Below are 57671 nucleotides of genomic sequence, written 5' to 3' on the forward strand. Positions count from 1 at the left end.
CCCCTCGCCCCCGCCGCTCGCCCCCATCGCGCAGAGCTGACTTGTGGTCGTCAACCTCGCGCGAGAACGACCACAAGTCAGCTCTGGGCGAAGGCCTCAGCGTGGACGCATCGCCGCGCGGAGTCGGGCGAAGAGGCGCGTCGGGTCCTGGATGTCGCGTCGGGTGATCTGGATGACGGTCCAGCCGAGGCTCTCGAGCTCACGTCGTCGCTCGATGTCCTCCACCGCCTTCGCCACGGTGAAATGGTGTTCTCCGTCGTATTCGAGCGCGATCTTCAGCGAGGGATAGGCGAGGTCGATCCGTGCCACGAAACGCCGCCCGTCGAAGACGCGGTGCTGCAGCACGGGTTCCGGGAAGCGGGCCGAGATGAGGGCGTGGCGAAGCCGGGATTCTCCGGGCGACTCGACCTGCGGTCTGGCGAGTTCGACGGCAGCACGGAGCTGGGCGACTCCAGCACGTTTCGCCCAGGCGTCTGCGACTGCACGGAGCTCGTCCAGCGTGGCCAGCGAGCCGCCGTGGCGCCGTCCGGGGTAGTTGTCTGCGCGTGTGAGAAGTGCATCCGCCTGCACGAGGGTTTCGCGCGGGCTGACCTGAGCGGCGAGCTGCGCCCAGGCGACGCAGGGCGACAGCAGTCGGACACCCTCGAACTCGCGGTCGCTGAACAGGTGCGGAGCCAGCCGGATGCCCGTGACCGCGACTCCCGTTGGGACGTGCCGTGGACTCCGCACGGCGACGAACGTGTGTCTGCGCGATTCGATGGCAAGCGGGAGCGGGATTCCCCAGACCCGGCAGGCGGAGACGCTGGCCAGCGCGACGTCCCGCGGTGAGGCTCTCGCGTAGGCGAGGTCGGCGTCTCGCGGTGACGTGATCTCGCGGGTGGTTCTGATGCCGCGGTGCGGGCCGGTCGTCGTCGACGCTCTGACCTGACCCCGCGTGATTCCGCTCTCGAGAGCAGCGGAATAGCGGAACGTCGTGTTGGCGAACTCGGGTGGGAGCGGCGTCTTGGGTCGCATGCAGGAACGGTAGATGGATGCGCGCGGCTGCGCCCCGCCCATCTCCCCGCCTGTGGAGAGGGCACTCTCGACACCCGACGTGCCTGCAAACCGCCCCGCCCACGCGCCATCCCGCGCGCCATCCCGCCCGCCCTCGCGCCGCCCCGCGCGATCCCACGCTCCAAAGATGACTTGTGGTCGTCAAACTCGAGGTTTGACGACCACAAGTCATCTTTGGGAAGACTGGGGGCGGGGAGCTACCTCACGCGGGCCCTACTTGACGAGGGGGAACAGCACCGTCTCGCGGATGCCGAGGCCGGTGATGGCCATGAGCAGGCGGTCGATGCCCATGCCCATGCCGCCGGAAGGAGGCATGGCGTGCTCCAGCGCAGCGAGGAAGTCCTCGTCGACGCGCATCGCCTCGGCGTCTCCCCGCGCCCCGAGCGCCGCCTGCTCGACGAAGCGGGCGCGCTGCTCGACGGGGTCGATGAGCTCCGAGTACCCGGTCGCGAGCTCGAAGCCGCGAACGTACAGGTCCCACTTCTCGACGACCCCGGGGATCGAGCGGTGGGATGCGGTGAGCGGCGACGTCTCGACGGGGAAGTCCATGACGAACGTCGGGCGCGTGAGGCCCTCCTTCACGAAGTGCTCCCAGAGCTCTTCGACGAGCTTGCCGTGCGTGGGGTGGTCGACCTCGACCTCGACCTTCGCCGCGAGCGCCTCGAGCTCGGCGAGCGACGTCGACGGCGTGATCTCGACGCCTGCCGCCTCCGACAGCGACGGGTACATGGAGACTCGGTCCCAGTCACCGCCGAGATCGAACTCGGTGCCATCCACCCAGGTCACGACGTGCGAGCCGGCGACGGCCTGGGCCGCGTTCTGCACGAGCTCCTGGGTGAGGTCGGCGATCGAGGTGTAGTCGCCGTAGGCCTGGTAGGCCTCGAGCATCGCGAACTCGGGGCTGTGGGTCGAGTCGGCGCCTTCGTTGCGGAAGTTGCGGTTGATCTCGAAGACCCGGTCGAGGCCGCCGACGACGGCTCGCTTCAGGTACAGCTCGGGCGCGATGCGCAGGAACAGCTCGGTGTCGAACGCGTTGGAGTGCGTCACGAACGGGCGGGCCGCGGCGCCGCCGTGCATGGTCTGCAGCATGGGCGTCTCGACTTCGAGGAACTCGTGGTTCGCGAAGGTCTGGCGCAGCGAGGCGTTGGTCTTGGCACGAGCGACCACCACCTCCCGGGCGACGGGTCGCTGGATGAGATCGAGGTAGCGCTGGCGGACGCGCGTCTCGTCGCTCAGTTCGGCGTGGAGGTTCGGGAGCGGCCGGACGGCCTTGGACGCCATCCGCCATTCGTCGGCCATGATGCTGAGCTCGCCGCGGCGAGACGAGATGATCTCACCGGCAGCGAAGACGTGGTCGCCGAGGTCGACGTATTCCTTCCACAGGTCGAGCTGCTCCTGGCCGACGACGGCGAGCGACAGCATGATCTGGATGCGCGACCCATCGCCCGCCTGGAGGCTCGCGAAGCAGAGCTTGCCGGTGTTGCGGAGGTGCACGATGCGCCCCGCGACGCCCGCGCGCTCGCCGGTCGACGCGCCGTCTTCCAGTTCGGTGTGGGCTGCCCGCACTTCCGCGATGGTGTGCGTGATGGGGAGCGTCAGGGGGTAGGGCGCGATGCCCGACTCCAGCATCCGCGCGCGCTTTTCGAGACGCACCTGCTTCTGCTCGGAGGCTTCGGCCTCGGAGAGTGCGTCTTGGATGGGCGCGTCGGCCATTCGGGCTCCTTGCGTTTCGTGCGGCTGGGTGTGGATGCGTGTCCCGGGCGCGACGAATGGCGCTCGGAAACGCACTCCCCCAGTTTGGTGCACTTCGCGCCGTCGCGCGAACCGGCGAGCCTCGAGGAGGCTACGCGGTGCGGGCCTTCGCCCAGTCGACGACGCCCTCGAGGTAGGCGATGATCGTCTCGGCCGCTGGCACGAGCTCGCGGCCCGAGCGCTGGTAGGTCTCGTCCGAGCGGCGGAACGGGTCGACCACGTCGTAGTCGGCGGCGTTCTCGAGCGGAGCGACGAGGCCGCGCAGCGGGGCGGCGGCGGCAACGGCCGCGGCGAGCGCGGCGGTGACGATGTCCTGCTCTGAGGCGCCAGCGCCGGCGCCGTCTGTGGCGCCTTCGAGCGCTTCGCGGCGCGAGCGACGCGAGCCGTGGCTCGCGCCCGGCGCCTCATAGGACTCCTCGAGGTCTTCCGCGGTGACCTGGCTCGCGATGTGCGCGAACTCGCGCAGCGTGAACGTGCGCCGGACGACGGAGGGGGCGAGCTCGACGATGCGCTGGCGGTGGTCGCGGGAGAGCGCCAGCACGAGGCCTGCTCCGCGGGCGATGTCTTCCGTGAGCTGCCTCGAGATGTGCGCTTCCGCATCCGTCACCCCGTACTGGGCTGCGAGCGCGAGTGCCTGCTGCGGCATACCGCTGCCGACGAGGGCACCTGTTCCCGCACTCTCGACGGTGACGCCGGGCAGATCCCGGAGTCCGTCTCGAAGCAGCTGCTCAGCGAGTGGCGAACGGCAGATGTTGCCCGTGCAGACCGTCAGGATGCGAAAGCTCATGCGTGTGTTCCCCCAGGGGTCGTGGAACGTTCAGCGTAGCAACGAGACGAGCGGGACGCGGCACTCGTGCTGTTCGCGCGCGTCCGGCTGAAGCCGGAGCCGCCCGCGAGCGCCTTAGCGGTACTCGCCGACGTAGGCCGGCATGTTGTCGATGAGGCGTGTGGTGCCGACGCGGGCGGCGACGAGCACGAGCGCCGTCCCGCGGTACGCCTCATTGACGAGCACGAACGTCTCGGGATCGACGATGGAGACGTAGTCCATCTTCACGAGCTTCTCATCCATGAGGGCGCCCTGGGCCTGCGAGATCATCTCGCGGATGCCTCGGTCGCCGTTGGCGGCGGCGGCCGAGAGCGCGCGCACGAGGCTGAGGGCCGCGCTGCGCTCGTCGTCGGAGAGGTAGACGTTGCGGCTGGAGCGCGCGAGGCCGTCTTCTTCCCGGATGATCGGCGCCCCGACCACGTCGATATCGAGGTCGAGGTCGCGGACGAGGCTCCGCACGAGGAAGAGCTGCTGTGCATCCTTCTCGCCGAAGACCGCCACGTTCGGGCGGATGATGTTGAAGAGCTTCGCGACGACCGTGAGGACACCGTCGAAGTGCGCGAGCCGGTGTGCCGCCTCGAGGATGCCCGCGGCGGGTCCGCCGACGAGGCGCGTCTGCTTGATGCCGTTGGGGTACATGTCGCTGACCGCGGGCGCGAACACGTAGTCGACGCCGGCCGCGTCGAGCTTCGCGAGGTCGTCCTCGAAGGTGCGAGGGTAGCGCTCGAAGTCCTCGCCGGGCGCGAACTGCATCGGGTTCACGAAGACGGACACCACGGTCTTCGAGGCGCTTCGCTTGGCGATGTCGACAAGCGAAAGATGGCCTTCGTGGAGAGCGCCCATCGTGGGCACCAGGGCGATCGTGTCGGTTTTCCCGACTTCCCGGAGCACTGCTTTGGCTTCGGCGATCGTGGTCAGAACGTGTGGCAAGAGCCCTCCTCGGAACCTGCGGCTGCCGCTACGAGCGCGGGTCCGCCTCAGGAAGCGTACCGTCGAGCGGGTCGAGGCGTTGCGGGGTGGCGTCGGCGAGGGCGTTGTCTGCGGCCGAGCGCACGAGGCTGGAGAGCATGAAGCCGGGGTTCTCGACACCGATTCCGGTGAGCAGCTCCGTGGCCTGCTTGACGATGGAGCGAGTGAACTCCGTCGCAGTGTGGAGTGCTTCCGCGTAGGTCGGGCGGTCCTGCTCGGCGATGACGACCGGCTCCGCGCCGATCTCGACGACGAGGGCCTGCGCGATGGGCAGCACCGGCCGCGGCGCGGTCACTGCGCACCAGGCTTCCTTGAGGCGGTGCAGGTCGAGGCTCGTTCCGGTGATCTCGATCGCGGGATGCACGGCGAGCGGGATCACGCCTCGGTCGAGCGCCGTGCCGAGCACGGCAGTCCCGCGCCCGGCGACGGTGTGCAGGACCAGCTGACCCGCGACCCACGCTTTGGTCTCGGAGAGCTCGAGGACACGTGCTTCGAGCTCGTCCTCGTCGAAGGCGAGGATCACGAGCTCACTGCGCTCGATGGCCTGCCGCTGGGTGAGGTTGGGGGCCCCGGGCAGCATGGCGGATGCGCGCTCGGTCGCTTCGACGGACTCGGTGGCGACGCCGACCAGCGCGTGCCCGGCTCCGGCGAGTGCCGTTGCGACGATGAGGCCTGTGGGCGAGTCCCCCACGAGTCCTATGCCGAGCCGTCCCTCCCGTGTGCTCATGCGTTGCCCTCCGGAGCCTGTCTGCTGTCGTGGCCCGGCTGCTGGTCTGGCGCGGTGCCGTTCTCCCGCTGCTCCCGCAGCTGACGTCGGGTCAGTGGCTGCGCCTGGTCGGCGGCACCCGCAGACTCTTGGGCCTGGTCGCTCGCGATCTGCGGCGCCGCCGTGGGGGCAGCCTCGCGCTCGACTGGCGGGCGGTGCGTCGGCGCGGGGGCGATCGTGGCCGGCGACTGGATGGGAGTCGGGGTCGTGTCGATCGCGGACTCCACCGACGCAGGCGGCGCGGCGACGGGTTCCCAGGAGACGGGGGCCCAGGCGCCGTTCGCCGGCGGCCCTGGGACGGGACCGATGGACGTGGGCGAGGGCGCCGGAGCCAGAGCCGGAGACGGAGACGCTGAAGGACCGGGGGTGGTCGCAGGCGGGCCTGCGCTCTCGGGAGGAGCAGAAGGGCCGACGCCAGCTGAGGGCATGGATCCTGCTGAGCTGGCTGAGCCGAACTGCGCCGGGATCCTCGAGAGATCCGGCGCGGGCGTGGCCCGCTGGGCGGCGACCGGTTCCGCGACGGGCGGTGTGGAGGTGCCGTCCACACCGCTCTGAGCGAGAGCCTGCTGATATTCGCGTTCGGCCTGCAGCACGGCGATCGTCTGACTGTCGACGGCGATCCCGCGGCTTTCCGCGTCGGCAACGCGCATGCGCGCGGTTGCGATGGCGCTGAGCGTGGCGGCCTCGCGCCAGCGGTGGGACGTGTCGAGGCTCGCGGCGCGAATGGCGACGGCGGAGACGTCGTCGAAGAGTCGGACGCCGATGTCGCCGTCGACCATGCCGATGCGGGTCGTGACGCCCATGCCGAGCACGGTGTGGGCGTGGAGGTTGACGACGTTCGCGAAGTAGCCCACTGGGCCGCGGTCGAGTCCGATGGACTGCATCCGCTCAGCGGGCACGATGGTGAGCTTGCGTGACCAGGCGCCGAAGCGCAGGTAGAGGGCGCGGCTGTCGAGGCGGAAGCCGTGTCGCCGCCACGAGAAGGGCCGCATCCACGCCGCGCGCTTGGGGGCCGTGACGAAGTAGTCGTCGTCGCCCTTGCTGTACATGCCGAGCTCGATGAGACGGCGCACCTCATCGTTGACGAGCATCGGGAGGAGGAGCGCGAGCACACGCTCGGTCTCAGCTCGCGTGCCGACAGGGAGCACGAGGTTGCGGGTGAGCGCTGCCTGGTTCTGCGAGCCGTCGGAGGAGACCTGCTCGGTGCCTGCGCGGGTGATGCGGACCATCCACCAGTCGAAGGGGCGCCAGAAGAGGGGCTGGGAGACCTGGACGGCGTGGATCCGGCCGGGCGGGACCGTGTCGTTGCTCGTGGTGAGGAGCCCTCGCCCGACGCGCACGCCGTCGGGCGTCGCGGCGATGCTGTAGTTGAGGGATGGCAGGATCTGACCGGCCGTGATGGCGAAGAACACCGCGCCGAGAGGCAGGATCGAGAAGAGCAGCCACCAGAACTCGAAGGTGAAGGTGATGATGAGCCCCGCGATGAGCGTGAGGATGACGACGACGAGCCACGGGTTGACGAGGTTGGCGACGACGAGGCGCCACGGCGGGAGGCGCACCACCGACTGCGGCGCCACTTCTCCGGGGGCGAGCTCGGGGCTCGTGAGCTCCTCGACTCGCTGCGCGAAGAACTCGGAGGCTCTCGTGCGCAGCTGCTCGGCGGTCGGCGGGCGCTGGGCCGCTCCCTGGCCCACTGCCCCGGCACCGCTCGGCTGGCCTGCGCTCGTCGGCATGTGCATGCCGCCGTTGGCACCTGCGAAACCGGGCTGAGCGGGGCCCTCGAACGACTGGCCGTGGGCTGCGCGCTCGTTGCGCTTCGCCCCCGATGCGCGTTGCAGGATGCCGGCGCGAATGCCGTCGGCGTCGCGGGTGCGGACATAGACGAGCTGGATGTTCGCGTTCTCGCCGGCGACGCCGATCTCGATCTTGGACGCCCCGACGATTCTCGCGACGAGCGGGCGCTGAATGTTGATGTCCTGCACTCGATCGAGTCGCGCCTGACGGCTCTTCCGGAACAGCACGCCGCTCTGCAGCTCGATCGTGGTGTCGCTGACTCGGAACTGCGCGAAGCGCCACGAGAGGTAGCTGAAGAGTCCCAGGAGGATGATGACGAGGAGCGTCCCGAGCGCGGCCCAGAGCAGCCAGGTCTGGTTCTCGAAGACCATTCTCGTGGGGTCGTACTCGGCGCCGCTGTACTCGTCGAGCTGCGGGAAGATGAAGCTCGTGATCGTCTGCCAGGACTGGTTGATGAGGAAGGCGCCGATCGCGATGACGAACACGCCGACTTTGAGGAGCGGTGTGAGCGGGTGGAGTCGATGCCACTCACCGTCGATCAGGTCGGAGCCCTGGCCGAGCGCCGGCCCCGGAGGCTGCGCCTGTGGCGCCCCAGACGGCGGGCCCCCGAACTGGGCGCCGGGTGACTGAGGCGGGAGGTGGGCACTCATCAGAGCCCTGCTCGACGAGTCTCGGCGAGTGCGACGAGGTCGTCCCGGAGCTTCTCGGCGTCGCGCCAATCGAGGCCGGGAATGGTCACGTTGGTGATCGCGGCGGCGGTGACGACCTTGAGCGAGGAGAGCCCGAAGATGCGGGTGACCGGACCGCGTTGGATGTCGACCAGCTGCAGACGGCCGTACGGGATCGCGACCATGCGGCTCCAGAAGAGACCACGGCGGAAGACGAGGTCGTCCTGGCGCAGCTGGTAGCCGATGGCGCGCACGCGTCGCCATTCGAAGGGGATGGAGATGAGGATCAGCAGGAGGATGGCACCAGGGGCCAACGCGATCCAGTTCGAAACGTCCGGGATCACGAGGAGAACGATGACTCCCGCGAGCGCCACAAGCGCCCAGAAGAACGCCCCGAGGAGTTCAGACCAGATGTACTTCGCGGAAACCCTGCGCCATTGCACGGTGGTGTGGTCAAGCGCGGTCATGCTGCCCCCTCGTTGCGACGTGTCGTCATGCGCCTACCGTATCGAGAACGACCGACATGTCGGGTCGCCCTGCCTGGCATCGGCCGAACTGCACTGTCCGCGTCAGCAGGTCGGTGCGACCAGCGCCTTGATGAATGCCCCGGATTGGTACAGGTACTGCCAGGCCCAGTTGGAGTCGCCGATGCCGACGCCGTCGTCCGTGGCGAGCACTCCCCCACCAAGGCAGTCGGTGAAGATCATGCGGGCGCGGGAGATGTGGGTGACGCTCGTGACGATCATGACCGACTCCCATCCTTCCGCGGCGGCCAACCGCTTGACCATGAGCGCTTCCCCTGCCGTGGTGAAGGGTTCCGGGATGAGGCACCGCGTGACGGGCGCGGTGGACGCGTGGTCCGCTCCGACCTCGCACGCAGGGATGTTGATGGCGGAGTCGATGCCGTAGTCGTCGACGGCGATGACGACCGTGTCGCTGTAGCCGTCGGCGGCCAGTTGCTGGGCGGCCTGGATGCGTGCCTCACGCGGCGGACCGAGCACGATGATGGCGTCGACCTCTCGGGGTTCGTCCGTGGAGGGGAAGACGAAGAGGGGAAGTCCGGCTGCGATGACGACGACGAGCAGAGCAAGCGCCACGCCTGCCATGGACGCCACCCGTCTCGCCATCCCCGTCCTGCTTCCGCTCACCAGCACAGGCTACGTGAGCGGCGGGACCCGCCTCCGCCAGGCGCCGCGTCTCACTGCCGCGCGCGGTCCGAGCACACCCTCACCCCGGCACCTCGTGGGTGGACGCGGCCTGAGCTGGCGCCGCCACGGCGATGGCGATGATCGGAGTGGCCCATGCGACAGCGCCCAGTAGGCTGCGCCGTTCAGCGCCCCGCTCCGACTCTGCAGCTGATTCGTGTGTGGACATCGTCGTTCCCCCTTGCTCTCGTGCGCGGGGCGTTTCCCTCGCACCAGGTCGGCCGGCGACTGACCCCCGTCGAGTTCCGACCTCCCGAATCCCCGACCCTACTCGGATTGGCTCGGTCCAGGTATGGGCAGAACTCCCCTGTGGATGCTTCGAGCCGGTGGCCCGTCCGAACGTCGCCGCCGGGCAGGTGCGGTCACGCAGGAATCAGGGGCAGGGCGCCTGCTCCGTCGATCGCGCAGGGCAATAGCATTGGCCCATGAATGTCCCGGCGGAGCCGCCTCCAAGACGCTTCCTCGGCGCTGTCGAGCGGCGGCTTCCTGCCACGCTCGTCGAGCATCCGTTGCGCTGGAGCTGGGCGTGGTTCGTGGTCCTGGCGTCCGCGACGATCCTGGGCTGGGTCGCCGACTGGCCGATGCCCGTGTGGGCGGCGGTGGTCGTCGTGGGATCGCTGCCCTCGCTGACGGCGACGGTCGCTCTCCTCCTCCGCACTCCTCGCAGCCACCTCGACGAGCACGACTCGGTCTTCGGTCATTTCTTCGTCCGATTCGTGACGCTCGTGGTGGGGTTCGCGGCGTGGACGATCTCGGTGGTCATGAGCGCGAGCCTCTCGACGCTGCTGCAGCTCATGGCGGAGAACCGCGAGGACGAGATCACCTACTCGGGCATCCAGCTCTTCGCAGGCCTCATGCTCCCGGTCGTGCTGGCGATCTGGCTCGTCTTCCTGCTTCGCTGCGCCTGGTTCCTCGCCAAGCTCCGCGGATGGCGGGAGCACCCATCCCCTGAGCGCTCGCGTGTGCCAAGCACGTTCCTCGCCGAGTTCCCGAGGATGCGCCACGTGGTCGTCGGGTTTGCGCACCCCGGTGCGCTGCTCGCATCCGCTGGGCTCTCGTCGGCTGCAGTCCTCACGGAGGAGACGCTGCGCCTGACCTTCACGATGCTCTTCTAGACCTCTCGGGCCGTGCGCGCGGCCCAGGCGACAAGGGCACCACCGAGGAGCAGGACAAGAGAGGCCCCTGAACCCAACCCGCCCAAGACGCGGTCGACGATCGGAGCGAGCCGCTCAGGGCCTCGCCGAGCCCTGGCCGGGCATCGTCCTGACAGATAGCCAGTCAAAGCGACTACGCCGCATTCCGCCCCGCTCCCGGGGAACGGCGACGGGCCCCCGGCGAGTTCTCCACCCGATCGCGCTCGAGCTGCTCGGCGATCGACTTCCACATCTGGTCGAAGGTGTACCGGTCCTCGACGGCAGCTCGCGCCCTGCGGCCCACCTCGAGCAGCTCGGCTGGCCGGGTGAGAACCCTCTCTATCACCGCGGCAACCCCCTGCGGGTCATGGAGGGGCATACCGAAGTTGCTCACGCCCTCGTCGATGTACTCGCGCATCGCCTCCGTCTCGGTCACGACGCAGGCTTTGCCAGACGACATGGCCTCGAGCAGCACGCTCTGGCCAGTGGGGTAGGCGAGGTCATGGGTCGGGGTGACGACGAGCTGGGCCGCGAGGAGATTCTGCCGGTGGGTCTGCCCGTCGGTGGGGCCGCTCGTCGTGACGTTCTTCGGCAGGTCCATCTGCTGGAATCGGTGGAGGTGCGAGACGAGGTGGAAGTCGACGTGTGGGAGGAGCCGTGCGGCCTCGACGAGGGTCTCGAAGTCGCGGCCAGCATCGAGGCCTCCGCTGAAGACCTGGAATCGCTGCTCGACCGAGGAGTCCGGCACGTACTTCGTGTGCTCGACCCCGAAGTTGATGGGAGCGACTTTCCCACCGGCGCCGATCTGAGCGAAGAGCTCGACTTGGTTCCGTGAGAAGACGAAGATGCGATCCACACCCGCCACCGTTCGCGCGATCTCCTCGCGCCGCGCAGCCGAGCCGGTCTTCAGCTCCTCCCCCCACCAGCAGGAGACGGCGGCGAGTCTCGTCTTGGCATACGCGGTCAGACCCCGGCGCTTGAGCGCGGCCGGAAGCACAGACTTGTCTTCGAGGATCGCCAGGACAGCATCCGCCCGCCGCGCCGATGCCAGCCCCCGGATCGCGAGGTCGGCGGGGACACCCGTTCGGTGCTCGACGACGTCCTTGACCTTTCGGTGCACCCGAGAGCTCGGCATGCGAACCGTGACCAGGTTGGCGTACTGGCCGAGCAGCTCCGCGCAGTAGGGCCCTCGCAGCTGATCGCCGGGCGAAGTCCCCGAACGGATCGAGGGCAGCCCGTCGTGGTCGAAGAGGCCCAGGATGGTGATGTTGTTGTTCACAACCTCAGCCTAGAGACACCGCGGCCATTTTCTCCCATCTTGTATGCTCGGGCGCATCTTGTTGCACACCAGGCGCTAGCCTGAGTGCGCAAACGCGTCCACCCCCCTGAAGGCGCGCGTACTTCTTGAGGGGGATCCATTTCATCGACACGATTCAGAGAACTCGATGGGCTGCGCGGCCTTGCGGCTGCTGCGGTCGTCGTAGGTCACTTCACGACCACATTCTCCGTTCACTACCCGACGGCGCCGGCAAGCTCCTTCGAGCTGCATCACGGCCAGTTCGGAGTTCAGCTCTTCTTCCTCATCAGCGGGTTCGTCATCCTCATGACCGCTGATCGGGCCAAGCGCGCTTCCGACTTCGCAATCTCACGGTTCGCCCGTCTCTACCCGGCCTACTGGATAGCCGTGGTCATCTCGGTCGTCGTGGGCGCGCTCGCGAACGTTCCGGGAACGCAGCTGACGCCGCTCCAGACGCTCCTCAACTTCACGATGATCCAGCGGCTGCTGCTCGTTCCTGACGTCAACGGCGCCTTCTGGACGCTGGCGGTGGAGATGCAGTTCTACATCATCGTCTTCCTCGTGCTCTTGCTCACCAAGTGCAGGCTGACGGACGTGCTCCTGCGATGGTTGGTGGCGGCCTGGCTCGTCATCGCGGTCGGTTCGGCCGTCGTGGCGGCAGTCCTTGCCCCCGGCATCGACATCACGGCCGCTCCAGTTCTTGTCCGCGCGATGGTCAACGTCACCCTCGCGGAGTACGGGCCGCTGTTCTGCCTCGGAATGCTGCTCTTCATGGCCCGCAGGAACCAGCGGTTCGAGTGGCTGACGATCCCGGCCTTCCTCGCCGTCGTCGTGTCTGCCGCCCTGCTCCACTCGCCGAGCTACGCCGCGATCGTTGCCGGCATCAGCGTCTTCTTCGCTTTCGTCGCGCTGCGCACGTCGACTCCTCCGCTTCGGCTGAGTCCCCTGCTCTGGCTCGGAAAGATCAGCTACTCGCTCTACATCGTGCACGTCGTCGTCGGCTACGCGACGATCGATCTCCTCTGGCCGCTCATCGGACGCGACCTCGCGGTGCTCGTGGCGATGCTCGTGGTCACCGTTCTGGCCTGGGGCCTGTACTCGCTCGCCGAAACCCGCATCACGCCAGCTTTGCGACGTTCATTGCTGCGCCGGGCTGACGGACGAGGAAGGACCGCGACGTGAGCCATGTGAACACGTTGGCCATGGCCGTTGGCGCCAGTCTCGGGCCGACCTGCTCCTTGGCGCGTTCTCGCCGGCGCCTCAAGCTGCACGAAGGCCGGCCTCCGCGACGATCTGCCGAACGCCGCGGCGCTCCTCTCCCGAGTCGGGGCCCGGATGTAAACCGCGACTTCTGGAAATTGCACGTGATTTCGCGGGTGATATCCTCCGTTCGGGGCCAGCTGATGCTGTCGGCTCTTCACACACCGAAGTCCACTTGAGGTGACTACGATCTTGCTATCTAAACTGCAGCTCATCTTCTCCAAGGGGGCTCGCCGGAAGTTGATCATCGGGCTGATCGGCTCGGTGATCGTCGCACTCGCTGAGACTGGGTCGGTGCTCCTCGTCGGTCCGCTCTTGGCCATCCTCGCCGGCGGCTCCACGACAGAGGGCATGCTGGGCACCGTCGCGACGCTCTTCGGGAACCCCACGCCGGAGGTACTGATCATGTACCTGCTCGGAGGGGTGGTCGTCGGCTTCGTGCTGAAGGACATCTTCTCGATCGCGTTCCGCTGGTGGATTCTGGGCTTCATCAACCGCGAACAGGCCCGAACGGCCACTCGAATCCTCAACTACTACCTGCATGCGCCGTACAGCCTCCATCTCGGTCGAGGCACGGCTGATCTCCTGAGGACCATGGGCACCTCCGTCGGTCAGCTCTATTCGCTCGGCGTGATCGCGGCGCTGAACGCCATTACCGACAGCATCACGATCGTGGCGCTTCTTGTGTCGATGCTCATCGTCATGCCCCTGCCCACGCTGATGGCCTTCGTCTACTTCGGCATTGCCATGTTCGTCTTCGCCCGAGTCATCCGTCCGCGTGCGGAAGCGGCTGGCCGGATGAAGATGGATGCAGCAACACATGGCTATCGCGCGGCCCTGCACGCCCTTGGCGGCGTCAAGGAGATCAAGATCCGCAGCGCTCAGCCGCACTTCGTCAACGTCTACGAGAAGGTCGAGCTCCAGCACGCGCAGGCTCTCCGCCTCGTCGGCTTCCTCGCGGAGGTTCCGAAGTACTTGCTGGAGGCGCTGTTCATCCTGGGCCTGGGCGGGCTCATCATGTTCCTGCTGAACACGGGTGGAGGCATTGCAGCGGTGACCTCGATCGGTCTCGTCGGAGCCGCTGGCTTCAGGCTCCTCCCGTCGCTCTCTCGTCTCCTCGCCTCGATCTCGAACCTGCGCGTCGGAGCCCCCGCGCTCGACGAGGTCTGCACCGAACTCGAACGCGCAACAGAGTACGAGACGAGCGCGAACCTCGCGGCCGCCAACGACGGCACGCTCGATTTCTCTCACACTCTCGAGGCGAAGAATCTCGGCTTCCGCTACGAAGACGCCTCGGAGAATGTCCTGAGCGACATTAACCTGACCATCCCAGCAGGTTCGACGCTCGCGCTCGTCGGATCAAGCGGTGCAGGCAAGAGCACACTCGTCGACATCATCCTCGGGCTCCATCGCCCCACCGCAGGCACGCTCACCGTTGACGGGCAGGACCTGCGCGACGACCTCGTCAAGGCCTGGCAGCACCACGTCGCGATGGTTCCGCAGGAGGTCTTCCTCCTCGACACCAGCCTGCGGGAGAACATCGCGTTCGACGCCACGGCCGATGAGATCGATGAGGAGCTCCTCGCCGAGGTCGTGCAACGAGCACAGCTGCAGGACCTTGTCGATTCTCTGGAGGGAGGCCTCGACTCCTCTGTCGGCGACCGAGGCTCACGGCTTTCCGGCGGTCAGAGGCAGCGCGTGGGCATAGCTCGTGCCCTCTACCGGCGCCCTTCGCTTCTCGTGCTGGATGAAGCGACTTCAGCTCTCGACAATGAGACAGAACACAAGATCATCGAGACCATCGACGGGCTCAAGGGCGAGGTGACCGTCGTCATCGTCGCTCACCGGTTGTCCACGGTCCGCGAAGCAGACGCGCTCGCCTACATGAAGAACGGGCAGGTCGCCGGATACGGCACCTTCGAAGAAGTGCGCTCCAGCAACGCTGATTTCGCTCGTCAAGTCGAGTTGGGCCTGCTGAAGGTCACCGACAGCGATCCCGTGACTCCGTGACGCGGCCTCAACCTCTTGAGACGCGCGTCGTCATGCTCGGCGGCGCGGTCCCGTACCCCGGTGTTCGCCACGCGGGCGGCCTGTACGTCCACCACCTGACGCGGTCGTTGTCGGAACACGGTGTGGTCGAGGTGATCGCTCCGGACCACACCGCGAACCAGAAGGCGCTCGAGCATGTGGACACGCGCGTCGCAGCGCACCTGGTCGGCCGATGGGCGTCCCCCAGCTCACGACAGCGGCTGCTGCAACGCGGCGTCGGGATCGTCGAGAGGGGCTGGAGGCGCGTCGATCCTGCAGCACCCCCACTCGGCATCCTCGTGAGCCTCTACTTCGATCCGCGGGTGCGCGAGTCCGTCGCGAGCGCCGACCTCGTCGACCTGCAGTGGTTCGAGTTCATTCGCCTCGCCCCGCACATCCGACGTCTCAATCCGAGCGCACGGATCGTGGGCACCTTCCACGATGTGCTCTCGCAGCTCTACGCGCGTCGCGCTGACGACGGAGGCCTCGGGCGGTGGCGGCGCGCTGAGACCGTGGCCATCGCCGCGGAACGTCGCTCCCTCCGGCACCTCGACAGCGTCCTGACTCTGAACGAGAAGGATGCGGAGCTGCTGAGGCGACGCGGAGCGACCGAGGTCGAGGTCATCGACCCGCCTCTCTCCCCAGTTGCACTGCCGAATCGTGACGTGGACAGCGCCTCCCCGGAGGTCGTGTTCGTCGGATACTTCGCGCGGCAGGTGAACGTCGATGCGGCGACCTGGTTCATCGATCAGGTCTGGCCGGAGGTCATCGCCGCGGTTCCCCACGCCCGGCTCACGCTGGTCGGCCTCGACCCGGATGGGGCTCTGGCTCCTCTCGTCTCGCGGGCGGTCCAGGTGACCGCGGCGGGATTCGTCGACGAGCTGTCGCCGGTCTACGCGCGAGCCGCTGCTGTGGTCGTTCCGCTCCTCTCAGGCTCGGGTGTGAAGTTCAAGACCATCCAGGCGATGACGCACGGCGTGCCGACGATCTCGACCTCCGTGGGCGCCGAGGGGATTGCGCACAGCGACGAGCTGGAGGCGGTGACGGACAACCCCGCAGCGTTTGCGGGGGCCGTCGTCGGGGTCCTGCGCGACCAGCGAGGCGCCGACCTCCGAGCCGACGACCTCGCCGGGAGACTCTCGGCGACCTACGGCGAAGAACGGTTCAGGGAGACAGTGAAGAGAATCTACGGCCAAGACGAGCCACAGGCAGCCATCGACAGGGACTCCGTGACGGTGGTCATTCCCTACTACGGGGAGCCGACGGACACGCTCAACCTCATCGAGCAGCTGCGCGGGCAGGACGGTCTCGCCGAGATCATCGTCGCCGATGACGCGTCTCCCGTCCCCTTCCCCCAGCAGCCGGGGGTACGACTCGTGCGCCGCGAGGCCAACGGCGGGTTCGGCGCCGCAGTGAACACCGGCTCAGAACTGGTGGAGACCGACCTGATGCTGGTCCTGAACAGCGATCTGGAGGTGGGCGCAACGTTCATCCGCGACCTGCTCTATGCCGCTGGACCACTTCCTACCGCGGTCGTCAGCCCTCAGGTGGTGAAGTCGAACGGTGAGCCGGAGTGGACCGCTCGCCAATTCCCACGCATCAGACACCACGTGGTCGAGTGGCTCTCCCCGCTCGCGCGCTGGCGCCACCTTCCTGCACTGCAGCGTGCCGTTGGGCACGTGACTGCGCTCACACCAGGGGGCAGCGACCGAGTCGACTGGGTCATCGGTGCCGCGATGCTCCTTCCCGTCAGGGATTTCAGGAGTGTCGGAGGTTTCGACGAGCGGTACTTCATGACGTCCGAGGAAGTCGATCTGCAGAGGCGTCTCCTCGCACGGGGCGTTCCCTCCTACGTGGCGAATACCGTCACCGTCACGCACGTCGGTGGCGGATCGTCGGACACTTCTCTGCGGCGGCAGTGGCTTCTGACTGCTCGGCAGCGCTACGTGAACAAGTGGGGCGGTTCGGTCGCCTTCACGACATCCCTGGCGCTGGCGAGCCTCGTCAACTTCGCGGTGAACGCCCCCCGGCAGCTGACCGGACGTGACCTCGACGCGCGCGCGACGCTGCGATACGAACTCGGCCTCCTCCGGGCAGCGAGGCAGCAGGCGAGCCAACCGTCGCACCCGTCGACCCGTATCCGAGCGGAGCACGCATGACCGCCAAGACTCCACGCACGGTGGCCCTTCTGGGGACCAGGAAGGCCGCGCACCTCGCGAAGGGTGCGCTCGGCAAGGTCCACGGCGCACTCGCGGACGTGGAGGCCCACCTCAGCAGGCGTATAGATGCGGGTGCGGGAGCCTCCGTCACGCCGGACGAATTGCTGGCGAGTCGCTTCGCCGCCTTCCGCCCACTCCACGCAGCCCCGCCAGCGCCCGGTCAGCGCCCGTCGGTCACGGTGTTCGGCTTCTTCAACAGCAGCGGCTTCTTCGGCGGCATCGCGACCCTGCTCAATTTCAGTGCGACCGTCGCCAACCACCTCGACTACGACCTGCGCTTGGTGCACACCACCTCGTTCGACGGTGACCCGGACGTCGCCGGCTTCCTCAGGAACCAGGGCATCGATGTCGACCCCTCGCGCATCCACTTCGTGAACGCAGCTCACCGCCGGGCCGCCGGTGCCTCGCTCCCCCTGCACCCCGACGATCTGCTGGTGGTCAGCGCCTGGTGGGACGCATTCGCGGTGGATCGACTGGCACACGACCGCCCGTATGTGTACCTCATCCAGGACTACGAGCCGATCTTCTACAACAACGGCGACCAGCAGCTCTGGGCTTCGTCGACGTACGAGTCAGTGAAGTTCGTGCCCGTCCTCAACAGCTCGATCCTGCACGACTACTTCCGGACGACTCCGCACCATCGCGTCGCGGCCGAGGCGCTTGTCTTCGAGCCAGCGGTGCGAGTCCCCAAGCGAGAGTCGACGCTCGTCGAGCGACCTGGCAAGAAGCGCCTCTTCTTCTATGCCAGGCCAGAGACTGATCGGAACCTCTTCTACACCGGCCTGCTCGCCATCGACCAGGCATTCGAGGAAAGCGCCGAGCTTCGTGACAACTGGGATGTCTGGCTCGGCGGAACCCACACGATCCCCCCGCTGCGGCTCAAGAGCGGACTCGAGTTGCAGCGGCTGGGGAAGATGTCGTTCGAGGACTACCAGCAGTTCACGCTGACCGCAGACCTCGCCATCTCCCCGATGCTGGCACCCCACCCGAACTACCCGACCCTCGAGTTCTCCCGCCTCGGGACGCCAGTCATCACAACCTCCTGGGAGACGAAGATCGACCTCGACCGCTACTCCGAGATGATCACGCTCGTCGAACCGACCGTGGCCGCGATGTCGCAGGCGATCATCGAGCGCGCGACGCGCGAGACAGCGCAGGAGGGCGCGGTTCCGAAGACCGAGGAGTCCTGGACACAGGCACTCGCTGAAACTGCCGCGACCGTGACCGCTCTGCACAGAGGCGCTCTCGGATGATCGCGCACGATCTGACCCTCGTCATCGTGGGCTACAAGCACGAGCGCTACGTCGGAGACCTGCTGCTCTCTCTCCAGCAGCAGACGATCTTGCCCAGCCGGATACTGCTCATCGACGACGACCCAGCAGGAGAGACCGCGGACGCCGCCGAGGTGTACCTCGAAGAGAACCCTCTTCACGTGTCCATTCAACGCAACCGGGTCAATCGAGGGCTCTGCGCGAGCCTGAATTCCGCGCTGTCGACGATCGACACAGAGTTCTACGCATACATCTCTGCCGACGACTGGATGCTCCCGACCCGCTTCGAGCGCCAACTCGAAGCGATGGCCGGCGCCTCCGCAGATGTCGCTGTCGTCTACTCGAACGCACTCCGAGTCGATGAGCACGGAAAGCAGCTCGAGCGCGACTTCAAGACTGAATACGCGTGGCCTCCTCGACTGAGCGGGTCTGTCTACAGTGAGCTCTGCGAGTACAACTGGTTGCCTGCGCCCTCGGTCATGCTCCGGACTCAATCGGTGAAGGAAGCAGGAGGCTACGACCCCGATCTCTTCTTCGAAGACCACGACCTGTGGATCCGGCTCGCACTGAAGTCGGACTTTCTCTGCGTCGACGAGCCTCTCGTCGCTTTCCGCGAACTCGGGTCGTCGCTTGGACACCAGCAGTTCCACACCACGAATCCCCGCTTCGTCATGGCGTATCTCCAGATATTCTCGAAACAACTCGGGATCACGCCCGAACTCGACGCTGAGATGGAGAATCGCATCTGGACGCTGGCTCTGCGTCTCTGGCGCATTGAAGGACCGACGCCACGAGTCGTCGACTACCTGAAGACCTCCTTCCGTTCAGCTCCGAACCGGGTCACCGCACGGGTGTACGTTCTCTTGGCTCGTGCAGGGGTTCGAGCAACGGCAGTGGATCGCGTTCGAGGGTTCCTCCGCGCTCCGCGCGCCTAGGTGTACTCGGCCGTTCGCCTCGGAGGCGAAGCTACGACGCGCCAGCGATCGCTCGAAAGTGGTTCACTCGCTCGTCGAAGGTGGTCTCGAAGGGGACAGCCTCCATGAACGAGAGTCCACGGCGGGCCTGAACCTCGAGCTCCATCGGCCCGGTCGCGAGCCGTTCAGTCACTGCTGCCGCCGCGACCACGTCTGGTCTTGCTACGGCCCAGCCACCACCGCCAGCGGCCAGCAGCGGCGTGAGCGTCCTGTTGTGAAAACCGAGGACAGGAACCCCCGAACCCATCGCCTCGAAGTACGTACTCGCCGAATCCCCCTGAACGTGCGGCAGGAACATGAGGTCGACCTCGCTCCGCACAAAGGGCTTCCAGTCCTTCTCGAAGTCCATGAATCCCGCGAAGCGCACATTCTTCGACTCGAGCCGGCGGAGCTCCGGTTCCAGATTTCCTGATCCGATTATCGTGAACTCGAAGCTGATCGATCTCCGTTCGAGTTCCGCGATGAACGGCTCGATCAACTTCACTCCCTTGATCTCGGTCAGACGGCCCGAGTACGCGATTCGCAACGGCCGATCGCCGTGCCAGTGCTCCCGACGGCTTGCGGCAGCCATGTCACCTGCACGCATCCTGTGATCGAAGTACATATGCGTGGAGGGGTTCACGACCTTGTAGTGCTCGGCTGCCGAGTGACCGTTGCACTGAAAACCATCGGCTCGGGCCGCGAGGGCATCCAGACGCCTCGTGCGCCGAAGCGCGCCGACTCTGATGCGGGCCCGGTCGACAGCTCCACGGGCCGTGACGAGACCAACCTCAAGGCGAACGGCGGGGGACCAGTCGTCAGTGAAGATGACCTTGAAGTGATGGCCGAGAAGCGACTGACTCAGCGGTCCCACCACTGAATGCATGACCAGGTCAGCCCCGAGTCGGGAGAGGGCGGGCGCGTCAACTTGCGGGATGAATTCCAGGTCAGCGGCGAGATCGTGATCGGCCCACATCATCTGGGGGTCGTCTTCCTCGGCGAGAAGAGGAGCCTCGAGCGAGGACACGAGCACCTTGCCCGGCCACCTCTTCGCGTACTCGGCCAAGCCCGTCATGGATTTCGCGAATATGCCGAGCTTGCCATCCGCAGTCACACGAAGCGGGCTGTCGTTGAGGTAGAAGAATCTCACGGGCATTCCTTGGAGAAGGAGGTGGACAGGATGGGTGTCGACATTCGATGTTCACCAGCACGGCGATGAAACGCAGTGCTCACTTCGACGTGGAAGCCGAGCGTCGCCGCTGGAGTCGATTCGAGATCTTCACGGTGAGGATGCGCAACACACGCTGCCACCGCTCCAGCGAGCCGATGCGCTGACGCTCGACTCGACCACAGAGGGCTGCCCACTCGTCGACGAGCTTCACAAGCGAGTACTCATCGGCGCGGCGTGCCGCCCCGAGGCGGATACGCTCGAACGCCTCGGGTTCAGCCCGCAACCGTGCGAGCGTCGCTGGAAGCTCTCGAGCGTCGTTGATCAGCAGGCTGTCCTCTCCCGGGCTCGCGAGCTCGAGATACGAGGCCTCGCCGCTGATAATCGGCACCGTGCGGGCATTCCATGCGTTGATGAGCTTCGTGGGCGGCTTCCGCACATCGGCGTTGTCGACCATGCTGCCCCGGATGCACAAGGTGAGATCAGCGTTGCTGAAGTCATGCCAGGTCTGATCGCTGCCGTTTGTCGTGCTTGGAGAATCTATGTGCAAGCTGAAGCCGCTTGCGACGATGCCTGCAACCATGTCGGGCTCAAGGAGAACCTTCGGCACATGCTCCGGATTGCATTTCAGCGTGATCGCCTCGAAGACCGTCCTCGTCTGATCCCTTGGTATCAGCCCCCTCTGCGGGAGCGCAGGAAGGTACTCGGCGTCAGCACCGTAGCGCTGAATCCAGTACGCCGAACGATTCGGCACGATCACACGGTCTGGTCGGAATGGTGCGTCGAATTGCAACGCGGAATCACTGCGGATCATCAGACACGGGAATCCCGACAGCACCAGCGCCGTCCGGAGGTTGACGAAGTCCGAGATGAAGGCGACGACAAGAGATGTGCCGCCCGGCACATCCGGTCCGAGCGTGACGTCGTACCCCCGATCACGGAAACGCGCGAAGAGCTCGAGGATGTTGTGCCCGAATCCCGATGCGAACTTCTCGGGATCCTCGTCCGGTCTCCAGTGCCGGGCAACGCTTGCTACCTCTGGATCTTCGCAGTAGAAGTGCCAATTGCCATCGTTCACGCTGACCTCGACTTCCCGAGCGGCTGACCTACCAGCACCAGACGCAGGAGTTCACTCACCGAAGCCGCGCCGGCACTCGGGGAGTAGTGGTCCTGCCAACGCCGCGCGTTCGCGTCCACGTTGCCGTCAAGCCCACGCTCGATTTTCCGCTCGATAGCTGCCGCGAGTGCGAGTGCGTCGCCGGCAGGAAACACGTCGCCGCTCTGCGGCGGAACGATCTCCGGCAAGGCCCCAGCGTCGCTGACGAGCACCGGGACTCCCGCGGCCATCGCTTCGGTCACGACGAGTCCGAACGGCTCGGGCCACACCGAAGGGACCACAAGCAGGTCGATGCGATCGAAGAACGCAGCTGGCGCCACCCAGCCCGGCCGGTCGGTGAGGTGCGCGACGGGCTGCAGCGCCTTCTCCACGGCCAGCTGAGCCTGTTTCGAGACGAACCGTGGCTCGCCGGCGAGCAGCAGCCGATAGCGCCCAGGTTTGCGCGCCTCCAGCTCCTGCACGGCGGCGGCCAGCACGTCCACGCCCTTGTCGATGGATGGCCTGCCCAGGAATCCGAGCACGATCGGCGGTCCGCTCGACACCCGGTTGCGTGTGCCGGGGCTCTGGCTCCAGTTCGGCAGCACCTCTGCATTGCCGACGGCGGCCGCCATCGACGCGGATGGCACGAGCGTCGTGAGCGCCTTGAAGCGCGCCAAGGGCTCGAGGACGCGCAGCGCACCCAGTGGGCGTTGGTGGAGGTGCACGATTCGACCGGGGTGCCCTGCTGTCGCGGCGGCGGGTACGAGCCCGTTGCACCAGAGGACTCCCCGTCGCTGTGCGGCATCCCAGCGGCGGAGCGCGAGCATCCAGGATCTCCGCCCGGCCGCCTCGAGTTCCACCACGCGATGCCCGGCGCCCCGCGCCGCAGCGACCAGCTCGCCCGGTTCGGAGGGGCCGACGATGGTCACGTCGACGCCGAGCTCCTCGAGCACGGCGGCGATGTTGAGGAGCATCACCTCTCCCCCGCCGATGTCGCCGTTGTTCGTGGCGATGGTGATGTGGTCCGGGAGGCCGCCCGGCAGCTCGGACGTGACTCCCGCCTCGGCATAGACACCGGCGATGGCTGAGGTCATGTCGGAGACCGACGGCCAGTCGTCGAGCGTCGTGACGGCGTCGGCGTCCAGGAGCGCACGCGCGACCTGCGCGACATCTTCGGCGTCGACGAGTCCGGCCTCCGCGACGATCTCCGGGTTCCCGCCGACTCTGGAGGCCACGACGCGCATCCCGCGATTGGCCGCGTCGAGCAGCGAGTAGGAGCAGTTCTCCCAGACCGACAGCTGCGCCAGCACGTCGGCTTCCGCCATGGCCGCGTCGGGGTCCACGAACCCTGGGAAGTCGACGGCGTCGGCGAGGCCGAGGTCGCTGACCCGACGTCGCAGCTCCGCGTCCAGCTCGCCGACCCCGGCGATCGTCAGCCTGGCGCCCGGTCTCTGCGCGTGCACGCGAGCGAACGCATCGATGAGCTGCGGGATGCGCTTCTCGGGAGAGAGTCGCGCGAGGGCGAGCACGCGCAGGGAGTCGGAGGCGCGCGCCGCGTGCGGGGGAAGCCGGTCGACGCCGTTGTGCACGACGTGCACGTGCTGCTTCGGACCCCACTTCGCGAGCATCGCCTGCTTGGTCGCCTCGGAGACGGCGATGACGCCCTCGAACCGACGCAGCCGCGCTCCGTGCACCCGAGCCATGAGCTGCGACTTCCAGGAGGACCCGTGATAGACGCTGTCCTCGCCGGCGATACCGTGCTCGCTCGTGACGCGCACGGTGCCAGGTGGCAGGGGCGTGGCGGCCACGACGACATCCGCGTACGCGAGATGCGAGTGCACGACAGCAGGCCGGAGGCGGCGCGCCGCCGACCTGAGGGTCCGGATCGACCGGCTCAGGCCGGCGTCGGGCCCGACCCTGCCCACGGCGAGGCGTGCGCCGACGGCACGGAGACGATCGACGAGAGGCCCCTCCGGGCAGAGCACGACGAGCTCGAAGCCGGGAATGCCCGCCTCGACCACGTCCAGGACGTGACGCGCGACCCCGCCCAGGTCGGCAACAGGAATCACCCAGAGCGCGATCGGCCGCGAAGAGCGGCCTCCGTCAGGTGCTGCCCGTGCCTCTAGAGCCACTTCTCGAGCCGATCGAGCGCCGTCCAGAAGCCCTGGCCGTTGTCGATGTGACCCTGCCAGATCTCAGGGATGAACGGGGCACCCGGCGCGAACTCGTCGAGCTGGCCCGCCAGCAGCGGCCAGTCGACCTCGCCATCGCCGACCTGGACGCCCTCGCCGTCGACCCCCGTCGCGTCGACGAGGTGCAGGTGGATGCTGTGCGGCGCGACGAGCTCCGTGTAGTCGGAGAACTGCATCCCGAGGAAGTTCGCCGCGAGCTTCGAGTGAGACACGTCGAAGCAGAGCTTCGTCCCCGTCGTCGCCGAGAACTCCGCAGTGTCATGAGGATCGAGGAAGAGGTTGTGGAACTGCTGGCCTCCCATGAGCCACGGGAACGGCGGAAGCGTCTGCGCCGCGATCCGCACGCCGTCCGTGTCGAGACGCTGCACTGCATCCGCGATCCGCGCGTACATGGCGGTGCGCGCCTGAGCGGGGACGTGCTTGTCCTTCGTGAAGCCGCCCATCGTGACGACCATGATCGGCTCGCTCGAGCGCGTGAACCACTTCTTCAGGCTGCGGGTCGTGTCGATGGTCCGCTGCACCTCGCGGATCGACCGTTCCCAGTGCTCGTCGTCCGTCGATGCGAGGTCGACGAGGAAGTCGCCGGAGAACAGGTCTGGCAGGTGCGTCGTGAAGTCCATGTCGAGGGGCTCCGTGAAGAAGCTGCCGATGTCGACCTCGAGGTCCTTGTACGAGAAGTGGAACTCCAGGAAGTCGGGAGTCGAGTTCTCGATGAGCTTCTTGTAGTCGTGGTACCGAACAGGGAGGCCCCACGGGCGACGGAACTCGAACTCTCGCCCGACGGAAGCGGTGTCGGTGAGGTCGCTCTCGAAGAAGAACTCGCCTTCCGCCATGTCGTGGTTCACCGCGCGACCCACGAGCTCGTCGAGACGGTTCGGCTGCAGTCCGCGACCGGGGCTCTTCACGGCGATGTCCTCAGGTCGGAGCACCTCGCCCTCGCGCAGCTCTCGCGCCGCGACCAGCGACTTCGCGAGCGTCGTCCGGTTCATGAGCTCGCCCGTGGACACCTCTCGCGGTGCCGCGTCGCCCAACGAAAGCTCGATGTCTCGGATCTGCTCGACCATCTGCGCGAACTCGTCCGGGAGCAGCGAGACCGTGTGGTCATTGCCCTCCATGCCGCGATCGACGGTGAAGTGCTTCTCGATGATGCGCGCCCCGCGTGCGACCGCAGCGACGGGCACGTGCCAGCCGCGCTCGTGGCCCGAGTAGCCGACGATGCTGTCGCCGATCTCCGCGAGCCGGTCGAGGTAGGCGAGGTTGATGTCCTTGAACGGTGCCGGATATGTCGACTGGCAGTGGAGCAGCGCGAAGCTGGAACCCAGGGAGCGCATGAGCCCGACGGTCTCGAGGATCTCCGACTCCCGGGACATTCCGGTCGACAGGATGAGCGGGAGCCCACGCGAGCCCGCATCGCGGAGCAGCTCGTGGTTGGTGAGGTCGGCGGAGGCGATCTTGAGCCCCTCGATGCCGTAGTCGACGAGCGCCTGGACGCTCGGTCCGTCCCACGGCGTGCACATGAGGTCGACACCGCGGTCGCGCGCATGGTCGAAGACCGTGAACAGCTTCTCCGCGGGGAGCGAGACGCGCGAGAGGAGATCCAGCGTGTACTGCGCTCCGAGGTCTTCGCCTGCCGTCGACCCGCCGCTCTGGCGGTACAGCGCGTCCATGTCCCGCAGCTGGAACTTCACGGCGTCGGCGCCCGCGTCGGCGGCGAGGTCGACAAGTCGCTTCGCGAGGTCGACATCGCCGTTGTGGTTGTTGCCGATCTCAGCGATGACAAACGCGGGGTGGCCGGCGCCGATCTCGTGCCGACCGATGCGCAGCACATCGTTGCGGTCGATGGCGACGGCGATCAGGTGGCCCGTCTCGTCGACGAGCGGCAGGTGCGTGATGCCGCCGTGCCCGAGCAGCGGAGCCAGCTCGGACGGCGTCGACGTCGCCGGCGCGGTGCGGGTGCTCGTGTTGGCGACTTCGACGCACGTGACGTCGAGCGAGGCCGTCGGGTTCGCGACGATCCAGCGACGGAAGTCACCGTCGGAGAGCGAGCCGCGCAGACGACCGTGCTCGTCGACGCAGAAGACGATGCGCTGCTGGTTCGCGCTGATCTTCTGCAGGCCGACGACGATCGGGTCCTCCGCGAAGACGATGTACGGGGTGAGGTTGCGCTCGAAGATCACTGAGCGGAGTCCTTGTCTGTCGATGCTGCGGTGTGCGCTGACGGAGCGGCGGCCGCGTCAGGATGAAGCTGGGAGAGCTGGTGGTCTGCGATGGAGAGATCGAGCTCGGTGTCGATGTCGACGCCTTCGAGGTCATCCATCTCGAAGATGCCGATCGTGCCACCGAGCCGGTTGTGCTCCCGCTCGTAGATCTCGGTCTTCGTGAGGTAGAGCGAGCCCGTCTCGCGGTAGAACATCTGCGTGCGCTGCAGCTCCTGGCGGCGGGGCCTCGCGCCGATCGTGAAGTGCGCCTTCGGCTGGTCCCCCTCTGCCGCTCCGTACTGCCAGAGGAACGGCGTCTGGGGCACGGCACCCACCATCGAATCGACGCCCGTCGCCGCGAACTGCGAGATCGCACGGTCGAGGGTGCCCGGAAGCCGCACGGGCGAGGTCGCCTGCAGGAGCATGACGGCATCCGGTCGTCGCCCGGCGGCCGTGTACTCGGCGATGGCGTGCTCGACCACCGGCTCGGTCGCCGTCGTGTCTTCAGCGAGGTGCGCGGGGCGCAGCCACGGCACCTGCGCGCCGGCTTCCCGTGCGATGGCGGCGAGGGCCTCGTCGTCGGTGGAGACGAGGACATCCATCTGGGGACGCGCCGCGAGGGCCTGCTCGATGGTCCAGGCGACCAGTGGCTTGCCGGCGACTCGGCGCCTGTTCTTGCCCGGGATGCCTTTGGAGCCTCCCCGCACGGGGATGACGCACAAGATCCTCATACTGTTTCCTCCAGAATCCGCGAGATGCTCGCGGCTATCAACTGTGCTGGCTCTGTCTGGGGAACAGGAGGGGCAGGAGTCGAATCGCTGCCCCACTGCGAAAGACCATACCGTGTCCAGAAGTCGCGCACCCACTCGGGCGGGTCGACGCACGTCACCCAGGCATCCTGGCCGGCGGCGGCGGCCTCGAGGACCCCCGTGGAGAAGACGGAGACGACCGGCCGGTCGAGGGTCGCGAGCGACTGGCCCGAGCTCTCGAAACGCACTCCGCGCCGCTGCCAGGCGCGGTGCTGCAGACGCGACAGGCGGTCGGTCTCCGCTGGGTGCGGACGATACTCGGCACCGGTCGTCGTGCAGAACGTCCGGGCGGTCCTCGCCGACGTCCACCGAGACAGCTCAGCACCGTGCAGCTGGCCGAGGAAGACGGGAGTCGCGTCTCCGGGACCTTCGGGACGCCCGCGGTTGCGACGCGAGGCATGCCAGAGCAGCTGCGCACCCACGACCTCATGCGTGACATCACCTCGTCCCGACTTCCAGAACTCGGCGTCGTCCTGGGAGAACGCGAGCAGGTGACTGCCGCGAGCCAACGGCGGCGCGAACGGCGTCGTCAAGCCATGCTGGGCCACGACGAACCGTGCCCCGAGCTGCCTGCTCCAGCGGTAGCCGACGGCCCCAGCGGGAAGGAAGTGACCTGCTGCGAAGACGGCACGAACGCCGCGGAGCTCCCCCGGGAGGTCCAGCCCCTTGAGCCGACGGCTCGTCCAGCTGCCGTCGAGCATCCCGCTGAGGTCTTTCGGCGCGAGAACGGCGACCTGTTCGCCTTCGAGGAACCGCAAGGGCTCCGCGTAGGCCGCGACCGCACTGGGGGTGGGCACATCGATGAGGACAAGCAGACGCGGTTCGGGCCCGTTGACCATGAGCGTGAACTCCGGCTCCGCAGAGGGACGCCGCACACGGGTCATGATCTGGCGTTTGAGGGACCTCGAATTCTGCCAGCGCTGCCACGCCTCGAGGTCCTCCGGAATGTTCAGTCCCACAGCGCCTCCAATGCTCGAGCGCGGTGCTCGAGGGTGTGCTCGGCCAACGTCCGTCTGCGAGCTGCCTCGCGCACCTGGGCGGCCCACGCGGGCTCGCGCTGCGCGCGACGCGCCGACTCCACGATCTCCTCGACGCTCTCGAACACCAGCACCTCCTTGCCGACGTCGTAGAACTCGCTCACATCGGGCCTGTCCACGAGCTCGAGCCCGCCGACGCCTGCGGCCTCGAAGGTGCGCATGGTGAAGCCGTCCTGATTCGCGTGCACGTTCAACGTCGCGAGGCTTCCCGCCATCACGCCGTACGCGGCGCCCCGCGTCAGGTCTCCGCTGGCAGGCACGCCTGCCGACCGGAAGCGTCGCGTCCTCACGACGTCGGAGAGCTTCCGTGACCAGTCGCGGCCGTACGCGCGCACGGGAACTCCAGAGCCCTGGATGCCGCGCACCAGCTGCTCGCGATTCGGGTAGCGGGCACCGACCAGCGTCACCGCCGGCACCTCGACGCGCGCGAACGACTGGCTCGAGTCGAAGCCGAGGGGAACGAAGACGGCATCCGCGCCGTGTTCTCGAAGGAGGCGCACGTCGTCGTGGCTGTAGCTCGCGACGCGACCGGTCGACGCCAGGAACTCCGGCGTGTACCTGGTCCTGCGGATCTCGTCGTACAGCCAGACGACGGACGGTACCGACTGTGCGCCCAGGGCCTCCCACCAGGCGTCGCCGAGCTGGTCGCCCTTGATGACGAGGACCGCCTCGAAGGTCTCTGCGCGCAACTGCTCTACTGCGCGCGAGGTGGCCTTCTCCGCCGCGGCACGAGACCGCATCGACTCCGGGAGGTCATGGAGCAGCTTGTTCTGGAACCGATCGGCGAACGTCGCGTGACTGTCGTAGCGGTGCACCCTCACCGAATAGCCGATCGACTCGAACGCCGAGGCAACCGCCTTCCAGTACCCGTGGAAGTCGGGACTCACGATGAGCAGGCGCTTCAGCATGCGCCAGCTCCCGCGCAACCCGCACTCGCGCGGCGCCAGCGTGACATGTCCACGTTCATTCCCTCGAGGTCAGGTCGTTTGCAGACGGGGAGTCCGTGCGATCGCGTCGATGCCCGGGAGGATGGTCGCCAGGAGGGCGTCGATCTCGGCGACTGCCTGCTTGGCCACCGCGGGGCCGCGGCCGTACGGATCCGCGAAGTCGAGGTCGCCGCCCGGGGGGGTCTTGACATGCGCGAGGAATGGCAGCGGCGCCGCGCGCCGGGGAATGGTCTCGAGCAGCCGTGCCGCGCTGCGGATCGTGAAGGTGTTTCGAACGGCCTTGGGCGATTCGCTGAGCATCCACGATCGGTGCGCGCCCTCGAACGCGAGCACCAGGTCTGCCTCCTTCAGCATGGAGACGTCGACCTGCCGCGCCGCGTGGGGCGTCGGCTCGACGCCCAGCTCACGGACGGCCGCCGAGATCGTCGGGTCGATGTCCTCGCCGACGAGAGCACGGACGCCAGCGCTCGACACCTGCCAGTCGCTCTCAGGCCCGAGCTGCGCACGCGCGAGGAACTCGGCCGCGGCCGAGCGCGCGATGTTCGCGTGGCAGACGAAGAGCAGGCTCGGCACTAAGCGCCTCTGCGCGATCGACGGCTCTGTGGCTGCTCGGTTGCGACGGCAGTCGGAGCCGAGGACGGAACGGGGCCCGCCTGCGGCTGCGAGGGAGCGGCCTGCTCGGCGGCCGGCTGGGCCGGGCGGGAGGGCGAGAGCGACTCCCGCTGCGGTGCGGCCACGTCAGGCTGGGCACCGAAGTGCTCCGAGGGGTCGGTGTGCCCCTTGACCGCCTTGAACTTCGGCATGCCCTTCTTGTCTGCGGTGACGTAGTAGCTGCGGTTGCGGCGGTACTCGTAGCCGTCTGCGCTGTCGCGCGGGGGCACCATGTTGAGCACCGTTCCGAGCATGCGGCTGTGCACCTGCTTGAGCATGTCGCGCGCGGCCATCACGTCCTCCCGGCGGGTACGACCCGCGGAGGCGACGAGCACGACGCCGTCGACGCGCGTGGACAGCACGGCGGCGTCGGTCACGGGCAGCAGCGGGGGCGCGTCGATGACGACGATGTAGTCCTTGGAGAGCAGGCTCACGATGGACTTCATCGCCTCCGAGCCGAGCATCTCCGACGGGTTCGGGGGGATGCGCCCGGACGGCAGTACGTAGAGCCCGGGGATCTTCGAGCCGACGAGCGCATCCTCGAGCGACACCTGGCCGCTGAGCACCTCGCTCAGACCGATCTTGCCGTCGATGCCGAGGACGGTCGCGACGGTCGGACGACGGAGGTCCGCGTCGATGAGGATCGTCGGCGTGTTCGACTGCGCCAGGACCTGCGCGAGCGAGGTCGCGACGGTCGACTTGCCCTCACCCGCGTTGGCGCTGGTCACGACGATGGAGCGGATCTCCTCGTCGACGCTCGCGAAGCGGAGATTCGTGCGCAGACGCCGGAAGGACTCGGCGGCGATGGCGTCGGCGTCGTTCGTGCCCCGGTTCTTGCCCATGAGCTGCGGCGACTTCGGGATGCGACCGAGCGTTCCGGCGCCGGAGGCCGTTGCGAGGTCCTTCGAGTCGCGGACCTTGACGTCGAGCGAGCGACGCAGGAGCGCGAAGGCGTAGGCGAGCACGAGGCCGATGGCACCGCCGATGATGAGATTGTTGCGGAGGTTGGGGCTGACCGGCGACGTTGGCTCGACGGCGTTCTGGAGGGGAACGACGGTGACTCCGGAGGTTCCGCCCCCGACCTGCGTCTCGATCTCCGTGATGACGTCGGCCATCGCCTGCAGCGCCCCGTTGGCCAGCGCGACCGCCGATGAAGGCGTGCTGGCACTGGCGCTGACCTGGATGAGGTTGCTGTTGGGTGCGACCGTCGCGGAGAGGCGACCGGTCAGCGTCTCGCCCGCGGCGAGTCCGGAGTTGGGGTTCTCGGCGATCTTGGCGTACACGGGCTGGCTCGTGATGAGGGGAAGGTACGAGTTCGCCTTGGTGATCGCCTGCTCCGAGCCGTCGATGGACGAGAACTCTCCGGAGCTGCCGGCGATGACGAATCCTGCGGAGTCGGCTTCGTAGACCTTCGGCTGGATCTGCGTGTAGCCGAACGCGGCCAGCAGCCCGACGATGACCCCGATAGCGAGGATCTTCCAGCTCTTGCCGGTGAGACGCAAGAAATCGAGTACCGTCACAGCGCGTACGCCTCTCCTAGACACAACATTCCGCGCACGGGCATGAGACCCGTGCGCGAGGACAACTCACAGTAACAACTGGACGCACCGAACGCCATCCGCTGGCCGTTCATGCGGTCCAGGGATGCGGCATCGCGCGACACGCGCATGTCACTTCTCCCCACGGCGCGTGGCCGCTTCGTCGACGAGTTCGTGCAGCCGCCGCGCGAATGCCTGTTCGGAGAATCCGTGGGCGTGGGCCTTGATGGCCGCGACGTCCCAGACCTGGAAGCGCGAGGCCGCGACGGCGTCCGCGATCGCGGCGGCGGTCGGCACGTCGAAGAAGCGTCCAGTGGCCCCTTCGCGCACGGTGTCGAGGTACCCGCCGGCCCGGAGGGCGATGCTGGGCTTGCCCCACGCCGCCGCCTCGATCACGGTCAGTCCGAAGTCTTCATGCGATGGCGCGATCAGCGCGCGGCTCCTGGCGTACAGCCAGCGAAGGTGCTCGTCGCTGATGCCGGAGACGAGGCGGACGTTGTCCGGCAGCATCGCCGACAGCTCAGCCCGCTGGGGACCGTCGCCGACGATGACGAGGCGCTCGTTCGGCAGGCCCGCCACGGCTCGGATCGCGGCGTCCACGTTCTTGTAGGGAAGCAGGCGCGACACGAGCAGGAGGTGCCCACCGCCGCCGACGAAGTCAGCGAGTTCTGGCATTGCGGTTCTCGGCCCGCTGATGTCGACGCTGTGCGGTGGGAAGAGCAGCTCTGACGAACGCCCGTACACATCGGAGACTCGCTGCTGCACGATGGACGAGTTCGTGAGGTAGGTATCGACGCTGGCTGCCGCCTTCTGGTCCCAGCGCTTGAGGAACGGCGTGAGCATGCGCAGGCCCATTCGCGCAGGGGAGAGACGGCCAGCGCCGCCGAGGTACTGGTCGCTCAGGTAGAGATAGCGGGCGGGCGAATGGCAGTACGCGATCGTTCTTCCGGTGGTTCGAAAGCCGTGCGCCCACCCGGTTGTCGATGCGATGACGACGTCGGCGTCGATGTGCATGCCGGAACTCGCGGCCGCCAGGAGCGGCAGCGCCTTGCGGTGGTCTCTCCGGAGCGGCCCGACCTTGTTCAGCGGGGACGTGACGATGTCGATGTCGCGGAACTCGGGGAACGTCGTCTCCGGCTCGTAGAGCGTCGTGAAGACCTGCGCCTCGGGGAACGCTCGGCTGAGGGAGAGCACAACACGTTCTGCGCCTCCGCGCTGCGTGATGTAGTCGTGGGCGATCGCGACGCGGGGACGCGGAGAGCCAGTCGCGCGCATTCCACCACCTCGGTTTTCGTTCATGGGCCACCAATGGGAGGTGAAATGCAGATTCCCCGAATGCGGATCCTGGAATTCCAGAAACCCGACTCCCCACATTCTATGCAGGCCGGCTCAGCCCTGTGGCCGAGGAGCAACGATCCCGCAGAATCGCTTCCCCCCGGAACCGCTCTGCAGCGGCGCTGTTGGACAGCACCGGCAAACACCGTAGCATCGGAACGTGACAGAGCATTCTCCGTTGGCAGGGGCCATCAGCAAAACTCCGGACTTCGTTCGAGATTCCATCTTTGCCGTCGGCAGCACTCGCATCATCGATGCCGTGCTGATGATGTTCTTCGTCGTCCGCATCGCGACACCCGGCATCGGGCTCCCCGTGAACGACGTCGCCGGACTGCTCCTCGTCGCCGTCGCCGCCTTCCGCCGGCCCACCAGGCAGCTGAGCGGCACGACCTGGTTCGCGGCGATCAGCGTCCTCCTCGTCACGTTCCTCGTCATCGTGGCGATCGCGACGGGCCCGAATCAGGCAGACATCACCCGCCTCGGCCGAATCCTCATCCTGTTCTTCCTGGCCGGCTTCATCGCCAGCGGACGCATCGACATCGTCTCGGGCCTCAAGGGATTCTCGGTCGGGCTGCTCGCCAACATCCCGCTCTTCTACGCAGGGCTCGCCCCGGACACCTACGGCGGGCTCCTCACCGGCTTCCTCAACGACAAGAACGTCGCCGGATTCACGTACGCGATCATGACCGTGCTCCTCTTCCTGATCTACAGGCGCCTCTGGACCCGAATCGCCCTCACCGGCCTCGGCCTGGGGGCAGTGGTGCTGACCGACTCTCGGACCTCGATGGCCGCACTTGCCGCAGCCATCATCTGGCTGGTCCTCGCGCGCTTCCTCGGCCCGTTCTTCCGCGTCGTCCTCGCCGGAGTGCTGCTCGGCGGGTTCTTCTATGCAGAGAACAACCTCTCGCAGGTCGGCGCCTACGCCGCACGTTCCGGATCAGACGAGCTGCGCGACCGAATCGATGCCGCATCGCTCGAGAAGACACTGGCTGCGCCCTGGTACGGCCACGGACTCGGAGAGGCGACCACCGAGGTCGCCGGGGATGTCTGGTTCTTCCACAACTCCTACTGGGGCCTCATCACGGAGGGCGGCTACGCCTTCCTGCTCGCCATCCTCGCGCTCCTCGCGTTCGCTGGATTCCAGTTCCTGGGGAAGGGCAAGCAGACGCCTGAAGCCCGCATCGTCGAGGCCGCGACGATCGTCATCCTGCTCTGCTCGTTCCGCCTCGGAGAGGTGTTCATCACCCTCCCGACCTTCATCGCCATCGGCATCGGCCTCGGCATCTACTCGCAGCGACACTCTGACTGGCTCGTCCGTCAGGCGGCAGCGGGCCCGGAGGTCGAAGGGGCGCTCTTCCCCATCCAGCAGCGCGTCAGCTAGGTCGCCGACCCGGCAGCGTCCGGCAACCCACGAGACGACGAAGCGCCCGACCCGCACGAGGCGGGTCGGGCGCTGTGCTTCCAGCGCAGGGGGCCGAGCTGGAAGCGTCTGGGCCGGGACGCGTCTCCCCAGACACGAGACCCGACCTGCGCCGCGAAGCGGCGGCCGGTGCCCCCAGGCGCCAGCATCGCGACAGCACGTCCATTGTGCTGCGAACGCGGATACCGCTCACGCGAAAGGGAGATTCTGGCGCAAGTGGGGCACGAAACGGCAGCAGATGCCGCGCCCACCGCGCCGGGCCGCTGACGGGTCAGACGGCGCCGAACCGCGGAAGCGGCCACACGATGGAGAAGACCTCGCCCACGACGTCGTCGTCGCGGACCGTGCGCAGGCAGGAGGCGTCCACTCCTCCGCCGCGGCACGCGGCGAGCGAATCGGAGGAGTTGGTGCGGTTGTCTCCGAGGACCACGATCTGGCCTTCCGGCACGGTGAACTCGTCGAAGCAGCGCAACGAGGCGGGAGACGTGGAGCAGTCGAGCGTGCCTGGCACGAACTCGAAGTCGAGGTCGACGTAGGAGCTCTCGTCGAGCGCGGTTCCGTCCACGACGATGCCACCTGTCGCCGGGTCGACCGCCATCGTCTGACCTCCGGTCGCGATGACGCGCTTCACGAGGATGTGCGAGAAGCCCTGGCCGATGCCGAAGACCTCCCCCACCACGCGTGCGGCGAATCGCAGCGGATCGCTGGGAGCCTCGGGCGGCGCCTCGTCCCACGTGTCAGAGGCCGCGAACACGACGATGTCACCAGTGATCGGTTCGGCGTCACCCAGGTACGCGAGGCGATTGACCAGGATGCGGTCACCGACGGCGAGCGTGTCGTCCATGGAGGCGGACGGGATGGCGTACACCTTCACGAAGAACGCCTGCACGAGCGCGAGGACCGCGAACGCGGCGACGAGATGGAAGAGCGGATGCGACGTCACACGTCGCAACCGCGATCGCGGCGCCCGTCTGCCAGGGGCGTCCGCGAGGTCGCCGTCGCTCACTGACCCGCCGTATTGCCGACGACCGCGGCTTGCACGCGTTCGACGAGATTCGCCTCCACGAGACCTTCGAGGGCCACCTGCACCAGGTGACGCGCGTCCGGGACCTCACCGTACTGCTCGATGAGCGCAGCCGTGAGGCTCGTGAGGGTCGTCCAGTCGCCGAGAAGCTCCCACAGACCAGGCGCGATGCCGGCCAGTTGCCTGACGATGCGCGATTCGAGCGTGACCGCCTCGTTCTCGAACAGCAGCCAGTGGACGCCAGAGGCGCGTCGGTAGGAGTCCTCTCGGACGGTGGCCGAGGGTGTCCTCGTGTCTGCCACGCTGTGACCCGATGTCCACGGCTGGAGGTCGCCCTGAGCGGCGAGGATCTCGGGGACCAGCGCAACGACCTGCGAGGCCTCTGAATACGTGACCCGTCGCACGCCGTCGGTGGCGTCGATGAGCTCCGCAAGCTGCACCAGCGGATCCGGCAGGGCGGGCAGGTAGCTCAGCTCCGGGACCATCGAGCCGATCGCACTGCCGGTCGCCACTGGCGAGAGCTGCGGGCCGTCGACGAGCTCGTGCTCGTCGACACGGTGCAGGAGCACGATCGCGGCGATCTTGAGCGGCGCCTGCGGGAGGGGGCGCAGCCCGAGCTTCGCGGGTGAGAGCTGCGCCTTGGGCCGAGCCGAGTCGACGATGACCGAGAGCGGCTTGCGGTACGGCAGGACGGTGCCGTCGAAGTCGACGGCGAGGGTCTCGTCGGTGACATAGCCGAATTCGCGGCCGAGGGTCTTCGCGAGGGTCGTCTTGCCGCGCCCAGAAGGACCGACGAACGCGATGACCCGACCGTCGTCGAGCGCGACGCCCGCCGCGTGGAGCATCACGAGGCGACCGCCGTTGTGCTCGATCGCGTCGAGCGTCACCGTGGTCGAGATCTGCGAGGCCAGATCGGCTGCCGAACCGCTCACCACGTCGGTTGCCTCGGGTTCGCTCAAGGGAGCGAGCGCAAGACGATGTGATTCGTCAGGCTCACCTTCCCCGGGCTGGCCAGTCACGTCGGCCCAGGACTCCCGCAGATCCGCCTCGAACTCCGCCGAGATGCTCTCATCGAGGCGAAGTTCTACGTCTACGCCAAGTGGATTCAGGCGCAGTGTTCTCGTCATGCTGGCAACTGTACCAAGCAGGCGCGGCCTGGGACGGCTCAGGGGAGCACTCCCCATTCCCGCGCCTCGAGCTGTCGCCCGAAAGGGAGGCTTCGAGCACACCTTCGAGGCGGTCCGAACGTGCCGTCCGACGCCTCGGAAGTGCACGCCCACACACTCGCAGACCTCGATATGCTCGCTCTTGCGAGTTCTCTCGGCTCGCGACGCAGATCTAAGGACCCCAGTGACCGCAGCAGCCGCGTCCCCGGACGCCGCGACCATCGCGTTCTCGGTGAACGATGGAGTCGCGCTGTCGACGGCGCTCACGCAGCATGTCGCCCGCGAGCAGGGCATCCGCATGCTCGTCATCAAGGGGCCGATCTCCGCCGATCTCGGACTGCGCACTCGCCGGTACTCCACCGACGTCGACATCATCGTCGAGCCCGGCCGCGCGAAGGACCTCATCGAAGCGCTCCAGGCGTACGGGTGGCGCCCTCGCCCTTGGCCCGACTTCCCGAAGCTGCTCGAGCAGCACTCGCGCACCCTCATCCACGAGTCCTGGCCGAACGACATCGACGTGCATCACTACTGGCCTGGTTTCCTCGGCAGGCCGCAGGAGGCATTCGATCGCCTGTGGGCGCACCACATCCAGGTCACCGTGGCCGGCCACCCCATCGACACTCCCGATCGGGCGGGCAGCGCCCTCGTCCTCGCGCTGCACTCCCTCCGCGAGGAGGGCCAGGTCTCAGCGGACTCCCGCCAGATGACCGAGTACAGCGAGCTCGTCAGCGCGCTGAAGAAGATGGATGGCTCCGACACGCAGTTCGTCTCGGACGCGCGCTCGACCGCGTCCCTCACGGAGCAGATCCTGCAGGACGCGGTCGGAACGGACTCGACGCAGACCGCGCGACGCTTCCTCACAGACCTCGGACACGATGTCCCGCTCGTCCCGAACTCGAACGCCAGCGAGGCGCTGCGCCTGTGGCGTCTCAACGCCAAGGCTGAGCACGCGATGACGGGCTGGATGCTCAAGCTGCAGCGGGCTCCCCTCCTCGAGAAGCCGGGCATCGCGGCCCGCGCGTTCTTCCCCTCTCGCGCGGATCTCGCGGCCATCGACCCCGAGCTGCGCAACGGCACGATCAGCGTCGTCAGGGCCTGGTGGAAGCGAGCGAGCCGAGGGCTGCACGGTCTTGTGCAGGCCAGGCGCGATCTCAAGGCGTTCGACAAGCGCTAGCGGCGTCGGCCACCCCGATGCTGACGGCGTACGTCGCGACTGCTACGCGGAGGTGTGCGAGTCGAGGATCTGCAGCAGGTGGGCGTCCAGCAGCTGCGTCACGAAGCCGAGCACCTGCTCACCGATGACCTGCTCGTCGAGCCCGTAGTCGGCCGAGAGCTCGCGCACGATGAGCTTCAGCGAGCGGACGCCGTCGAGCTCGTCCCAGATGACGGCCGCCGTCCCGCTGAGCACCAGCGGCTTGCAGCTCGTGTCGACGAGCGACAGGACGGTCAGGTCTCCGCTCTCATCGTCGCGGACGAGGGCCAGAGCAGGCGCCGGGGTGATCACGGCCTCGAAGAGCTGCCCGCTCTCACGACGCTGATCGCCTATCGCCTGATCCATCCCGCCAGCCTACTGTTCGGCTGAGATCCACTGCGTGCAACAGACCGGCGCACACAAAGAAGCAGCGGCGACCCACCTGGTGGGTCGCCGCTGCTCACTGTGCGTGATTCGCCCTAGTAGGCGCCCTCACTGGCGACGACTGCACGAGCAGTGCGGAAGAGGATGACGAAGTCGCCGGCCATGGACCAGTTCTCGACGTAGTAGAGGTCGAGGCGCACCGTCTCCTCCCAGGTCAGGTTGGAGCGTCCGCTCACCTGCCAGAGGCCCGTGATGCCGGGCTTCACCATGAAGCGACGGTGCACGTGGTCTTCGTACTGCTTGACCTCTCGGTCCAGCGGCGGACGGGGGCCGACCAGCGACATGGAGCCGCCGAAGACGTTGAACAGCTGCGGGAGCTCGTCGATCGAGTAGCGACGGATGAACTTGCCGACCTTCGTGATGCGAGGGTCGTCCTTCATCTTGAAGAGGATGTCGTTGCCCGCGTCACGGCGCTCGCTCTGCAGCTTCTTCAGCACCTCTTCGGCGTCGGCTCGCATGCTGCGGAACTTCCACATCGTGAATCGGCCGCCGCTGTAGCCAACGCGCTCCTGCTTGAAGAACACGCCGCCAGGCGAGGTGACGGCCACGGCGATCGCCGTTCCGACCAGGAGGGGCGAGAGGACGAGGATGAGGAGGCCGGAGACGAGGATGTCGAAGGCGCGCTTGAGCAGGAGCCCCATGCGCGTGAACTTCGGGGAGTCGACGTGCAGCAGCGGCAGGCCGGCGACCGGGCGCGTGACGATGCGCGGGCCACCCACGTCGAGCAGGCCTGGCGCGACGATGAGGAAGTGGCGGTCCGGGTCGAGGTCCCAGCCGACTTCGCGAAGCCACTGCGTCGAGGTGACGTCGTTGCCTGCGATGACGACGGTGTCGGCGCCGATGGCGTCGAGCGAGCCTGCCAGGTCCTCCGGGTTGCCGCCGATGGGGACATCCGTTCCCGGCAGGAAGTCGGGAGAGTTGGGGTCGAGCTCGCCGCTCTTGCCGTCGATGAGGCAGGCGCCGACGACGTTGTAGCCGGCGGCTTCACGACGCGAGAGGTCGCGGTTGAGGTCGAGCACCGAGTAGCGCGAGCCGACGAGCAGCACACGTGCCTGCAGGTTTCCGCCCTTGCGCTGGCGGACGAGCCACTGGCGACCGATCCAGCGGGAGAGGAGGAGCGCGACGGTGCCGACCGGGAAGGCGATGAGCACGTATCCACGGGCAAGCTCGAATGCCGAGAGGTAGGCGAAGATCGAGACGATTCCCGCGAGCATGAGCGAGGCGTTGAAGATGCCGCGGTACTCCTCGAACCCTGAGCCCAGGATGCGGTAGTCACGGGTGTCGAAGAGGGAGAGCATCCAGGCCCAGCCGACGACGATGACGGTTGAGACGAGCCAGTAGGACACTTCGCTGCTGATGAAGCCGCTGCCGCCGGCGGGAACGGCCGCGTTGCCGCCGCCGAGCCAGACGAGCTGGGCTCCCACCATGACGACCGCCAGAATGGCGAGGTCGGTCAGAACGAGGAGCTGCGCGTACCCCTGGCGCCAGTTGGCGCGGCGTTTGTTGCTTCGCTGGACCCGAGCGTTCTGTTCTGAGGAGGTCTGCGCGAAGTGCGGTTCGACCGAGGGCAGCATGTCGCTGTCTCGCGAATCGTCAGTCGCGGTTGCGACTGGGATCTGCGAGGTAGCGGGCCCTGAGGTGGGTGGCGTCACGTGTGCTCCAATAAGAGATGAGTACTTCTTGGTGCGCAGACCGCGTCGGTTCCGGGAATGCGCTTCGGGTCTCCGTGGCCACGGGCCACGCTCTGTATGGGCCTGTGGGCTCATCGTAGAGATCCTGGGTGCTAGCTGAGACTATCTCAACGTTCCCGCATAACAAAAGGGTCACCCAGGTATTTTTTCCGCATCTCTGGCGTGTTTTCCTGACCGAAACACACTTGTTGTGCATTTGGGTTTCATTTCAGGGAAGCGAGACATCGCTCGGCCCGACTCGTGCTCGAAACTTGCGCCGTGTCATACTCGCCTGCATGGAGCAGACCCCAGGACAGCCTTCGTCGCGCCCTCGAAGCGACGACGACGCCCTCACAGATCTCTTCGAGCACGAGGCCGATAGCGGTTCCGGCGGCACACGCCGCGCGGCACGCGAGCACGGCAAGAAGAAGCGTCGTGGGCCGAAGATCCTGCTGTGGACACTCGTGGGCGTCCTCATCGTCGCAGTGGCAGGTGCCGGCATCATCTGGTGGAACGTGAACCAGGCGTTCAACAACATCGAGAAGATCGATGACGCCCTCCCCGGAGACTACGAGGGACGCCCGGAGCAGGTCGTCACCGAGGCGGGCTCGCCCATGAACATCCTCCTGCTCGGAAGTGACTCGCGCGTCAGCGGGAGCACATCGATCATGACCGACCTCGGCAGCCGCAGCGACACGATGATGCTCGTGCACATCCCCGCCGATCGCAGCGACGTGCAGGTCATCTCGATCATGCGCGACAGCTGGCTCGCGATCCCGGGCCACGGCGAGGCCAAGATCAACGCCGCACTGTCCTTCGGTGGCGTCCCGCTCGTCGTCCAGACGGTCGAGGGCCTGCTCGGACTCCGCATCGACCACGTCGGGGTGGTCGACTTCGACGGCTTCGCGGGCATCACGGATGCGCTCGGTGGCGTCACCATCAACAACGACGTCGCCTTCAACTCGTCGCACATGCAGGGCAAGACCTTCGAGGCCGGGCCCATCACGCTGACGGGCGATGAAGCGCTCGCCTTCGTGCGAGAGCGCTACGCCTTCACCGACGGCGACTACCAGCGCGTGCGGAACCAGCAGGCCTGGGTCAAGGCGGTGCTCGACAAGATGCTCACGGCGGAGACCCTGACGAACCCGGGCAAGGTGCAGGAGATCATCACGAAGTTCTCCCCCTTCATCGCGGTCGACAGCACCTTCGACCTGCAGACCATGCTCAACCTCGGCCTCTCGATGCGGGACATCCGCGGGAGCAACGTGCGCAGCTTCACCCTGCCGACCAACGGCACCGGCATGGTCGGCGACCAGTCGGTCGTATTCCTCGACACGGTCAGCATCGGGGAGCTCAAGAAGCACCTCGTGACCGACACCGTCAGCGAGTACCAGCCCACCGGGCGATAGCAGGGCCGCTCCGCCTCCTCGCCCCGCGCATCCGACTGGATGCGCGGGGCGATCTGCGTCTCCGCATCCGGATCCACGCATCACCGAATCCGCCCGAGTCTGCGAACACCAACATGTCCGAGGCACATGCTCGGGACTGAAGCACGTCTCCGTCGCGAGACCCGAGCAGCAGTCCACGACAATCGCCAGAACATGGCATCTCCCGCCGAAAAGTGCGACGTATTTTCTGGTGATGCGGCAAAGAGTGAGACTCGATACAGCTTCGTTCAACCCGCAGATCCTTCCGCGGTCACAGCAGGGGTTCTCCCCGTTCCACCGAAGCCCGCCGTGATGTGAGTCGGAAAGGAGATGACAGGCGTGATCTCGGAGCTCGATGTCGCACTTCGTGGTGAGAGGGCCGTCGATTGGCTCCAGTCACGTGGCCTCCAGGTCGTCTCAGCGGACGGCGAAGTGAAGATCTTCGCCGACCTCGCGACGTGCCCCACGATCGTCATCGGCCGCATCTGGGTGACCCCGATGGTGGTCCAGATCAAGCCGCGCCCCCAGGACGACAACGGCTTGGTCTTCCTGAGCTTCGCGATGCGCGGCACGTCGAGGCTGAACGGTCAGAACGAGTCCGAGGGTTCCGTGCCGTCGCCGTTCTACGTCCACGAGTCCTCGGAGCCCATGCGCGTCGAATCCTCGGACGCCTCGACTCGACTCCTGTTCGGGATCCGACGGTCGAAGATCAAGGCGGTGCTCGGGAACGAGCTCAACTACACCGGCCCGCGCACACCGAACGCGCACCTGCGCAAGGTCCTGACCAGCGCCGCCATGGCGTCGCTCGACGGCTCGATCGACGAGGACAACCCGGGGTTCCCCGCCTGGCGGACCGCGATCGAGAACCTGGTGATCGCCGTGCTGCGCTCGTCGATTCGCGAGAGCACCGTGGCCGGCCCCTCGAAGACCCTGCTGATGCGCGCGCACCGGCTGATCGCGGAGCAGGCCCACGACGCGAACTTCTCGGTGGTCGATCTCGGCCAGCAGCTGGGCATCTCGCAGTCGCACCTGCACAGGGTGTTCAGGGAGACGGGCACGACGCCCGCGAGGCTCCTGCGCGAGACCCGTCTCGCGTTGGCGGAGGACTTCCTCGGAACCGGCGACCCGACGGTGCAGGACTTGAAGGCAGCAGCCGCCTACAGCGGGTTCAGAAATCTCCGCATGTTCCGCCGGGCAAGCGCAGAAGAGTCAGGTCAGGCCGAGGCGCAGACCGGAGGAGTCCAGGGCGCACAGCCGACCTCGGAGGATGGCCCGGAGAGCTCGTCTGAGGACGCTTCCGAGAACGCGTCGGGGTCGGCCCTGGTCTGAGGGACTCCCCCGACGGGGAGTGACCTCCAGGCGCGGAGGAGGACTCAGCACTGCATCCGGAAGTAGTCCGGCACGTCCGGTGCGAGGAGATCACGGTCGCGGATGACCGTGAGCGGAGCGCGGCTGTCGTCAGCGCAGACCTCCTCAGGTGTTCCTGCGAGAGCATCGGTGTACTCGATCTGCAGGACGAGATCGCCGTAGGCGCTCGAGTACGCGGCGCATTCCCCGTAAACACCGCACTCCTCCGCGACGGCGAAGTCGAAGCCCAGCTCGGCTCGGCCGCGATCGGCGAGCTCTGCCGCGTTCTTCTGCCCGATCGCGAGGCCAGCAGTGTGGGCGGCTTCGACGTAGGCCGCCGCGAGCTCGAGTGCCCCGCTCTCGTCGATGCCGGCTCCCCCACCGCTCGTGGACGCGTCGAAGCGCGTGAAGGTGTCGAGGTTGTCGATCTCGACGGCGTCGAAGCCCGACTCGGCGCAGCCCGTGATGATCGGGGCCATCACGGCGAGGATGCCGTCGCGCTGCTCGGCCGTCGACGGGTCGAGGATGTACTCGTCGGGCCAGTCCGGGTCGACGACCGGATGACCGGCGTCGTCGTGGAGCAGCAGCTCGCTGCGTTCGTCGAGCCAGGTGGCAGATTCCCCGGGCTGCGTCTGGAAGCCGTTCACGTAGCAGATGCTGTACGCCCCGGAGTCGGGGGCGGCAGTGGAGTCTCGGGCGACGACGTCGAGGCCACCGTCGATCTCATACGGCTCGCCGAGCTGGTAGTCGAAGGTGCCGTTTGTCGGCGGGAGGGGCACGTACGACCCGGTGTATTCCACCACCCCGCCCTGCGCGCATCCGCTGAGGACGAACACACTCACGACGAGGAGCAGAGCTGCTGGAGAGACGCGCATGACGTCATCATGCTCCACGGCAGGTCTCGGTTCTGTGTGCATCCACGCCGATTTCACCTCGCCTTTCACCTCGAGAACCTTTCTCTCGAGAAGAGGGCCGCGCCTAGGCTTGTTGGCCTCACCACGAAGGAGTGCCGGTGTCCCCCAACACGCCCCGCGGCCCATCCCCCGATGCACGCGCCGCCGACCGCCCGGCGTCGGCGTAGGCCGGACAGGCGACGGTCGCTGCGTGGTTCACCAGCCAGACACGGTCCTGCAGCTCGTCGGGTGGATGCTCCTCGCCTGCGGTGCTGCGCTCTTCGCGCTCATGATCGTGGCGGCGGTGCTCGCAGCTCGACGGCAGGACTCCTCGAAGCGCAGGCTGCAGGCGCTCAGCGTGATCCTGGCGACGCTGGGCAGCCTGAGCGTCGTCATCGGCGGCGTGAGCCTCGCTGCCGGGACCTTCGCGTGATCTCCCGTGCCGCCGAGACGACCTAGCTCGCGAACACCGTCGTGAGCTCGCCGATCCCCTCGACTCGGATGCGCACCGAGTCGCCGTCGGCGACGGCGCGGTGGCCGCGGAGTGCATCCGGCAGCTTCTGCGGGGTGCCTGTCGCGATGACGTCACCCGGCTGGAGCGTGATGGACTGCGAGATGTACGAGACGAGCTCCGCGAACGGGAAGATGAGGGTCGACGTGCTCTGCGACACGGTCGTCTCGCCGTCCCGGATGACCTCGACGAGCAGGTCTGCGGGGTCGTCGATCTCGTCCGCCGTCACGATGGCGGGCCCGAGCGGCGCGAAGCCGTCGAAGCACTTTCCGAGCGTCCACTGGCTGGTGCGGTTCTGCCAGTCACGGGCAGACACGTCGTTGACGAGGGTGTAGCCGGCGACGTGCGCCAGCGCGTCCTCGGCGGATACGGCGTGCGCCGCCCGTCCGATGACCAGACCGATCTCGCCCTCGTAGTCCACGTCGCTGCTCTGTGGGGGCAGCCTCACGGCGTCGTCTGGTCCGAGCAGCGTGTTCGCGGTCTTCACGAACACGTCGGGGCGTTCGGGGTCGGGCTGTCCCTCCCCGCCCGCGACCACATGGCCGCGGTAGTTGTAGCCGACGCAGAGCAGCACCCGCGGCGTCACGGGCGCGAGCAGTCGCTCCCCGTCGCGCAGCGGCAGGCCACTGACGTCGGCCGACGCGACCGCGGCGCGTGCATCCGCGAACAGCTGCTCGTCGGAGAGCAGCTCGAGTGTCGATGCGACGAGACCGGCCAGGTCGAGGAGCCGATCACCCTCTGGCGACTCGACGAGGGCCGCGGGCACGCTCTGCCCGGCACGATCCCAGGTGACGATTCTCATGCGCCTGCTCCCCCGCTCACCAGTACCGCTGCCAGTCGGGACGCGACGCGCGCGTCAGCGCCTCCAGGAAGAAGTAGTCGCCCCAGAGTGTTCCCTCGTCGACGCCCACGAGCTTCGGCATGTCGTACACCCCGTGCAGGAGGAGCGCGTCAGAGGACTCGGCCGGCCGCGGCGTGGCCTCGGCGATGAGCGCGTCGAGCTGCGCGTACGCGGCTGCGCGGGCGCGCGCCGACCGCTCGGGGTCCGGCTCGACCGCGGCGAGCTCGAAGAACCCGCAGGCGGCGATCGCGGCGGCAGAGCTGTCGCGGGGAGCGTCGCTGCCCTCGGTGTAGACGAGGTCCCAGTAGGGGATGCCGTCGCTCGGCAGGTGCGCGAGGTAGTAGTCGGCGCACCTCCAGGCAGCCTCGAGCTGCCTCGGGTCGCCAACGGCCTGCGAGTTGAGCGCGAAGCCGTAGATGCCCCAGGCTTCCCCGCGCGCCCAGCACGACTCGTCGAACGCGCCCTGCTCGGTGCCCCCGCGCAGGGGCTCGCCGGTCTCCGCGTCCCAGTAGAACGTGTGGAACGTGGAGTCGTCGGCACGGAAGATCTGCGTGCGCAGCTGCTCCGTGTGGCGCCGGACCGCATCCGCGTATCGGGGGTCGCCCGTCTGCTCGCCGACCCACGTGAGCAGCGGCATGTTCATGAGGCTGTCGATGATGGCGCGGCCACGCTGCGCTGGGTCGCTGAGGTCCCCCCAGGCCTGCAGGATCCCGGCAGGCTCGAGGAAGCGCGTCATGAGCCGCTCCCCGGCCTTGACCCCGGCGGTGCGCCAGCGCTCATCGCCGGTCTGCTTCCATGCGGTGACGACCGAGAGCGAGTAGAGGAATCCGAGGTCGTGGGTCTCGAGGTCCTCGTCCCCGTAGAGGCGGCGCTCGAAGTCGGCGGCGTGCGCGAGGGCGGCTTCGTGGAAGGCCGCGTCGCCGGTGACATCGCCGGCGAGCCACATCATGCCCGGCCAGAAGCTCGTCGTCCAACCGCGGTTGGCTCCCTCGGCGAATGCCTCGGTCGCGGGTCGCAGCAGGTAGCGGCCGTCGGTGGTCGTGTCGTCAGGGTAGGCGGCGCCGAACGCGACGATGTTGCGTCGGACGGTTTCGGTGGCCGCTGCCAGCGCGTTCTCCACGGTCGTGGATGCGGGCGCGAAAGTCATGGGAATTCCTTCGAGTGAGTTCGTGGTGTCCGTCAGGCCGCGGCGTGTGCCGGGGTCTGCTGCAGGGTGTAGCGGCCGCCAGCCCAGACGACGTAGAGGCAGGCGGCGGCCGAGAGCCCGATGGCGATGGCCGGGGCCGCGGTGAGCACCGCGGCCTGGACGGCGACGATCGCGAAGGACGCGAAGGTCATCGGCCAACGGCGCACGGCGAGGAAGAGGGATGCGCGCACCAGCACGAGCAGGCGCGTGTCGTCGGCCTGCGTGATCGCGACGAGCGACACCGCTGCGGTCGCGAGCGTCAGGATCGCGACGACGGCCAGCAGCGGGACGATGAGGACGCCGATGCCGGTGGGAACGAGGACGAACACGTCCACGAGCGCGACCGTGACGACGGCGGAGGTGACCGCCGAGATCACGAGTGCACGCTTCCAGGTGCGGCGAACACCGCGGAGGAACGCGCGGATCACGTCGCTGTCGCCCTCGGCATGCGCGCGGAAGGTCGCGAATGCACCGGCGATGCCCGGGCCCGTGAGTGCCGCGCTCGCCGCGAGCAGCGGCCACGACAGCGATGGGTCCGTCGTCACGAGCAGCACGAGGAACGGCAGGCTCATGATGGCGAGCATGGCGTTCACGCCGAGGGCGAGGTACGCGACGTTGAACGCCGTCGAGTAGATGCTGTGCGGGATGCGCTTCATGATCAGCCCTTCAGTCCGCTCGTGGCGACGCCTTCGACGAAGTACCGCTGGCCGAGGAGGAAGACGATGGCGATCGGGATGACCGAGATCGTGAGCCCCGCGAAGAGCACGCCGTAGTCGACGTCGTACAAGCTGGAGACGAAGTTCTTCAGACCGAGCTGCATGGTCCAGAGGCTCGGGTCGCGCAGGTAGATGAGCGGTCCGAGGTAGTCGTTCCACGTGTTCACGAAGGTGAGCAGCGAGAGGCTGGCGATGGCGGGAATCGAGAGCGGCAGCATGATGCGCCGCCAGATGCCGTACTCGCTGAGGCCGTCGAGGCGTGCTGCCTCGGAGAGCTCCATGGGGATGGACTCGTAGAACTGCTTCATGAGGAACACGCCGAAGGCGCCGAAGGCCTGCAGCAGGATGATCGCCCAGAGCGTGTTCGAGAGGTTCGCGTTCGAGAGCATGATGAACTGCGGGATCATGTACGACTGCCACGGCACGGCGATCGTTCCGACGTAGAGCAGGAACAGCGCATCGCGGCCGGGGAACTTCACTCGCGAGAAGCCGTAGGCGGCGAACGAGCCGGTGAGCACCTGCAGCGCCGTGACGGTGACCGACAGGAACAGCGTGTTGCCGATCCAGGTCATGATGTCCGACTTGGTCCAGATGTCGACGTAGTTCTGCCAGACGAAGACCTCGGGGATCCATCTGACCGGCACCGAGAAGACCGCGTTCGCGTCCTTGAGGGAGCTCATGATCATCCAGAAGAACGGCGTGAGCATGGCTGCCGCGGCGATGATCAGCGCGATGTAGAGCAGCGCCTTCGCGAGCCCGGCCTTCTTCTTCTTGCCGGCTGCCGCGGGGTGCGCGGGCGGGTCGATGAGGAGGCGACGTGAGTCCTCTTCCGGGAGGACGACTGCCATGGTCTGGGACATCAGTTGTCCTTCCGCTTGTTCCACAGGAACTGGATGATCGTGACGACGATGCAGAGGAAGAACAGCACGACGGAGGCCGCTGACGCGTATCCGAACTCGTTCTCCTCGAAGCCCTTGCGGTAGATGAACTGTGAGATGACAGTCGTGGACTGTCCCGGCCCGCCCTCGGTGAGCACGAGGATGAGGTCGAAGATCTTGAAGGAGTTGATCGTCAGCATGACGGTGACGAAGAACATGGTCGGGCGCAGGCACGGGAGGGTCACGTTCCAGAAGCGCTGCCAGGCGTTGGCGCCGTCGACGCGGGCGGCCTCGTGCAGCTCGGGCGGCACCGTCTGGAGGGCCGCGAGGAAGAGCACCATGTAGTAGCCCATGTCGCGCCACGTGCTGATGATGACCACCGCCGGCATCGCCCACTCCGTGGAGGTGAGCCAGCCGGGCGGGTTGTCGATGCCGATGAGGCGCAGGCCCTCGTTGATGGGGCCGAAGTCCGGGCTGAAGAGCAGGTTCCAGACGAGCGCGATCGCGACGATCGACGTGATGTAGGGGAAGAACGCGGCGGTGCGGAAGAACGCGACGCCCCGGAGCTTGTTGTTGAGCAGCAGGGCGAGGCTCAGCGACACGACGATCGTGAGCGGGATGTGCAGCACCGAGTAGTAGATGGTGTTGCCGAAGGCGACCTGGAAGCTGCCGTCGTTGAAGAGGCGCGTGAAGTTGTCGAAGCCGATGAACGTGGACGTGCCGAAGATGTTCCAGTTCGTGAGAGACATGTAGAACATCACGATGACGGGCACGAGCGTCAGCGTCGCGAACCCGATGAAGTTCGGCAGGATGAAGCTCCACCCGACGAGGGTTGTCTTCCGTCGCAGGCGGTTGCGCTGCTTGCGCGCCTCGGCTGTCAACTCCGGCGGGGCTGCCGACGGCGGCGTCGGTTCCGTGGTGGTGGTCATGATTCTCCTGGAGAGAGGGTGCCGGTCGGCCGGTGAGAGAGCACCGGCCGACCGACGGCAAGGGGGTTAGTCGAGGCCGACTTCGTTGGCCACGCGGCCTTCGGCTTCAGCGATGGAGTCCTGCACCGACTTGGAACCGGAGAGGATCGAGGAGTGCATGTCGTTCAGGATGTTCTGGACGGCTGCGGTCTTCGAGTTGGTCGGGCTCTCGGGGAGCGTCTCGTGCGTCTGCACGGCGAACGCGGAGAGCTCGTCCTGCGGGGCGCCCTCGACGGCGAAGTACGCCTCGACGACGGGGTCGCTCAGGAGCGCCGGCGTGATGCCGATGCCAGCGAGCTTGGTTGCCGCCTCTTCGCTCGCGGCGTAGGCGAGGAAGTCCTTGGCGGCCTGCGTCTTGCCCTCGTCGATGTTGGCGTTGATGCCGAACCCTGCCGGGTCACCGAACGTGACGGGAGTGTTGTCCATGCCGGTGGTGGATGCATCCATCTGCGGGACGGGTGCGATGCCCCACTCGAAGTCGTCGGCTTCGCCGGAGGCCTGCTGCGAGATGAGGGTCGCAACGAACCACGAGCCCATGGGGATCATCGCGGCCTTCTGCTTGCCGAACTCGCCCTGGTAGGTGAGCTTGTTGGCCGTGACCGTGTTGAAGGAGGCCTGCGCGCCGTCGTCCTGGAGCTTGAGCGACTTGTCGTAGTAGGGCGCGAAGTAGTCGTACTCGCCGCTGAAGATGTCGCCGCCGGCCTGCGCGTTCGCGAAGCCCTGCACGGTCGACTGCCAGCTGTGCTGGTGAGCGCCCTTGGCGGTCGAACCCGCACCGGCGAGGTTCGTGGTCAGGAGGTCGGCGTTCTCGACGTAGTCATCCCAGGTCCAGCTGCCGTCGGGGTAGGCGACACCTGCCGCGTCGAAGAGGGCCTTGTTGTAGTAGAGCACCCACGAGTCCTGGCGGTAGGGAACCGCCCACGTCGTGCCGTCGATGTTGTACGACTCGGCACCGCTGATGCCCTCGGGGAGCGCGACATCGGAGACGTCGAGGAGCTGTCCGCCCTCCTGGAAGGTCGTGACGAACTTGATCTCCTTCTGGGTGATGATGTCCGGCCCGGAGCCCGCCGCGAGGTCCGCGGTGATGAGGGTGTTGTACTCGGCGGGGTCGTAGTCGACGACCTCGACGGTCACGTCGGGGTACTTCTCCGTGAAGCCGTCTGCGAGCAGCTGGAACTCGGGGGTGGATGCGACGCTCCAGCCCGACACCGACAGCGTGATGGGGCCGTCAGGGTCGACGCTCCCGCCGCCGCTGCATCCGGTGAGGGCCAGTGCGGCGGCGGCGAGGCCCGCAGTGGCGATCATGGTGCGCTTCTTCATGGTGCTGCTCCTTTGCTGCAATGAACGAGATCCGCTTCGAATCTCTGAGAACCGACGCCCGGGCTACGAGAGGCGGTAGTTGGTGAGGTCGACGGCGCTGTGGGCTCCGTCTGACCAGGTGATGGCGGCTCGCTCTTCGGTGAGCTCGACGCCGGTGGTGCTGCTGGGGGTGTGGTCTGCGCCCGCGAGGGTGAGGTGCGCGGCGACCCAGGTGTCCGGTTCGACGGGGGCGTCGAGGATCGGGACCCGGGTGGATGCGCCGAGCGGGCTCGCATCCGTCCTCGTCACGGTCCGGGCCGTTGTGCCTGCTGTCAGCCCGCGGAGCGCGCTCGTGACCTGCGCGTCCTGTCGGCTCGTGACGGGCCAGCCGCCCCAGCGGAGCCGCCAGTCGGCCGCGTCGACCCCTGCCTCGGTATCGGTGACCCGGGCGAGGCGCACTTCCTCGGCGCCGCGGACGACGGAGACGACCGTGAGCCGCGCGATGACGCTCGCGTCGCCGTCGAGGCCCGAACCGTGACGCTGCTGCTGCAGCGCTGGCTGCAGCGTGTGGGCGAGCCAGGTGGATGCGGCCACTCCGGCGGCGCCGTCCTCGCTCGTGCTGAGGAGCTCCATCGCGGCGCGGTGGGTGGCCGTGCCGGTTCCGTCGACGAGCGCCACCGACTGCTCGAGGGGCTCGTGCCAGGCGAGGTCGTCGAGCAGCGGGCTCGTTGCGCTCGAGTAGGCGAGGCGGGCGTAGAGGGGTGAGTCGCCGACGAGGGTGTTCGGCTTCGCGTGGTCGGTGCCGTGGTTGGCGATGCGAACGATGCCGTCGCGGCTCGTGCCGGTGACCACCCAGCCGGGGGCCGCGATCGTGCGCACGAAGTCGCCCTGCTCAACCGGGAGTGGCTCGGCCTCGGCGGCCCAGACGGGGTGGTCGGCGGGAAGCAGCACACCCAGGAGTCCCTTGGAGGCCCAGTACGGTGAGGCCGGCCCGGAGTAGGCCTGCGCGAGCTGCCGCCATTCACCGTGCCAGCCCATCGTGAGGAGGCCGCGCTCATCGGGAACACCGCGCTCGTCGAAGTGGGTGACGACCTTCTCGGCCGCGTGCCGAAGGGCGCCGAGCGACACGGAGGGGACCTCCGCGAGCGCGCCGACCCAGAACGGGGCAGCCGCCGCGAAGCGGTAGATGAGGCTGCGGCCCTGGAGCAGGGGCGAGCCGTCTCCGCCGATGAGGTGCACGGCGTCCTGCAGGAAGCGGTCGAGCGCGGCGACGTCGCCCGCCAGGCGGTCGCCTGCCAGCTCGTCGGCGCCGCGCATCCGGGCCCAGAGCACCGGGTAGATGTGCAGCGCCCAGCCGACGTAGTGGTCGTAGGAGCGCTCTTCCCCGTCGGACAGCCACCCGTCGGCACGCACGAAGGAGTCGTGCAGCGCGAGGTCCGCGGTGACGTCCTCGGGCGACCACGGGCCGCCGACGGAGCGGAGGAAGGTCTGGACGACGAGGCGGAACCACAGCCAGTTGGTGCGCGGATAGGTGTCGTCGCCAACGGCGGGAGCGAAGTAGTCGACGACACGCTGCTGCGTGAGCTCGTCGAGCGAGTCCCAGATCCAGGGACGGGTGAGGTCGAGGATGAGGGCGAGCGACGCCGCCTCGACCTTCGCCTGGGGGTGCTCCTCGAGCCGCACCCATCGGTCCGCGGCCTCGGGGTCGACACCGGTTCGGATGCCCTCGGAGAAGAAGGAGATCAGCTCGTCGACGCCCTGACCGCGCTCCCCGGCGATGCGGAATCCTGCGAGGAGAAAGGTGCGTGCGAAGCCCTCGAGGCCGTCGATGTCGTGGCCGTAGCCGCCCTCGGCGCCGGGAGGCGTGATGCGCGCCTTGCCCGGTGAGGCCCAGGCCATGGCTCCGGCAAGGAGGCGGTCGGCGTAGCCGGTCCAGTCGTCGCGGGTCCATGCCGACTGCGACGCTGACTGCGCCGCGGTGGCGGGCGACGCGGGCGTGAATGCAGTGGACACGGATTCTCCTTTGAATTGCCGTCCGAGGGAGGGCGAACCGTCTCCTCGGGGGTGGTGACATTTCCGAGCGTAGCAATCATTCTCGATCACAACAATGCGGTTATGATCGTGCATGATCGTTTACGATCGATTTGTGAAAGAGGTCAACGATGACAGACACCAGGCCTAAGCCGACGCTTCGCGCTCCCCTGCTGCACGCCTTCACGGCGCAGCTCGGGCTTCGAGGCGACCTCGATCTCGCAGCCGCCCTCCGCGCGATACTCGCCGACCCGAACGACGCCCTGCCCGTGCCACCCGCATCCTCGTGGGAGCCGGACGGACCAGACCCGATGACACTCGCCGCCCTGAGCGCGCGCGCCCGCACTGAGCGGGGCACCCCCTGGCCGCAGCCGCTCGCCAGCGACGCCGCCCGCTACCACGGCGACGGCGACCGCCTCGCCTGGGAGACGCCCGCCTTCGCGCGGCAGGAGCGCCTCACCCGCGTCGCCGTGGCCGCCACCGCCGACCCGGCGATGCTCGGTGACGTCGTCGACGGCATCACCCTCCTCTGCGAGCAGAGCTCCTGGTGCTGGCCCGCCCACGACGACACGCTCCAGCGCCACGGCTCGGTCCTCGCCACCGTCACCGACCCGTACCTCGACCTCGGAGCAGGCGAGGTCGTGGGCCAGCTGGCCTGGGTCGACCAGCTGCTGGGCGACCAGCTCGACGCCCGCTACCCCGGCGTGCGAGCCCGCATCCGCCACGAGGCGCGCGTGCGGGTCTTCGAGCCGTTCACGCGCCGCCGCGACTGGCACTGGCTCGGCCTCGACGGCGACGCCCACAACTGGAACCCGTGGATCCACGGCAACGTGCTCGTCGCCGCGCTGCGCCTGCTCGACGACCCGACGGAGGCCGACGAGCGCGCCCGCATCCTCGCGCTCGTCATCGAGGGACTCGACCGGTACGTCGCCGTGCTCCCAGAAGACGGCGCCATCGACGAGGGCTACGCCTACTGGTGGAACGGCGCCTGCCGCCTTCTCGAGGCCCTCGACCTGCTCACCTCCGCGACCGGCGGCCGCCTCGACCCTGTGCCGAGCATCCGGGCGCTTCGCGAGACCGTGGCCTTCCCCCACCGCATGCACCTCGGCGCCGGCTGGTTCGTGAACGCCGCAGACGGACAGGCGAAGCCGAGCGCCGACCAGCCCTGGCACTCCCTCCACCGCGCCGCGGTGCGCGCCGGCGACCTCGACGCGCAGCGCTTTGCCGCCTCCCATCGGCGTCCGGATTCGCCAGCGGCCGTCGAGGCCGAGGGGCTCGGCCGGGTGCTGCGCGGCATGACGGATGCGGCCTGGCTGCGGGCGAGGGCTTCGACTCCCCCGACCCCCGCCGCGACCTGGCTCCCGTCCACCCAGATGCTCGTCGCCCGCGAGCGCGAGGGCTCGTCTTCTGGCTTGTCTGTCGCGGTCAAGGGCGGGCACAACAACGAGCACCACAACCACAACGACGTCGGCAGCTTCCTGCTCGCCTCCGACGGGGTGCCCGTCATCGTCGACGCCGGCCGCCCGAGCTACGACGCCCGCACCTTCAGCGAGCGCCGCTACGAGCTGTGGCCGATGCAGAGCGAGTGGCACAACGTGCCGTTCGTCGCCGGGCGCGGCCAGCCGACCGGCCGCGAGCATGCCGCCACCGTCATCGACGTGCAGACGGGGGATGCCCCCTCGCTCGAGCTGGAGCTCGCTGGCGCCTACGACGTCGCCGAGCTCGAGTCCTGGCGCCGCGAGGTGCGCCTCGACCGCGAGCGTGCCGAGGTCCGCATCCACGACGCCTGGCGCTTCGCGCAGCCGGCCGCCCCGGCGGCCGCCCCGGCGGCCGCCCCGTCCCCCGCACCCCACGCGGGCCCCGCTCTCGCCGCGCCCGCCGAGCCCTCCGCGCCCGCAGAGTTGTGGCCAAACGCGATCGCCCGCGACGCGAACCCCACTTCGCCACAACTCTCCGCAGCGGAAGCCGCCGGTGCGACGCAGCTGCGGCTTCTGCTCGCCGGGGAGGTCGCGCTCGACGGCGACGAGGACAGCGCCAGCGCCAATGCCGGCCCCGCTCGCCGCGGCGCGACGGTGACCCCGCTCGCCGGCGCTCCGCGCATCCGCATCACATGGGACGAGGGCGTGCACGCGAGCCTGACGCCCATCGAACTCGACGATCCGATGCTCACGGACGTGTGGGGCCCTAGACTCGTGCGACTCGACCTCGACGTCGCACACCGGTCAACGCTGACCGTCACCGCGCGACAAGAGCACTCGACACTGCCCCTCGGGCAGACAGAAGCTGTGGGGGTCACAGAATGATGGAACAGGGATCACGACTCGCGACCGAGCGCCGGGACCTCATCCTCGAGCGACTGCTCGCGTCCGGCGCGGTGCGGGTCGCCGAGCTCACCGACGCTCTGGATGTCACCCCCGTCACGCTGCGACGCGACCTGCAGCAGCTGGAAGCGGAGGGGCTGCTCGTGCGCGTGCACGGCGGCGCGGTGCTCCCGCCCGACGGCGCACCGGCCCTGCAGGCGCGCCAGGCGAACAACGGCGCGCAGCAGACCATCGGCGTGCTCGTGCCGTCACTCGACTTCTACTGGCCACGCGTCATCCGCGGCATGGAGCAGGCGGCCCGCGAGCAGGGCGCGAAGCTCCTGCTCCGCGGCACGTCCTACGAGATGCAGGATGAGCGGCCCGTGCTCGAGCGCATGGTCGAGCACGAGGGCGTCACCGGCCTTGTCGTCGCGCCCAACACCGATACCGACCACGCGCGCGAGGTCATGGAGTGGCTGCACGAATCCGGTCTGCCGTTTGTGCTCGCCGAACGCGACGCCGTCGTCGGCCCCGACCGCACCCCGGCCGAATCGGTCACCACCGACCACGCGCTGGGGGCCGTGCTCGCGGCCCGGCACCTCGCGCAGCTCGGGCACCGCAAGGTCGGCCTCTTCATCTCGCGGAACTCCCCCACCTCGCGCAAGATCATCGCGGGCTGGTCCGCCGCGTGCCGCGAGCTCGGCCTCACGCCAGGTGAGCATGTCGAGCGCATCCTGCCCGACCGCCGCGACCCGCGATTCTCGGGGGCAGTGGATGCCGTGCTCGACGCGGTCCTCGAGGCGGGCGTCACGGCCCTCCTCGTGCACTCCGACCGGGAGGCGATGGCGATCATCGACGTCGCCCTCGCCCGCGGGCTGAGCGTGCCGGAGGACCTGTCGGTGGTCGCCTACGACGACGAGGTCGCCGACCTCTTCACCCCGGCGCTGACCGCGGTCACGCCGCCCCGGTCCTCACTCGGGCGGGCCGCCGTGACGACCCTGCTCGCGCGCATCGCCGACCCGACGCGCCCCGTGCACCGCACCGTGCTCAGCCCGAGCTTCAACTCGCGACTCTCCACGGCGCCGCCTCGCGACAGCTGAGCCGCTTGCGGGCGTTCTCCCAGCCTTCCTGCCCGCACATCCCCCTAAGCTCTTCCGAAGCAAGGGGAGTACTCCCGTCTGCGGTGTGCCCGTCAATACGAGCGTGATTCCACGTTCCGGGGCATCGGCTCCACCATGTCAGCGTCGCTGATCTGGTCGGGGCGGAGGAGACCTTGGTGTCGTTGTCGAACACCAATCCCCCTTTGGAGTACCCCCATGCAGGTCACGACCTCTGTCTGGCTGATCACGATCGCGGTGACGATCGGATTCTTCGTCTACGAGTTCTTCGCGCACGTGCGGAAGCCGCACGAGCCGACCATCCGCGAATCCGCTCGCTGGTCGGCGTTCTACATCGGCCTCGCGCTGCTATTCGGCGTCGGCATCGGCTTCGTCACCGACTGGCGCTACGGCGGCGAGTACTTCGCCGGCTACCTGACCGAGAAGGCGCTGTCGCTGGACAACCTCTTCCTGTTCCTCATCATCATGACCGGCTTCGCGGTGCCCAAGATCTACCAGCAGAAGGTGCTCATGATCGGCATCGTCATCGCGCTCATCATGCGCGGTGGCTTCATCGCTGTGGGGGCCGCCCTCATCGAGAACTTCTCCTGGGTGTTCTACCTGTTCGGCGCGCTGCTGTTCGTGCTCGCCTACCAGCAGATCAAGGGCGACCACGGAGACCCCTCGAACAACGCCTTCATGCGCTTCGTACGCCGCATCCTGCCCGTCACGGATGAGTACCACGGCGACAAGATGACCGTGAAGAAGGACGGCAAGCGCTTCGTCACCCCGATGCTCCTCACGATCGTCGCGATCGGCTTCATCGACCTGGTCTTCGCGCTCGACTCGATCCCCGCGATCTACGGGCTCACCAACGAGGCGTACATCGTGTTCACCGCGAACGCCTTCGCGCTCATGGGCCTGCGTCAGCTGTTCTTCCTCATCGGCGGACTGCTCGAGCGCCTCGTCTACCTCAGCCAGGGCCTCGCCGTGATCCTCGGCTTCATCGCCGTGAAGCTCGTCTTCCACGCCCTGCACGTCAACGAGGTGCCGTTCATCAACGGCGGCGAGCCGCTGCTGTGGGTGCCGGAGATCCCGATCTGGTTCTCGCTCACGTTCATCGGAGCGACCATCGCGGTCGCCACGATCGCGAGCCTCCTCAAGACGCGGAACGACCGCAGCAAGTCCGAGCGCTCCACGGTGCAGGACGAGCCCATCGAGACGGCGGCCGACGCTGCGGATGCGCCCCGCGCCGCCAGCGCGGGCCGCGCCGCGAGCGACGCGACCTCGAGCGGGTCCCCCGTCTCCGGCGGCGACTCCCGCGACGCCTAGCCGCCGCAGAACCCAGACACCGCAAACGCTGCCCGGCGTTTCACCCTCTGAGACCACTCTCAGAGGGCGAAACGCCGGGCAGCGTCGCAGATGGGGCGAAAGCTACGATGCGATGCCTCGGCGAGGACAGGGCCAGCGCTCCAGTTGACGCGCGTTAGTCAGTGTCGTACTGTGCTCCTATCGCTCGCATTAACGCGAGTTAGTCAACGAAGACAGGATTCCAATGAGCGGTCAGAATGCGTCGGCACACGGGGGTCCCGTGCGTGCGAAGGCAGTCACGATGGCCGACGTGGCACGCCACGCGGGCGTCAGCCGGACGGCAGTCTCCTTCGCTCTGAACGGTACGGACGCGGCCATCCCGGAGGGCACCAGGCGCCGCATCCGCGATGCCGCAGCCGAGCTCGGGTACCGCCCGAACGCGGCAGCCAGAGCACTCGCCGTCCAGCGCACCGGATGGTACGGCCTCGTCACGGAGATCGTGACGGCCCCGTTCGCCGTCGACATCGTGAAGGGCGCCCAGGCCGCCGCGTGGGAGCTCGGCAGCTTCCTCCTCATCGCCCCGAGCGATGAGGAGCCGACCATGGAGTCGCTCGCGATCGAGAAGCTGCTCGAGCAGCGGGTCGAGGGCATCATCATCGCCGCGACCTGGCATCGCGGCATCCGCGTGCCGGACAACGCGCACGACGTGCCCTGCGTGCTGGTGAACTGCTACGACCTCGACAATCGAGTGCCGAGCATCGTCCCCGATGAACGCCAGGGCGGGCGCACGGCAGCTCGCGCGCTCCTCGACGCCGGACACGAGCGCATCGGCCACATCACGCTCTCCCCCGGCATCGCGGCGACGGTCGGCCGCCTGGCGGGCCTCCGCGACGAGATGCGCCTGGCGGGGCTCCCCCTCGGCGACGAGCTCATCGAGTCGAGCGACGGGACAGCGGATGGTGGCTACGCCGCGGCCACCAGACTCCTCGATCTGCCCGAGCGACCGACCGCGATCTTCTGCGGCAACGACCGCGTCGCGATGGGCGCCTATGACGCCATCAAGGAACGCGGGCTCCGGATTCCCGAGGACATCTCCGTCGTGGGCTTCGACGACCAGGAGATCCTGGCCGGCTACCTGCGACCCGGCCTGACCACCGTCGCCCTTCCCTTCGAGGAGATGGGCGCGGCAGGGGTGACCATGCTCACCTCGCTGGCAGCGGGCGAGACGATCACCGATCGACAGATCGAGATCGCCTGCCCGCTGCGCTCGCGCTCGTCCATCGGAGGTCGAATCCGATGATCGAGCAAATCCCTGCCCTGCGAACTCCTACGCACGCGAAGAAAGAGACACCATGACCCTATCCATCAGACAGCGCGTCGTCACCGTGGTCGGCATGGGCGCCGTTGCCGCGGTCGCCATGTCCGGCTGCACTGCGTCCGCTTCCGGCGCCGGTGAAGCACTCCTGACGATCCCTCGCGAGGACATGGGGACGTTCAGCCAGAACTTCAACCCGTTCTCGCCGACCGCCGCCCCGATGACGCAGCAGGCGATCTACGAGTCGATGCTCATCTACAACCCCGCCGCTGGGGACACCGTGCCGTGGCTCGCCGAGTCCTGGGAGACGAGCGGTGACGGCCTCACGCAGACCTTCGACCTCCGCGACGGCGTGCTGTGGTCCGACGGCGAGGCGTTCACCGCCGACGACGTCGTGTTCACCGTCGACCTGCAGCGCGAGCTGCTCGGCGGATTCGACTACCTCGCCGACGCCAAGGCCGTCGATGCGG

Annotated in this window: 47 protein-coding genes (1 of these 47 running past the window's edge); 16 read left to right on the plus strand and 31 right to left on the minus strand. The window is 67.7% G+C overall.

What is annotated here, in order from left to right; all coding sequences use genetic code 11:
- Positions 1-96 precede the first annotated feature (96 nt).
- From C5E05_RS15190 to C5E05_RS15225, 8 genes are all read right to left on the minus strand, one after another.
- Complete coding sequence (locus C5E05_RS15190; RefSeq protein ID WP_146081139.1) at positions 97-1014, minus strand: endonuclease domain-containing protein; 918 nt, start codon at positions 1012-1014, stop codon at positions 97-99.
- A 252-nt stretch (positions 1015-1266) separates the two neighbouring features.
- Positions 1267-2766 (minus strand): lysine--tRNA ligase, encoded by a 1500-nt coding sequence (gene lysS / locus C5E05_RS15195; RefSeq protein ID WP_104298307.1) that lies wholly within the window; start codon positions 2764-2766, stop codon positions 1267-1269.
- A gap of 130 nt (positions 2767-2896) precedes the next feature.
- Positions 2897-3592, minus strand: coding sequence for a low molecular weight phosphatase family protein (locus C5E05_RS15200; RefSeq protein WP_104240382.1), 696 nt, complete (start codon positions 3590-3592; stop codon positions 2897-2899).
- A 114-nt stretch (positions 3593-3706) separates the two neighbouring features.
- Complete coding sequence (gene panC / locus C5E05_RS15205; RefSeq protein WP_104342415.1) at positions 3707-4561, minus strand: pantoate--beta-alanine ligase; 855 nt, start codon at positions 4559-4561, stop codon at positions 3707-3709.
- A 28-nt stretch (positions 4562-4589) separates the two neighbouring features.
- On the minus strand, positions 4590-5327 hold the full coding sequence (locus tag C5E05_RS15210) for a DUF2520 domain-containing protein (protein WP_104240380.1): 738 nt from the start codon (positions 5325-5327) through the stop codon (positions 4590-4592).
- Positions 5324-7810, minus strand: coding sequence for a PH domain-containing protein (locus C5E05_RS15215; protein WP_104342416.1), 2487 nt, complete (start codon positions 7808-7810; stop codon positions 5324-5326). The genes C5E05_RS15210 and C5E05_RS15215 overlap by 4 nt, the downstream gene beginning before the upstream one ends.
- Positions 7810-8295 (minus strand): PH domain-containing protein, encoded by a 486-nt coding sequence (locus C5E05_RS15220; protein ID WP_104342417.1) that lies wholly within the window; start codon positions 8293-8295, stop codon positions 7810-7812. Before C5E05_RS15220 ends, C5E05_RS15215 begins: the two co-directional genes overlap by 1 nt.
- A gap of 102 nt (positions 8296-8397) precedes the next feature.
- Entirely contained in the window at positions 8398-8976 is a 579-nt protein-coding gene (locus tag C5E05_RS15225; protein WP_146081140.1) for a YdcF family protein, read from the minus strand.
- A gap of 482 nt (positions 8977-9458) precedes the next feature.
- Here C5E05_RS15225 and C5E05_RS15230 point away from each other — a divergent pair, with 482 nt between their 5' ends.
- Positions 9459-10148, plus strand: a complete 690-nt coding sequence (locus tag C5E05_RS15230; RefSeq protein WP_104240376.1) for a hypothetical protein — start codon at positions 9459-9461, stop codon at positions 10146-10148.
- Positions 10149-10320: 172 nt separating this feature from the next.
- Here the strand turns inward: C5E05_RS15230 and C5E05_RS15235 are convergent, their stop codons facing one another.
- Positions 10321-11445, minus strand: coding sequence for a glycosyltransferase family 4 protein (locus tag C5E05_RS15235; protein ID WP_104342419.1), 1125 nt, complete (start codon positions 11443-11445; stop codon positions 10321-10323).
- A gap of 171 nt (positions 11446-11616) precedes the next feature.
- Between C5E05_RS15235 and C5E05_RS15240 the strand changes: the two genes are divergently transcribed.
- The 5 genes from C5E05_RS15240 (at position 11617) to C5E05_RS15260 (ending at position 19176) form a co-directional block, all read left to right on the plus strand.
- Complete coding sequence (locus tag C5E05_RS15240) at positions 11617-12645, plus strand: acyltransferase (protein WP_228496929.1); 1029 nt, start codon at positions 11617-11619, stop codon at positions 12643-12645.
- A 258-nt stretch (positions 12646-12903) separates the two neighbouring features.
- Complete coding sequence (locus C5E05_RS15245) at positions 12904-14733, plus strand: ABC transporter ATP-binding protein (protein WP_146080475.1); 1830 nt, start codon at positions 12904-12906, stop codon at positions 14731-14733.
- Positions 14730-16910: a glycosyltransferase gene (locus C5E05_RS15250; protein ID WP_146081141.1), complete on the plus strand. Its 2181-nt coding sequence runs from the start codon at positions 14730-14732 to the stop codon at positions 16908-16910. The genes C5E05_RS15245 and C5E05_RS15250 overlap by 4 nt, the downstream gene beginning before the upstream one ends.
- Positions 16907-18223: a glycosyltransferase family 1 protein gene (locus C5E05_RS15255; RefSeq protein WP_104342422.1), complete on the plus strand. Its 1317-nt coding sequence runs from the start codon at positions 16907-16909 to the stop codon at positions 18221-18223. Before C5E05_RS15250 ends, C5E05_RS15255 begins: the two co-directional genes overlap by 4 nt.
- A gap of 26 nt (positions 18224-18249) precedes the next feature.
- Complete coding sequence (locus tag C5E05_RS15260; RefSeq protein ID WP_181059665.1) at positions 18250-19176, plus strand: glycosyltransferase; 927 nt, start codon at positions 18250-18252, stop codon at positions 19174-19176.
- A 31-nt stretch (positions 19177-19207) separates the two neighbouring features.
- On the opposite strand, the gene C5E05_RS15265 is transcribed toward C5E05_RS15260, so the two are convergent.
- The 10 genes from C5E05_RS15265 to C5E05_RS15310 form a co-directional block, all read right to left on the minus strand.
- Entirely contained in the window at positions 19208-20344 is a 1137-nt protein-coding gene (locus tag C5E05_RS15265; protein ID WP_181059667.1) for a glycosyltransferase, read from the minus strand.
- A 79-nt stretch (positions 20345-20423) separates the two neighbouring features.
- Positions 20424-21440: a glycosyltransferase gene (locus C5E05_RS15270; RefSeq protein ID WP_104298298.1), complete on the minus strand. Its 1017-nt coding sequence runs from the start codon at positions 21438-21440 to the stop codon at positions 20424-20426.
- A complete protein-coding gene (locus C5E05_RS20585; protein ID WP_258064894.1) occupies positions 21437-23590 on the minus strand; it encodes a glycosyltransferase in 2154 nt (717 codons plus the stop codon). The genes C5E05_RS15270 and C5E05_RS20585 overlap by 4 nt, the downstream gene beginning before the upstream one ends.
- A complete protein-coding gene (locus C5E05_RS15280) occupies positions 23581-25827 on the minus strand; it encodes an N-acetylneuraminate synthase family protein (protein ID WP_104342424.1) in 2247 nt (748 codons plus the stop codon). Before C5E05_RS15280 ends, C5E05_RS20585 begins: the two co-directional genes overlap by 10 nt.
- On the minus strand, positions 25824-26579 hold the full coding sequence (locus C5E05_RS15285; protein WP_104240365.1) for a cytidylyltransferase domain-containing protein: 756 nt from the start codon (positions 26577-26579) through the stop codon (positions 25824-25826). The genes C5E05_RS15280 and C5E05_RS15285 overlap by 4 nt, the downstream gene beginning before the upstream one ends.
- A complete protein-coding gene (locus C5E05_RS15290; RefSeq protein WP_104240364.1) occupies positions 26576-27616 on the minus strand; it encodes an RNA-binding protein in 1041 nt (346 codons plus the stop codon). Before C5E05_RS15290 ends, C5E05_RS15285 begins: the two co-directional genes overlap by 4 nt.
- Positions 27607-28602: a glycosyltransferase gene (locus C5E05_RS15295; RefSeq protein WP_104342425.1), complete on the minus strand. Its 996-nt coding sequence runs from the start codon at positions 28600-28602 to the stop codon at positions 27607-27609. Before C5E05_RS15295 ends, C5E05_RS15290 begins: the two co-directional genes overlap by 10 nt.
- Before the next feature lie 69 nt (positions 28603-28671).
- Positions 28672-29214: a hypothetical protein gene (locus C5E05_RS15300; protein WP_181059669.1), complete on the minus strand. Its 543-nt coding sequence runs from the start codon at positions 29212-29214 to the stop codon at positions 28672-28674.
- Positions 29214-30812 (minus strand): polysaccharide biosynthesis tyrosine autokinase, encoded by a 1599-nt coding sequence (locus C5E05_RS15305; protein ID WP_104342426.1) that lies wholly within the window; start codon positions 30810-30812, stop codon positions 29214-29216. The genes C5E05_RS15300 and C5E05_RS15305 overlap by 1 nt, the downstream gene beginning before the upstream one ends.
- 150 nt (positions 30813-30962) lie before the next feature.
- Complete coding sequence (locus C5E05_RS15310; RefSeq protein ID WP_104240360.1) at positions 30963-32105, minus strand: glycosyltransferase; 1143 nt, start codon at positions 32103-32105, stop codon at positions 30963-30965.
- Positions 32106-32325: 220 nt separating this feature from the next.
- Between C5E05_RS15310 and C5E05_RS15315 the strand changes: the two genes are divergently transcribed.
- Positions 32326-33546, plus strand: a complete 1221-nt coding sequence (locus C5E05_RS15315; RefSeq protein WP_146081143.1) for an O-antigen ligase family protein — start codon at positions 32326-32328, stop codon at positions 33544-33546.
- 310 nt (positions 33547-33856) lie between these two features.
- Here the strand turns inward: C5E05_RS15315 and lepB are convergent, their stop codons facing one another.
- Positions 33857-34528, minus strand: a complete 672-nt coding sequence (lepB, locus tag C5E05_RS15320) for a signal peptidase I (RefSeq protein WP_181059671.1) — start codon at positions 34526-34528, stop codon at positions 33857-33859.
- A 59-nt stretch (positions 34529-34587) separates the two neighbouring features.
- On the minus strand, positions 34588-35736 hold the full coding sequence (locus tag C5E05_RS15325) for a hypothetical protein (RefSeq protein WP_181057731.1): 1149 nt from the start codon (positions 35734-35736) through the stop codon (positions 34588-34590).
- 223 nt (positions 35737-35959) lie between these two features.
- Here C5E05_RS15325 and C5E05_RS20245 point away from each other — a divergent pair, with 223 nt between their 5' ends.
- Positions 35960-36949: a nucleotidyltransferase family protein gene (locus C5E05_RS20245; RefSeq protein ID WP_181059673.1), complete on the plus strand. Its 990-nt coding sequence runs from the start codon at positions 35960-35962 to the stop codon at positions 36947-36949.
- Positions 36950-36991: 42 nt separating this feature from the next.
- Here C5E05_RS20245 and C5E05_RS15335 read toward each other — a convergent pair whose 3' ends face one another.
- Together C5E05_RS15335 and C5E05_RS15340 are read right to left on the minus strand one after the other, a co-directional pair.
- A complete protein-coding gene (locus C5E05_RS15335; RefSeq protein ID WP_104305887.1) occupies positions 36992-37333 on the minus strand; it encodes a PqqD family protein in 342 nt (113 codons plus the stop codon).
- A gap of 113 nt (positions 37334-37446) precedes the next feature.
- Positions 37447-39063: a sugar transferase gene (locus C5E05_RS15340; protein ID WP_258063751.1), complete on the minus strand. Its 1617-nt coding sequence runs from the start codon at positions 39061-39063 to the stop codon at positions 37447-37449.
- A gap of 314 nt (positions 39064-39377) precedes the next feature.
- On the opposite strand from C5E05_RS15340, the gene C5E05_RS15345 reads away from it, so the two are divergent.
- Both C5E05_RS15345 and C5E05_RS15350 read left to right on the plus strand, forming a co-directional pair.
- Complete coding sequence (locus C5E05_RS15345; protein WP_104240353.1) at positions 39378-40490, plus strand: LCP family protein; 1113 nt, start codon at positions 39378-39380, stop codon at positions 40488-40490.
- Positions 40491-40838: 348 nt separating this feature from the next.
- Entirely contained in the window at positions 40839-41837 is a 999-nt protein-coding gene (locus C5E05_RS15350; RefSeq protein ID WP_104240352.1) for an AraC family transcriptional regulator, read from the plus strand.
- A 44-nt stretch (positions 41838-41881) separates the two neighbouring features.
- Here C5E05_RS15350 and C5E05_RS15355 read toward each other — a convergent pair whose 3' ends face one another.
- A complete protein-coding gene (locus tag C5E05_RS15355; protein WP_104342471.1) occupies positions 41882-42730 on the minus strand; it encodes an endo alpha-1,4 polygalactosaminidase in 849 nt (282 codons plus the stop codon).
- A 229-nt stretch (positions 42731-42959) separates the two neighbouring features.
- Between C5E05_RS15355 and C5E05_RS15360 the strand changes: the two genes are divergently transcribed.
- Positions 42960-43181 carry a hypothetical protein gene (locus tag C5E05_RS15360; RefSeq protein WP_104240351.1) on the plus strand — a complete coding sequence of 74 codons (222 nt, stop codon included), beginning with the start codon at positions 42960-42962 and terminating at the stop codon, positions 43179-43181.
- 22 nt (positions 43182-43203) lie between these two features.
- Here the strand turns inward: C5E05_RS15360 and C5E05_RS15365 are convergent, their stop codons facing one another.
- From C5E05_RS15365 to C5E05_RS15395, 7 genes are all read right to left on the minus strand, one after another.
- Positions 43204-44061 (minus strand): fumarylacetoacetate hydrolase family protein, encoded by an 858-nt coding sequence (locus C5E05_RS15365; protein WP_104342429.1) that lies wholly within the window; start codon positions 44059-44061, stop codon positions 43204-43206.
- Between the two features lie 16 nt (positions 44062-44077).
- Positions 44078-45247 carry a glycoside hydrolase family 88 protein gene (locus C5E05_RS15370; RefSeq protein WP_104240349.1) on the minus strand — a complete coding sequence of 390 codons (1170 nt, stop codon included), beginning with the start codon at positions 45245-45247 and terminating at the stop codon, positions 44078-44080.
- Between the two features lie 32 nt (positions 45248-45279).
- Entirely contained in the window at positions 45280-45942 is a 663-nt protein-coding gene (locus tag C5E05_RS15375; RefSeq protein WP_104240348.1) for a ferredoxin-NADPH reductase, read from the minus strand.
- 2 nt (positions 45943-45944) lie between these two features.
- Positions 45945-46862: a carbohydrate ABC transporter permease gene (locus tag C5E05_RS15380; protein WP_228496633.1), complete on the minus strand. Its 918-nt coding sequence runs from the start codon at positions 46860-46862 to the stop codon at positions 45945-45947.
- Positions 46862-47809: a carbohydrate ABC transporter permease gene (locus tag C5E05_RS15385; RefSeq protein WP_104240347.1), complete on the minus strand. Its 948-nt coding sequence runs from the start codon at positions 47807-47809 to the stop codon at positions 46862-46864. The genes C5E05_RS15380 and C5E05_RS15385 overlap by 1 nt, the downstream gene beginning before the upstream one ends.
- A 66-nt stretch (positions 47810-47875) precedes the next feature.
- The gene (locus tag C5E05_RS15390) at positions 47876-49168 is read right to left on the minus strand and encodes an extracellular solute-binding protein (RefSeq protein ID WP_104240346.1); all 1293 of its coding nucleotides are present in this window, start codon (positions 49166-49168) and stop codon (positions 47876-47878) included.
- A 63-nt stretch (positions 49169-49231) separates the two neighbouring features.
- Positions 49232-51160 (minus strand): DUF2264 domain-containing protein, encoded by a 1929-nt coding sequence (locus C5E05_RS15395; protein WP_258064895.1) that lies wholly within the window; start codon positions 51158-51160, stop codon positions 49232-49234.
- A gap of 149 nt (positions 51161-51309) precedes the next feature.
- On the opposite strand from C5E05_RS15395, the gene C5E05_RS15400 reads away from it, so the two are divergent.
- The 5 genes from C5E05_RS15400 to C5E05_RS15420 all read left to right on the plus strand — a co-directional run.
- Positions 51310-53481, plus strand: coding sequence for a heparinase II/III family protein (locus C5E05_RS15400; protein ID WP_104342431.1), 2172 nt, complete (start codon positions 51310-51312; stop codon positions 53479-53481).
- Positions 53478-54578, plus strand: coding sequence for a substrate-binding domain-containing protein (locus C5E05_RS15405; protein ID WP_104240334.1), 1101 nt, complete (start codon positions 53478-53480; stop codon positions 54576-54578). Before C5E05_RS15400 ends, C5E05_RS15405 begins: the two co-directional genes overlap by 4 nt.
- 216 nt (positions 54579-54794) lie before the next feature.
- Positions 54795-55907 (plus strand): TerC family protein, encoded by a 1113-nt coding sequence (locus C5E05_RS15410; protein ID WP_104240333.1) that lies wholly within the window; start codon positions 54795-54797, stop codon positions 55905-55907.
- Positions 55908-56130: 223 nt separating this feature from the next.
- Positions 56131-57186 carry a LacI family DNA-binding transcriptional regulator gene (locus C5E05_RS15415; protein ID WP_104240332.1) on the plus strand — a complete coding sequence of 352 codons (1056 nt, stop codon included), beginning with the start codon at positions 56131-56133 and terminating at the stop codon, positions 57184-57186.
- Between the two features lie 52 nt (positions 57187-57238).
- A protein-coding gene (locus tag C5E05_RS15420; protein WP_104240331.1) for an ABC transporter substrate-binding protein crosses the window boundary here: on the plus strand, positions 57239-57671 show its 5' portion. It continues 1217 nt past the right edge of the window; only the first 433 of its 1650 coding nucleotides appear in the window; the start codon lies at positions 57239-57241; its stop codon lies off the right edge, out of view.

The sequence above is a fragment of the Pseudoclavibacter sp. AY1H1 genome (assembly GCF_002931055.1).
Classification (GTDB): domain Bacteria; phylum Actinomycetota; class Actinomycetes; order Actinomycetales; family Microbacteriaceae; genus Pseudoclavibacter.

Coding starts and splice junctions, on each gene's coding strand:
- C5E05_RS15190 (WP_146081139.1), bottom strand. CDS start 1,014: ATGCGACCCAAGACGCCGCTCCCACCCGAGTTCGCCAACACGACGTTC.
- lysS (WP_104298307.1), bottom strand. CDS start 2,766: ATGGCCGACGCGCCCATCCAAGACGCACTCTCCGAGGCCGAAGCCTCC.
- C5E05_RS15200 (WP_104240382.1), bottom strand. CDS start 3,592: ATGAGCTTTCGCATCCTGACGGTCTGCACGGGCAACATCTGCCGTTCG.
- C5E05_RS15210 (WP_104240380.1), bottom strand. CDS start 5,327: ATGAGCACACGGGAGGGACGGCTCGGCATAGGACTCGTGGGGGACTCG.
- C5E05_RS15215 (WP_104342416.1), bottom strand. CDS start 7,810: ATGAGTGCCCACCTCCCGCCTCAGTCACCCGGCGCCCAGTTCGGGGGC.
- C5E05_RS15220 (WP_104342417.1), bottom strand. CDS start 8,295: ATGACCGCGCTTGACCACACCACCGTGCAATGGCGCAGGGTTTCCGCG.
- C5E05_RS15230 (WP_104240376.1), top strand. CDS start 9,459: ATGAATGTCCCGGCGGAGCCGCCTCCAAGACGCTTCCTCGGCGCTGTC.
- C5E05_RS15255 (WP_104342422.1), top strand. CDS start 16,907: ATGACCGCCAAGACTCCACGCACGGTGGCCCTTCTGGGGACCAGGAAG.
- C5E05_RS15285 (WP_104240365.1), bottom strand. CDS start 26,579: ATGAGGATCTTGTGCGTCATCCCCGTGCGGGGAGGCTCCAAAGGCATC.
- C5E05_RS15295 (WP_104342425.1), bottom strand. CDS start 28,602: ATGCTGAAGCGCCTGCTCATCGTGAGTCCCGACTTCCACGGGTACTGG.
- C5E05_RS15310 (WP_104240360.1), bottom strand. CDS start 32,105: ATGCGCGCGACTGGCTCTCCGCGTCCCCGCGTCGCGATCGCCCACGAC.
- C5E05_RS15325 (WP_181057731.1), bottom strand. CDS start 35,736: ATGACGAGAACACTGCGCCTGAATCCACTTGGCGTAGACGTAGAACTT.
- C5E05_RS15335 (WP_104305887.1), bottom strand. CDS start 37,333: ATGGATCAGGCGATAGGCGATCAGCGTCGTGAGAGCGGGCAGCTCTTC.
- C5E05_RS15345 (WP_104240353.1), top strand. CDS start 39,378: ATGGAGCAGACCCCAGGACAGCCTTCGTCGCGCCCTCGAAGCGACGAC.
- C5E05_RS15350 (WP_104240352.1), top strand. CDS start 40,839: ATGACAGGCGTGATCTCGGAGCTCGATGTCGCACTTCGTGGTGAGAGG.
- C5E05_RS15355 (WP_104342471.1), bottom strand. CDS start 42,730: ATGCGCGTCTCTCCAGCAGCTCTGCTCCTCGTCGTGAGTGTGTTCGTC.
- C5E05_RS15365 (WP_104342429.1), bottom strand. CDS start 44,061: ATGAGAATCGTCACCTGGGATCGTGCCGGGCAGAGCGTGCCCGCGGCC.
- C5E05_RS15370 (WP_104240349.1), bottom strand. CDS start 45,247: ATGACTTTCGCGCCCGCATCCACGACCGTGGAGAACGCGCTGGCAGCG.
- C5E05_RS15375 (WP_104240348.1), bottom strand. CDS start 45,942: ATGAAGCGCATCCCGCACAGCATCTACTCGACGGCGTTCAACGTCGCG.
- C5E05_RS15380 (WP_228496633.1), bottom strand. CDS start 46,862: ATGTCCCAGACCATGGCAGTCGTCCTCCCGGAAGAGGACTCACGTCGC.
- C5E05_RS15385 (WP_104240347.1), bottom strand. CDS start 47,809: ATGACCACCACCACGGAACCGACGCCGCCGTCGGCAGCCCCGCCGGAG.
- C5E05_RS15390 (WP_104240346.1), bottom strand. CDS start 49,168: ATGAAGAAGCGCACCATGATCGCCACTGCGGGCCTCGCCGCCGCCGCA.
- C5E05_RS15400 (WP_104342431.1), top strand. CDS start 51,310: ATGACAGACACCAGGCCTAAGCCGACGCTTCGCGCTCCCCTGCTGCAC.
- C5E05_RS15405 (WP_104240334.1), top strand. CDS start 53,478: ATGATGGAACAGGGATCACGACTCGCGACCGAGCGCCGGGACCTCATC.
- C5E05_RS15410 (WP_104240333.1), top strand. CDS start 54,795: ATGCAGGTCACGACCTCTGTCTGGCTGATCACGATCGCGGTGACGATC.
- C5E05_RS15415 (WP_104240332.1), top strand. CDS start 56,131: ATGAGCGGTCAGAATGCGTCGGCACACGGGGGTCCCGTGCGTGCGAAG.